The organism is Spirabiliibacterium pneumoniae, from assembly GCF_014884995.1.
Taxonomy (GTDB): Bacteria; Pseudomonadota; Gammaproteobacteria; order Enterobacterales; family Pasteurellaceae; genus Spirabiliibacterium; species Spirabiliibacterium pneumoniae.
Genome location: NZ_JABMII010000003.1, coordinates 1 through 55,358, shown reverse-complemented (window position 1 = coordinate 55,358; position 55,358 = coordinate 1). Strand labels below are relative to the sequence as shown.

General features: G+C 47.6%; 66 protein-coding genes and 2 tRNA genes. 48 read left to right on the top strand and 20 right to left on the bottom strand.

What is annotated here, in order from left to right; genetic code table 11:
* Positions 1-4 precede the first annotated feature (4 nt).
* Both cra and metG read right to left on the bottom strand, forming a co-directional pair.
* Positions 5-973, bottom strand: a complete 969-nt coding sequence (gene cra / locus HPC38_RS01755) for a catabolite repressor/activator (protein WP_235977583.1) — start codon at positions 971-973, stop codon at positions 5-7.
* Positions 974-979: 6 nt separating this feature from the next.
* Positions 980-3,022 carry a methionine--tRNA ligase gene (metG, locus tag HPC38_RS01750; protein WP_208119561.1) on the bottom strand — a complete coding sequence of 681 codons (2,043 nt, stop codon included), beginning with the start codon at positions 3,020-3,022 and terminating at the stop codon, positions 980-982.
* Between the two features lie 189 nt (positions 3,023-3,211).
* Between metG and apbC the strand changes: the two genes are divergently transcribed.
* Entirely contained in the window at positions 3,212-4,321 is a 1,110-nt protein-coding gene (gene apbC, locus HPC38_RS01745) for an iron-sulfur cluster carrier protein ApbC (RefSeq protein ID WP_208119560.1), read from the top strand.
* Between the two features lie 390 nt (positions 4,322-4,711).
* On the opposite strand, the gene HPC38_RS01740 is transcribed toward apbC, so the two are convergent.
* The 3 genes from HPC38_RS01740 to HPC38_RS10555 are packed head-to-tail and all read right to left on the bottom strand — an operon-like array spanning position 4,712 to position 7,239.
* Complete coding sequence (locus HPC38_RS01740; protein ID WP_208119559.1) at positions 4,712-5,737, bottom strand: phage integrase; 1,026 nt, start codon at positions 5,735-5,737, stop codon at positions 4,712-4,714.
* A gap of 3 nt (positions 5,738-5,740) precedes the next feature.
* On the bottom strand, positions 5,741-6,658 hold the full coding sequence (locus HPC38_RS01735; RefSeq protein ID WP_208119558.1) for a BRCT domain-containing protein: 918 nt from the start codon (positions 6,656-6,658) through the stop codon (positions 5,741-5,743).
* Positions 6,658-7,239, bottom strand: a complete 582-nt coding sequence (locus HPC38_RS10555) for a helix-turn-helix transcriptional regulator (RefSeq protein ID WP_208119557.1) — start codon at positions 7,237-7,239, stop codon at positions 6,658-6,660. Before HPC38_RS10555 ends, HPC38_RS01735 begins: the two co-directional genes overlap by 1 nt.
* Positions 7,240-7,347: 108 nt before the next feature.
* Here HPC38_RS10555 and HPC38_RS01725 point away from each other — a divergent pair, with 108 nt between their 5' ends.
* Positions 7,348-7,566, top strand: coding sequence for an excisionase family DNA-binding protein (locus tag HPC38_RS01725; RefSeq protein WP_208119556.1), 219 nt, complete (start codon positions 7,348-7,350; stop codon positions 7,564-7,566).
* Positions 7,567-7,687: 121 nt separating this feature from the next.
* Here the strand turns inward: HPC38_RS01725 and HPC38_RS01720 are convergent, their stop codons facing one another.
* Positions 7,688-8,056 (bottom strand): hypothetical protein, encoded by a 369-nt coding sequence (locus HPC38_RS01720; protein WP_208119555.1) that lies wholly within the window; start codon positions 8,054-8,056, stop codon positions 7,688-7,690.
* A 35-nt stretch (positions 8,057-8,091) separates the two neighbouring features.
* Here HPC38_RS01720 and HPC38_RS01715 point away from each other — a divergent pair, with 35 nt between their 5' ends.
* The 12 genes from HPC38_RS01715 to HPC38_RS01660 all read left to right on the top strand — a co-directional run bounded on the left by HPC38_RS01715 (position 8,092) and on the right by HPC38_RS01660 (position 13,957).
* Positions 8,092-8,610, top strand: a complete 519-nt coding sequence (locus HPC38_RS01715; protein WP_208119554.1) for a hypothetical protein — start codon at positions 8,092-8,094, stop codon at positions 8,608-8,610.
* Positions 8,597-8,917: a hypothetical protein gene (locus HPC38_RS01710; protein WP_208119553.1), complete on the top strand. Its 321-nt coding sequence runs from the start codon at positions 8,597-8,599 to the stop codon at positions 8,915-8,917. The genes HPC38_RS01715 and HPC38_RS01710 overlap by 14 nt, the downstream gene beginning before the upstream one ends.
* The gene (locus HPC38_RS01705) at positions 8,914-9,123 is read left to right on the top strand and encodes a hypothetical protein (RefSeq protein ID WP_208119552.1); all 210 of its coding nucleotides are present in this window, start codon (positions 8,914-8,916) and stop codon (positions 9,121-9,123) included. Before HPC38_RS01710 ends, HPC38_RS01705 begins: the two co-directional genes overlap by 4 nt.
* A 10-nt stretch (positions 9,124-9,133) precedes the next feature.
* On the top strand, positions 9,134-9,409 hold the full coding sequence (locus HPC38_RS01700; RefSeq protein ID WP_208119551.1) for a hypothetical protein: 276 nt from the start codon (positions 9,134-9,136) through the stop codon (positions 9,407-9,409).
* Positions 9,410-9,412: 3 nt separating this feature from the next.
* Positions 9,413-11,560, top strand: a complete 2,148-nt coding sequence (locus HPC38_RS01695; protein ID WP_208119550.1) for a replication endonuclease — start codon at positions 9,413-9,415, stop codon at positions 11,558-11,560.
* 23 nt (positions 11,561-11,583) lie between these two features.
* The gene (locus tag HPC38_RS01690; RefSeq protein ID WP_208119549.1) at positions 11,584-12,096 is read left to right on the top strand and encodes a phage N-6-adenine-methyltransferase; all 513 of its coding nucleotides are present in this window, start codon (positions 11,584-11,586) and stop codon (positions 12,094-12,096) included.
* Positions 12,089-12,253 (top strand): hypothetical protein, encoded by a 165-nt coding sequence (locus tag HPC38_RS01685; RefSeq protein WP_208119548.1) that lies wholly within the window; start codon positions 12,089-12,091, stop codon positions 12,251-12,253. Before HPC38_RS01690 ends, HPC38_RS01685 begins: the two co-directional genes overlap by 8 nt.
* The gene (locus HPC38_RS01680) at positions 12,234-12,398 is read left to right on the top strand and encodes a hypothetical protein (RefSeq protein ID WP_208119547.1); all 165 of its coding nucleotides are present in this window, start codon (positions 12,234-12,236) and stop codon (positions 12,396-12,398) included. The genes HPC38_RS01685 and HPC38_RS01680 overlap by 20 nt, the downstream gene beginning before the upstream one ends.
* A 2-nt stretch (positions 12,399-12,400) precedes the next feature.
* Entirely contained in the window at positions 12,401-12,877 is a 477-nt protein-coding gene (locus HPC38_RS01675) for a hypothetical protein (protein ID WP_208119546.1), read from the top strand.
* A gap of 96 nt (positions 12,878-12,973) precedes the next feature.
* Positions 12,974-13,231 (top strand): DinI-like family protein, encoded by a 258-nt coding sequence (locus HPC38_RS01670; RefSeq protein WP_208119545.1) that lies wholly within the window; start codon positions 12,974-12,976, stop codon positions 13,229-13,231.
* 91 nt (positions 13,232-13,322) lie between these two features.
* The gene (locus tag HPC38_RS01665; protein ID WP_208119544.1) at positions 13,323-13,499 is read left to right on the top strand and encodes a type II toxin-antitoxin system HicA family toxin; all 177 of its coding nucleotides are present in this window, start codon (positions 13,323-13,325) and stop codon (positions 13,497-13,499) included.
* A 44-nt stretch (positions 13,500-13,543) separates the two neighbouring features.
* Entirely contained in the window at positions 13,544-13,957 is a 414-nt protein-coding gene (locus HPC38_RS01660; protein WP_208119543.1) for a type II toxin-antitoxin system HicB family antitoxin, read from the top strand.
* A 26-nt stretch (positions 13,958-13,983) separates the two neighbouring features.
* On the opposite strand, the gene HPC38_RS01655 is transcribed toward HPC38_RS01660, so the two are convergent.
* The 3 genes from HPC38_RS01655 to HPC38_RS01645 form a co-directional block, all read right to left on the bottom strand.
* Positions 13,984-14,265, bottom strand: a complete 282-nt coding sequence (locus HPC38_RS01655) for an ogr/Delta-like zinc finger family protein (protein ID WP_208119542.1) — start codon at positions 14,263-14,265, stop codon at positions 13,984-13,986.
* A gap of 125 nt (positions 14,266-14,390) precedes the next feature.
* Positions 14,391-15,449, bottom strand: a complete 1,059-nt coding sequence (locus HPC38_RS01650) for a phage portal protein (protein ID WP_408021835.1) — start codon at positions 15,447-15,449, stop codon at positions 14,391-14,393.
* A 2-nt stretch (positions 15,450-15,451) separates the two neighbouring features.
* Positions 15,452-17,233 carry a terminase large subunit domain-containing protein gene (locus HPC38_RS01645; RefSeq protein WP_208119541.1) on the bottom strand — a complete coding sequence of 594 codons (1,782 nt, stop codon included), beginning with the start codon at positions 17,231-17,233 and terminating at the stop codon, positions 15,452-15,454.
* Between the two features lie 166 nt (positions 17,234-17,399).
* On the opposite strand from HPC38_RS01645, the gene HPC38_RS01640 reads away from it, so the two are divergent.
* The 25 genes from HPC38_RS01640 to HPC38_RS10510 all read left to right on the top strand — a co-directional run bounded on the left by HPC38_RS01640 (position 17,400) and on the right by HPC38_RS10510 (position 36,978).
* Positions 17,400-18,296 carry a GPO family capsid scaffolding protein gene (locus tag HPC38_RS01640; protein WP_208119540.1) on the top strand — a complete coding sequence of 299 codons (897 nt, stop codon included), beginning with the start codon at positions 17,400-17,402 and terminating at the stop codon, positions 18,294-18,296.
* Between the two features lie 2 nt (positions 18,297-18,298).
* Positions 18,299-19,309, top strand: coding sequence for a phage major capsid protein, P2 family (locus HPC38_RS01635; RefSeq protein ID WP_208119539.1), 1,011 nt, complete (start codon positions 18,299-18,301; stop codon positions 19,307-19,309).
* 9 nt (positions 19,310-19,318) lie between these two features.
* Positions 19,319-20,122 carry a phage terminase small subunit gene (gene gpM, locus HPC38_RS01630; RefSeq protein WP_208119538.1) on the top strand — a complete coding sequence of 268 codons (804 nt, stop codon included), beginning with the start codon at positions 19,319-19,321 and terminating at the stop codon, positions 20,120-20,122.
* The gene (locus tag HPC38_RS01625; RefSeq protein ID WP_208119537.1) at positions 20,115-20,567 is read left to right on the top strand and encodes a head completion/stabilization protein; all 453 of its coding nucleotides are present in this window, start codon (positions 20,115-20,117) and stop codon (positions 20,565-20,567) included. The genes gpM and HPC38_RS01625 overlap by 8 nt, the downstream gene beginning before the upstream one ends.
* On the top strand, positions 20,555-21,025 hold the full coding sequence (locus HPC38_RS01620) for a phage tail protein (RefSeq protein ID WP_208119536.1): 471 nt from the start codon (positions 20,555-20,557) through the stop codon (positions 21,023-21,025). The genes HPC38_RS01625 and HPC38_RS01620 overlap by 13 nt, the downstream gene beginning before the upstream one ends.
* Complete coding sequence (locus tag HPC38_RS01615) at positions 21,022-21,714, top strand: phage virion morphogenesis protein (protein ID WP_208119535.1); 693 nt, start codon at positions 21,022-21,024, stop codon at positions 21,712-21,714. The genes HPC38_RS01620 and HPC38_RS01615 overlap by 4 nt, the downstream gene beginning before the upstream one ends.
* 159 nt (positions 21,715-21,873) lie before the next feature.
* Entirely contained in the window at positions 21,874-23,007 is a 1,134-nt protein-coding gene (locus HPC38_RS01610; protein ID WP_208119534.1) for a DUF2586 domain-containing protein, read from the top strand.
* The gene (locus tag HPC38_RS01605) at positions 23,007-23,459 is read left to right on the top strand and encodes a phage protein (RefSeq protein WP_208119533.1); all 453 of its coding nucleotides are present in this window, start codon (positions 23,007-23,009) and stop codon (positions 23,457-23,459) included. Before HPC38_RS01610 ends, HPC38_RS01605 begins: the two co-directional genes overlap by 1 nt.
* Positions 23,460-23,545: 86 nt before the next feature.
* Positions 23,546-23,749 carry an HP1 family phage holin gene (locus tag HPC38_RS01600; protein WP_208119532.1) on the top strand — a complete coding sequence of 68 codons (204 nt, stop codon included), beginning with the start codon at positions 23,546-23,548 and terminating at the stop codon, positions 23,747-23,749.
* The gene (locus HPC38_RS01595) at positions 23,739-24,254 is read left to right on the top strand and encodes a lysozyme (protein WP_208119655.1); all 516 of its coding nucleotides are present in this window, start codon (positions 23,739-23,741) and stop codon (positions 24,252-24,254) included. Before HPC38_RS01600 ends, HPC38_RS01595 begins: the two co-directional genes overlap by 11 nt.
* A 270-nt stretch (positions 24,255-24,524) precedes the next feature.
* On the top strand, positions 24,525-24,791 hold the full coding sequence (gene lysC, locus HPC38_RS10600; protein WP_408021834.1) for an Rz1-like lysis system protein LysC: 267 nt from the start codon (positions 24,525-24,527) through the stop codon (positions 24,789-24,791).
* A complete protein-coding gene (locus tag HPC38_RS01585; protein WP_208119530.1) occupies positions 24,788-25,090 on the top strand; it encodes a putative phage tail assembly chaperone in 303 nt (100 codons plus the stop codon). Before lysC ends, HPC38_RS01585 begins: the two co-directional genes overlap by 4 nt.
* Positions 25,091-25,146: 56 nt before the next feature.
* Positions 25,147-25,275 (top strand): DUF6890 family protein, encoded by a 129-nt coding sequence (locus HPC38_RS10595; protein ID WP_408021833.1) that lies wholly within the window; start codon positions 25,147-25,149, stop codon positions 25,273-25,275.
* A gap of 3 nt (positions 25,276-25,278) precedes the next feature.
* The gene (locus HPC38_RS01580) at positions 25,279-27,396 is read left to right on the top strand and encodes a phage tail tape measure protein (protein ID WP_208119529.1); all 2,118 of its coding nucleotides are present in this window, start codon (positions 25,279-25,281) and stop codon (positions 27,394-27,396) included.
* Between the two features lie 8 nt (positions 27,397-27,404).
* Positions 27,405-27,740, top strand: a complete 336-nt coding sequence (locus HPC38_RS01575; protein ID WP_208119528.1) for a DUF2590 family protein — start codon at positions 27,405-27,407, stop codon at positions 27,738-27,740.
* A complete protein-coding gene (locus HPC38_RS01570; protein ID WP_208119654.1) occupies positions 27,733-28,899 on the top strand; it encodes a baseplate J/gp47 family protein in 1,167 nt (388 codons plus the stop codon). Before HPC38_RS01575 ends, HPC38_RS01570 begins: the two co-directional genes overlap by 8 nt.
* Positions 28,899-29,429 (top strand): phage tail protein, encoded by a 531-nt coding sequence (locus tag HPC38_RS01565; RefSeq protein WP_208119653.1) that lies wholly within the window; start codon positions 28,899-28,901, stop codon positions 29,427-29,429. The genes HPC38_RS01570 and HPC38_RS01565 overlap by 1 nt, the downstream gene beginning before the upstream one ends.
* A 10-nt stretch (positions 29,430-29,439) precedes the next feature.
* A complete protein-coding gene (locus HPC38_RS01560) occupies positions 29,440-31,353 on the top strand; it encodes a phage tail-collar fiber domain-containing protein (RefSeq protein ID WP_208119527.1) in 1,914 nt (637 codons plus the stop codon).
* Between the two features lie 10 nt (positions 31,354-31,363).
* Positions 31,364-32,104, top strand: coding sequence for a DUF4376 domain-containing protein (locus HPC38_RS01555; protein WP_208119526.1), 741 nt, complete (start codon positions 31,364-31,366; stop codon positions 32,102-32,104).
* Entirely contained in the window at positions 32,094-32,558 is a 465-nt protein-coding gene (locus HPC38_RS01550) for a hypothetical protein (protein WP_208119525.1), read from the top strand. The genes HPC38_RS01555 and HPC38_RS01550 overlap by 11 nt, the downstream gene beginning before the upstream one ends.
* A 129-nt stretch (positions 32,559-32,687) precedes the next feature.
* Positions 32,688-33,566, top strand: coding sequence for a DNA adenine methylase (locus tag HPC38_RS01545; RefSeq protein WP_208119524.1), 879 nt, complete (start codon positions 32,688-32,690; stop codon positions 33,564-33,566).
* Positions 33,532-34,284, top strand: a complete 753-nt coding sequence (locus HPC38_RS01540) for a hypothetical protein (RefSeq protein WP_208119523.1) — start codon at positions 33,532-33,534, stop codon at positions 34,282-34,284. The genes HPC38_RS01545 and HPC38_RS01540 overlap by 35 nt, the downstream gene beginning before the upstream one ends.
* Positions 34,284-34,844, top strand: coding sequence for a baseplate complex protein (locus HPC38_RS01535; RefSeq protein WP_208119522.1), 561 nt, complete (start codon positions 34,284-34,286; stop codon positions 34,842-34,844). Before HPC38_RS01540 ends, HPC38_RS01535 begins: the two co-directional genes overlap by 1 nt.
* 1 nt (position 34,845) lies before the next feature.
* Positions 34,846-36,447 (top strand): hypothetical protein, encoded by a 1,602-nt coding sequence (locus HPC38_RS01530; RefSeq protein ID WP_208119521.1) that lies wholly within the window; start codon positions 34,846-34,848, stop codon positions 36,445-36,447.
* A gap of 405 nt (positions 36,448-36,852) precedes the next feature.
* Positions 36,853-36,978: a hypothetical protein gene (locus tag HPC38_RS10510; protein ID WP_268932812.1), complete on the top strand. Its 126-nt coding sequence runs from the start codon at positions 36,853-36,855 to the stop codon at positions 36,976-36,978.
* A 58-nt stretch (positions 36,979-37,036) separates the two neighbouring features.
* Here HPC38_RS10510 and HPC38_RS01525 read toward each other — a convergent pair.
* The 10 genes from HPC38_RS01525 to HPC38_RS01480 form a co-directional block, all read right to left on the bottom strand.
* Positions 37,037-37,123 (bottom strand) — tRNA-Leu (locus tag HPC38_RS01525).
* Between the two features lie 7 nt (positions 37,124-37,130).
* A tRNA-Gly gene (locus HPC38_RS01520) sits at positions 37,131-37,206 on the bottom strand.
* Between the two features lie 94 nt (positions 37,207-37,300).
* Positions 37,301-37,858: a CDP-diacylglycerol--glycerol-3-phosphate 3-phosphatidyltransferase gene (gene pgsA / locus HPC38_RS01515; RefSeq protein WP_208119520.1), complete on the bottom strand. Its 558-nt coding sequence runs from the start codon at positions 37,856-37,858 to the stop codon at positions 37,301-37,303.
* Positions 37,859-37,917: 59 nt separating this feature from the next.
* Positions 37,918-39,747 (bottom strand): excinuclease ABC subunit UvrC, encoded by a 1,830-nt coding sequence (gene uvrC / locus HPC38_RS01510; protein ID WP_208119519.1) that lies wholly within the window; start codon positions 39,745-39,747, stop codon positions 37,918-37,920.
* Between the two features lie 12 nt (positions 39,748-39,759).
* On the bottom strand, positions 39,760-40,182 hold the full coding sequence (locus tag HPC38_RS01505) for a YidB family protein (RefSeq protein WP_208119518.1): 423 nt from the start codon (positions 40,180-40,182) through the stop codon (positions 39,760-39,762).
* Between the two features lie 14 nt (positions 40,183-40,196).
* Positions 40,197-40,964: a 3-deoxy-manno-octulosonate cytidylyltransferase gene (gene kdsB, locus HPC38_RS01500; RefSeq protein WP_208119517.1), complete on the bottom strand. Its 768-nt coding sequence runs from the start codon at positions 40,962-40,964 to the stop codon at positions 40,197-40,199.
* Positions 40,957-41,139, bottom strand: coding sequence for a Trm112 family protein (locus HPC38_RS01495; RefSeq protein ID WP_208119516.1), 183 nt, complete (start codon positions 41,137-41,139; stop codon positions 40,957-40,959). The genes kdsB and HPC38_RS01495 overlap by 8 nt, the downstream gene beginning before the upstream one ends.
* Positions 41,136-42,107: a tetraacyldisaccharide 4'-kinase gene (gene lpxK / locus HPC38_RS01490; RefSeq protein ID WP_208119515.1), complete on the bottom strand. Its 972-nt coding sequence runs from the start codon at positions 42,105-42,107 to the stop codon at positions 41,136-41,138. Before lpxK ends, HPC38_RS01495 begins: the two co-directional genes overlap by 4 nt.
* A 2-nt stretch (positions 42,108-42,109) precedes the next feature.
* Positions 42,110-43,882 carry a lipid A ABC transporter ATP-binding protein/permease MsbA gene (gene msbA / locus HPC38_RS01485; RefSeq protein WP_208119514.1) on the bottom strand — a complete coding sequence of 591 codons (1,773 nt, stop codon included), beginning with the start codon at positions 43,880-43,882 and terminating at the stop codon, positions 42,110-42,112.
* A gap of 34 nt (positions 43,883-43,916) precedes the next feature.
* Entirely contained in the window at positions 43,917-46,253 is a 2,337-nt protein-coding gene (locus HPC38_RS01480; protein ID WP_208119513.1) for a DNA internalization-related competence protein ComEC/Rec2, read from the bottom strand.
* Positions 46,254-46,558: 305 nt separating this feature from the next.
* Between HPC38_RS01480 and dksA the strand changes: the two genes are divergently transcribed.
* From dksA to HPC38_RS01460, 4 genes are all read left to right on the top strand, one after another.
* Positions 46,559-47,008 carry an RNA polymerase-binding protein DksA gene (gene dksA / locus HPC38_RS01475; RefSeq protein WP_208119512.1) on the top strand — a complete coding sequence of 150 codons (450 nt, stop codon included), beginning with the start codon at positions 46,559-46,561 and terminating at the stop codon, positions 47,006-47,008.
* Positions 47,009-47,107: 99 nt separating this feature from the next.
* Entirely contained in the window at positions 47,108-48,550 is a 1,443-nt protein-coding gene (gene pcnB / locus HPC38_RS01470; RefSeq protein WP_208119652.1) for a polynucleotide adenylyltransferase PcnB, read from the top strand.
* Position 48,551: 1 nt separating this feature from the next.
* On the top strand, positions 48,552-49,031 hold the full coding sequence (gene folK, locus HPC38_RS01465; RefSeq protein ID WP_208119651.1) for a 2-amino-4-hydroxy-6-hydroxymethyldihydropteridine diphosphokinase: 480 nt from the start codon (positions 48,552-48,554) through the stop codon (positions 49,029-49,031).
* A gap of 152 nt (positions 49,032-49,183) precedes the next feature.
* Positions 49,184-49,354, top strand: coding sequence for a hypothetical protein (locus HPC38_RS01460; protein ID WP_235977567.1), 171 nt, complete (start codon positions 49,184-49,186; stop codon positions 49,352-49,354).
* A gap of 117 nt (positions 49,355-49,471) precedes the next feature.
* Here the strand turns inward: HPC38_RS01460 and metX are convergent, their stop codons facing one another.
* Complete coding sequence (gene metX / locus HPC38_RS01455) at positions 49,472-50,551, bottom strand: homoserine O-acetyltransferase MetX (protein WP_208119511.1); 1,080 nt, start codon at positions 50,549-50,551, stop codon at positions 49,472-49,474.
* A gap of 168 nt (positions 50,552-50,719) precedes the next feature.
* On the opposite strand from metX, the gene HPC38_RS01450 reads away from it, so the two are divergent.
* From HPC38_RS01450 to rsxC, 5 genes are all read left to right on the top strand, one after another.
* Complete coding sequence (locus tag HPC38_RS01450) at positions 50,720-51,607, top strand: DMT family transporter (protein WP_208119510.1); 888 nt, start codon at positions 50,720-50,722, stop codon at positions 51,605-51,607.
* A gap of 127 nt (positions 51,608-51,734) precedes the next feature.
* On the top strand, positions 51,735-52,394 hold the full coding sequence (locus tag HPC38_RS01445) for a SanA/YdcF family protein (protein WP_208119650.1): 660 nt from the start codon (positions 51,735-51,737) through the stop codon (positions 52,392-52,394).
* An 85-nt stretch (positions 52,395-52,479) separates the two neighbouring features.
* Positions 52,480-53,061, top strand: a complete 582-nt coding sequence (rsxA, locus tag HPC38_RS01440) for an electron transport complex subunit RsxA (protein ID WP_208119509.1) — start codon at positions 52,480-52,482, stop codon at positions 53,059-53,061.
* Positions 53,062-53,066: 5 nt separating this feature from the next.
* Complete coding sequence (gene rsxB, locus HPC38_RS01435) at positions 53,067-53,663, top strand: electron transport complex subunit RsxB (RefSeq protein ID WP_208119649.1); 597 nt, start codon at positions 53,067-53,069, stop codon at positions 53,661-53,663.
* A partial coding sequence (gene rsxC / locus HPC38_RS01430; RefSeq protein WP_208119508.1) for an electron transport complex subunit RsxC occupies positions 53,656-55,358 on the top strand: 1,703 nt, incomplete at its 3' end. The genes rsxB and rsxC, both read left to right, overlap by 8 nt.

Below are 55,358 nucleotides of genomic sequence, written 5' to 3'. Positions count from 1 at the left end.
ATGACTACCCAATTTCCCGTTCGATCACATTGAGTATGTCGGTTGGGGTTTTGTTGATTTTTTGTAGGCAAGCGGTCATAAGGTGGGTCGCCAAATGGTGATAAGGTTGCACGGCGCTGATCACAGGGTTAGGTAGAAGTTCAAGTAGGGTTGGATCGCCGAAGGTGGCGATAATAAGTTGTTGTGGCAATTGCCCGTGGCGGGCAAGTAGGGTTTGAAATACGCCTTGTAGTAGGGTTTGTGAGGTGACAAATAAGGCGCTTGGCAATTGGTTTTGTGCCAGCCAGTGCCCAAAGGCTTGCTCGGCGGAGGCTTTGGTAAATTCTGCCGAATACAATATATCAACCGCACTTTGATACTGTTGGAATTGTTGCTTAAAGCCTTGTTCACGCGCTTGGCTAATGCTTAATTGCGGTTTTGCGCCAAAAAATAATACGCTTGCTGGCGCGTGATTTTGCCACAATGCACGGGCAAGTTTGGCACTGTCTTGTGCGTCATCATAAAGTATATTGTGGACTTGTTTGGCGCTGATTTCGCGGTCAAAGCCGATAATTGGCAAATCAAATTGGTGATAAAAATCATCGTCAGGCAAAAGTGCGGTCGCCACCACTAACGCATCAATTTGGCGGGTGATAAGCTGCTTCGCGCAAAGTTTTTCTTGCTGTGGATCATCGCCCGAACATGAGATAAACAGCTGCATATTGTTATCGCGACACGCACGTTCAAAACGGGTGGCGATTTTGGCGTAACTGGTGTTTTCTAAATCGGGCACAATCAAGCCGATGGTGTTGGTGCGCCCTGCTCGCAAGCCCGCCGCCACTGCATTGGGCTTGAAGTTGTGAGCTTTAACCACCGCCATCACCTTTTCGATGGTGCGATCACTGACGCGGTATTGCTTGGCCTTGCCATTGACCACATAGCTGGCCGTGGTGCGCGATACTCCCGCAAGTTTAGCAATTTCGTCGAGTTTCATCACGCTTTATTTCACCCGCATGCCTGGCACGGCGCCTTGATCTGGGCTTAAAATGAAAAGCTCGCTGCCACCAGGGCCAGCGGCGAGCACCATGCCTTCCGACACACCAAATTTCATTTTACGTGGCGCAAGATTCGCCACCATCACTGTCAATCGCCCCTCAAGCTGTTCAGGGTCATAAGCGGATTTAATGCCTGCAAACACTTGGCGTGTTTCACTGCCGATATCCAGCGTGAGTTTAACTAACTTTTTCGCTTCAGGTACAGCTTCGGCTTTAACAATTTTTGCCACCCGCAAATCAACTTTAGCAAAGTCATCAATGCTGATTTCATCAGCGATTGGCTCGATCATATTACCCTTGACCGCACTTTGTGTTTTTTCTGCTTTGGCGGGGGCTATTGCCGCATTTTCTTGTTTGGAAAGCGCGATTAGTTCCTCAATTTTCTTTTCATCTAAGCGACTAAACAGCGCTTTAAATGGCGCAATGCTGTGCTTTAACAGCGGTTGTTGCAAATTATTCCATGTCAACGTGGTTTGTAAGAAGCCTTCAGCGCGTTCAGCCAATTGTGGCAAAATCGGTTTTAAATAGCCCATTAACACACGGAACATTTCGATGCCTTGTGAACAAATTTGTTGAAGATAGGCATTTTGACTTTCATCTTTGGCTACCACCCAAGGCGCTTTCTCATCGATGTATTTGTTTGCTTTGTCGGCCAGTGCCATAATTTCACGCACAGCTTTGCCAAATTCACGATTTTCATACAATTGCGCAATGCGATCGGCCGCTGCGGTAAATTCTGCGAACAGTGCAGGATCGTCTAGTGTTTCCGCCAATTGCCCATCAAAGCGTTTTTGGATAAAGCCCGCGTTGCGTGAGGCGAGGTTGACCACTTTGTTGACGATGTCAGCATTAACCCGTTGCACAAAATCTTGCAGGTTTAAATCCAAATCATCAATGCGGTTGCTCAATTTGGCAGCGTAGTAATAACGCAAATATTCAGGGTCGAGAACCTTGAGGTAGCTTGATGCTTGAATAAAGGTGCCGCGTGATTTCGACATTTTCTCACCGTTAACAGTGACATAGCCATGCACGAAAATATTGCTCGGCTTGCGGTATTGCGCGCCTTCGAGCATCGCTGGCCAAAATAGGCTATGGAAATACATAATGTCTTTACCAATGAAATGATAAAGCTCGGCGCTCGAGTTTTGCGCCCAAAACGCATCAAAATCAATGCCTTCACGCTCACACAAATTTTTAAATGACGCCATATAGCCAATTGGCGCATCAAGCCATACATAGAAAAATTTGCCGTCAGCATCAGGCACTTCAAAGCCGAAATAGGGCGCGTCACGGCTGATGTCCCACTGCTGCAAGCCAGATTCAAACCACTCTTGCATTTTGTTAGCCACTTCTTGTTGCAATGAGCCAGAGCGAATCCACTCACGCAACATGCCTTCAAAGGCAGGCAAATCAAAGAAAAAGTGCTCGCTGTCTTTCATCACAGGCACAGCGCCTGACACCACTGAGCGCGGATTAATCAACTCTGTTGGGCTATAAGTGGCGCTGCACACTTCGCAGTTGTCGCCGTATTGATCTTCTGACTTACATTTTGGGCAGGTACCTTTCACAAAACGATCAGGCAAGAACATGCCTTTCACGGGATCAAACAGTTGCGAGATGGTGCGCGTTTTGATAAATCCTGCGCTTTTTAATTTACGGTAAATCGCTTGTGATAAAGTGCGGTTTTCATCGCTATGAGTGGAATAATAGTTATCAAAACTGATATTAAACCCTGCAAAATCCGCTGTGTGCTGCGCTTTTACGTCATTAATGAGTTGCTCTGGTGTGATGCCAAGTTGATCGGCTTTAAGCATAATCGGGGTGCCGTGGGCATCGTCAGCACAAACAAAATAAATTTCATTGCCACGCATGCGCTGAAAGCGCACCCAAATATCCGCTTGAATATGCTCAAGCAAGTGACCAAGATGAATCGGGCCATTGGCATAAGGCAAGGCGCACGTCACTAAAATTTTGCGTAAATCAGACATAGTTGGTTTAAACCTTTATTTTAAATTCGATAAATCGGCGTAATATTACCCCAATTAGCGCTTTTTGGCTAGTTAAAGCCCTTTTTTCGCCGTAAACTGAATTAGTGCTTAACACAGCCCACCTTGCGTGGTTAAATAGTGGCGACGAATTTATATATCCCAAAACCGTATAAAAATAAAGGACTTGATATGACAATCACGTTTTCTCCAGCATTAGCGGACAAACAAAGTGCCATTGAAGCACTGTTTGCACAGTTTCAAGACGATACTTTGCAAAAAAGTTTAATTGACCTCAATGCTGTGAAAAAAATAGAACTCACAGACAGTACGCTCACTGTGGCGCTCACACTGCCCTTTGCGTGGAACAGTGGCTTTGAGCGCCTTCAAACCGCACTTTCAGACAAACTGCGTGAATTAACAGATGCCTGCAACATTGACTGGAAAATCAACTACACCATCGCCACCCTCAAACGCGCCAACGCCCACCCGCCGGTAAAAGGCGTGAAGAATATCATCGCCGTCACCTCTGGCAAAGGCGGCGTGGGCAAATCCAGCGTGGCAGTCAACCTTGCCCTTGCCCTGAAAGCACAAGGTGCACGGGTGGGGATTTTAGATGCCGATATTTACGGCCCCTCCATCCCCCATATGCTAGGCGCTGCTGACCAACGCCCAACATCACCTGATAATAAACACATGGTTGCCATCGAAGCCCACGGCATTTATGCCAACTCCATCGGATTTCTGATGGACGCTGACAACGCCACAATTTGGCGCGGGCCAATGGCAAGCAGCGCACTGAGCCAATTGCTGCAAGAAACGTTGTGGCCTGATTTAGACTACTTAGTCATCGACATGCCCCCAGGCACTGGCGACATTCAACTGACACTGTCGCAACAAATTCCCGTCACAGGCGCAATTGTTGTCACCACGCCGCAAGATATTGCGCTGCTTGACGCCATCAAAGGCATCGCCATGTTTGAACGTGTACAAGTGCCCGTTCTGGGCATTATTGAGAACATGAGCGTGCATATTTGTTCAAAGTGCGGTCATCAAGAAGCCATCTTCGGCACAGGCGGTGCAGAGAAAGTGGCTGAAAAATACCACATCAACGTACTAGGCAAAATCCCGCTGCACATTCAACTGCGAGAAGATCTCGATCGCGGCACCCCAACTGTCGCAGCTAACCCCAAGAGCCACATCGCGCACGCATTTCTCAATCTTGCCGAACAAGTTGCCGTCGAACTCTACTGGCAAGGCAGCGTCATCCCCTCTGAGATTATGTTTAGAGAAGTGAAGTGAAAAAACTACATATCGTTTAGCAAAATTTAAGTTAGACGGTGGCTGTTGTGACGTTTTGCAAATGTCACTTTTAAATAACAGCCACCGAACAGCCACCAGTGGGCAATTTTTGCAAAAGTGCGGTGATGATTAGGCATAAAAAAAGCCGCTAAGTTAGCGACTATCTTTTTGATTTGATTTACTATTTTAAATGGTGCCCGAGGCCAGACTTGAACTGGCACAGCTCGAAAGCCGAGGGATTTTAAAGACTTTTGTCCGCTCTTTTTAAATCAATAACTTATTTAAAAATCAATAAATTAAGCGTTACAAAAGACGCAAAAGACGCAAAATAAACAGCCACCACAGCCACCAAAAGCCCCAAGGGATTAGGGAAAATTTTAATCCCTTTGGCTATTTTATCCCCTGCAATGGGTTCAGGCTGACCGCACTTTCTAGGTGCGTTGGTGAGAAGTGTGCATAACGCATGGTCATTTCAACCGTGGAATGGCCCAAGATCTCTTTGAGCACTAACAGATTGCCACCATTCATCATAAAGTGGCTAGCAAACGTGTGGCGCAACACGTGTGTTAATTGCCCTTTGGGCAAATCAATCTCCGCACGCTCCACCGCGTTTGAAAACGCCTCATAAGCATCACCAAACAACCGCCCGCGGCGTTTGGGCAACATCGCGAACAATTCTGCGCTGATCGGCACGGTGCGGTTGCGTTTGCTTTTGGTATGCACGAACGTGATCCGCTGATTGCTCACCTGCGCCCCTGTCAAACTCTCCGCCTCACTCCAGCGTGCGCCCGTGGCAAGGCACACCCGCACAATTAGCCCAAGATCAGGGTTGCGCGAACGGTCACACTCCGCCAATAAGCGGCGGATTTCGTCGGCCTCTAAAAAAGCCAGTGCGGTTTCACTTTCACGAAATTGGCGCACGCCTTTTAATGGATTGTCGCCCTCCCACTTGCCAAGGCGTGACAGCTCATTGAACACCGCGCGCATATAGGCGTGCTCACGGTTGACGGTGGTTTGTTTGGGTGGCCGTTTAGGGTTGGCTGAAAATTTGCCCGCCAAACGCTGGCGGCGATATTCCGCAAAAACTTCAGCATCAAAATCGTGCGCCAGCGGGTCGCCCAAGTGTTGGCACACATTGAGCAATTTGGCCAAGCGTTGCTCGCCGTCGGAGAGCGTTTGCCCGTGCAAGTCATACCACAGCTGCACATAATAACTCACTGGCTTAAATGTGGGCTTGTGTTGCGCAGCGTCACCTTCAGCGGCTGAAAGTGCGGTTTCAGATTGAAAGGCGGGGTTATTGAGTGCGAAAAAGCCGTCCGCCTCTTTGCGTGTGGCAAACCAACGGCGCACGCGCTTGTCGCCTTTATAAAATTCAGCCAGCCACTTGCCTTTGCTTTTGTCTTTACGAACGGCCATAAATTAGTTTTCTTGTGGGATATCCCACTGACTTTCCGAAATGATTTTTACTGGGTGATTTCTTTCTTTTTGATAAGTTCGCGCAATCTCTACTTTTCTGCCGTAGGTGGTGTACATCCAGCCACGCGCGCTGAAAGTGCCAACAATGATATAATCTAAATCGGAGCGCCAGTCATCAATAACAATTGCACCTTGAGCAATAGCCAGTTGTTGGCATTTTTTGCGTGTGCCGTACTTAAACTTCCCAGTAAAACAAACAACCTTACCATCTAAATTAACATTTTCGACATAGTCAAAAAATGATTTTCCGAGCGCCATGCCCTCAATAATATCATCACTACTGCCACTAAAATCCTTGATCAATTCCATTAAGTGATTTTTTAATTTCTCTTTTTCGCTAACATCATCAATTTCTTTTAGGTCAATGACGACATCATAGAATTTTGAACAAATAGGATCTTCTCTAAGCACTTCATAGGTGGCCAATAGCGACTCCAAGTACTCTAGTTCTCTATCATTGATTTTGTTATCAGCTAAAAAGCCAATGCACGCCCCTTGCAAAAAGTTAACGCAGGCCTCGTGATAGTAAAAGTGCTGATGGGCATAATTGTGAATAAAGTCGTTAAGCTGGTCTGTGATGGTCTTAAAATAGCCAATTGCTTTGACTGTGATTTCTTTATCATCAAGCTGACTATTTAAAAGGTTATCCGTGATAGCTAATAAATCGGAGGTTATTTGATCAGGTATTCTGCCATAAAAGTAGCTTTCGAGGGTGTTTAAAATCCACGTGTTTAAATATAGAATTTCATTTCTATTGACTTCACCATCACATGAAAGCGCATTAATCAAAGCAATCAAATTCATTGAGTATTTAACATGCTCAAGCGGATAATCAGCATCTTGATTAAATCTTTTCGCCATCACACACGCTCCATTTTTAAAATCACTTTTCCAAGCACTTTGATATTTTCCACGGCGGTGTCAAAGTCAAAATTGCCACCAGCTATGTGAACCTGTTTACCTGGCATTAAGGTGAGTTGCCTAATCCATGCCGAGTTTTCAACCACTACCAAATATTCGCCATCAATCAAATCGCCAAATTCCACCGCCACAAAGAAAGTGCGGTCGCCATCGATTACACACAATGTTTTGTCGGGGTCAGTATCAGGTGGCAAATGTGGCAAGGTGAATGACGTCGGCGGCATTTCGATCAGCTTTCCGCCATCGAGTTTGATGCACTCAAACGATTTGAGATCGCTTTCGTCATTGAAGACCGGCTCTTTCCCCAAAGCCAAATATTCTAACCTTGCGCCAGTTTCTAAAGCACCACGGATTACCAATTCAGCAGGAAAAAAGCCCCTAGATGCCCAAGTCCCAAAAGTACTATGTGGCATTTCTAAATGCTCAGCAAGCAATCGACGGTTAGAAAAGCCATAGGCTTTGAGCAACCGTGAGATCACTTCTTTGCCACCAATAAAGTGGAAATTATTTTCAAATGACACAAAAATCCCTATTGACACAATTAAAGGTTTAAAATATCATTCATATGTGTCAAATGACACAAAAGAATACAAAAGACACAAAAGACACGTTTTTTAAGAGAGTACATTATGAGCCTAAATAACGCAATGTGTACAAATGTACAGAACAAGCCGACTTATATCTCCGTGCGAGAGCTTGCCAACGCCACGGGGATTTCTCACAGCAAATTAATACGACTTATTGGAAAAGGCGTAATCCCAGCCTTTCGTCTGCCAGGCGGTAAAAAATTCTGGTTGAAAGAAGAAGATGCCGTCAACGCCATTGAACAATTCAAAGTGATCAACTAACAAAAAAACCGCACAAAGTGCGGTCGGGGGTGGAATATGAACAATCATATCAAATCATCACGTTATCTTTCTGACAAGTGGAAAGAAACCGTTGCAAAAAATTATGCCTATCTGAAACAGATTATCTATCAGCAAGCAACGCTGAAAAATAGCTAAGTTCACGGGAGAGGCAAAATGTATCAAATGGATCTTTCGTGGCATTCAGTTGGGCTTGTTTTTCGTTCATCAACTGCTTTAGCTGTTCAATCTGTTCATCGTCTAGCACGTTTGAGAGTTGGCGGAGTACGCGTTCAGCATAGGCTATTTTCTGTGATAGCTGTGCACGATGACGGCTATCAGTTAAGTCAAAACTTAACTCTGACATCACATTGGGAAAATCTTTTTCAAGCAGCTGCCCTTGCTCTGACGACAGTAAAGCAAGCGCTTCAATGCAAACACTATTCAATGCTGTGGCACTTAACATTTTTTCTTGTTGGGACGTCAACTTCATCGTTAATCCTTATGTAATCAAGTTAGAGGTGGAATATGAAAACAACCAATCAAGATGTGCACGCGCAGCTTATAAAACAAGCCCAAAAATTGAGCCTTGAATTAGCGCGCTTTTCTCAATGGCTTAAAGTCTATCAGCACGCCGAACAATCATCACAACGCGCAGCCAGCCCACTGGCTCACCTTGAACGGTATATTGGACAAGCTACTCGGCATAATCCTGCGTTTTTGTCAAAAATGCGAGGTAATGCGCCAAGAAATCAGCTGTTGGCTGATGTGTTTGCTGCGCTTTCTCAACTTGCTGATAAACCTCTTGCTCAAACGCACTCAATAACTCGGGTGAATGCCGCGCCACAGCGCGAATCAAGCACCCACTCAACGTTTCAAGCGCCGAGTGCGCCACCTGAAGTTCTAGCAGCTGTTTTTGGAGTTGTTCAACAGTTTTATCAGTCTGATCGGTCATTGGGGCAAATCCTTAAGTTAAGTCAAGCATTAAATCAAATCTGGCTGAAAGCATACCGCAAAGAACGTGGGGTTGGCAATGCAGCAAGATAAAACACCGTGCTCCACCATTAGAAAAAATGACTGGGGCGCATTGCGATCATTCACGCGCGCTGCGCGGTTTTATGTCAAGCGAGATTACAACAGGCTCGACAAGTCAGACAAAACGTTTTTATGCACGCTTGCCGAAATAGACCGTTACGAAAATTTCGCAAAATACGACTACGAACAACGCCAAAAGCTAGCCTATGCCTTTCGCCGCATTCGCAAGCTAAGCAAAGCATTTAACCACGGCAATGCCGTATCCATCAAAGATTTTATTTGTGATGCCGAAAAACCAAAAAAGGGAGCAATGAAATGAACATTCAAGCCAAAAACATTAATGTGAATGCCGTCAATCACTATTTCTACTATTGGCAAGATAGCTTTGACGTTTTTGTGGAGCTATCCCACAGCGCCACCACCGACGCCGAGCGCCAACACTGGCAACACTTAGCCGCCCTTGCGCAGCGCAATCTCGCCGCACTTGAGCGCCTTGTCAGCCAAGCCATCGCCACGTTGCATTAATGGGGGCGTTATGGAGTACTTTATCGAATTGGCGCAAAACCGCTATAAAGTGGCACTGGTCGGCAATTATCTTGAAGTGACCGAGCTAAAAGCCACTAAGCAAGACACATGGGAGTTAGGTAAAAATTGGGCATTTGATCAAATCAGTAGTTTTTTTGATTTCATCCTTTCCCGTGAGTTTCGAGTAACAGGCAATACCTTCACACGTGAAAACCTTGTTTGCGCAAGGTTGATCTTACGCAGCTTTGTTTCCGAACTAAATGGCATTCGTGATTTGGAGTGGTAAGCCATGCACGCTGTCAGCCACGCCACCGCCACCACACAAACCGCCCAACCAAGGGCGGTTGATTTTCGCCGTGAAGCCTTTTTTGAGCGCAACCCAAACCCCACCCAAATGCAAATTGCGTTGTTTGAAACCAACGCAGACGATTACGACTTAGTCGAAAAGTGGCTGTGCAAGCTGCCACGCAAACGCCAGCGCGAACACTTTCGCAAGTTGTATGTGAACGCCTACAAGGCCGTGAAAAACGACGGCTCCATCGCGTTTAAGTGCGGCAATAAGCAGCGCAAAGCAGCCAACACCTATATGCGCGAGGTGCTGTTTAAGCGGCTCAATCTTGTGCTTGACCAATACGACTGCCACGTGGCGCAATTTTCCATGCAGCATTACCGCGAGCCAGACTTTGACAAAAACGCACCCCACAAATACACCGCAGCCATTAAGCGGCACATTAACAAATTTGCCAAGCAACCATTTTATTTAATCCCACCCGCACTGCTGGAGGATTACGCCCGCACCGTGGCCAGCATTATTGAGCAAAATCAAGTGGACTTTATGAAAACCAAAAGCCCAGAGGCGGAGAACCTCACGCCCGAAACGGAGCGGGAGATCTTTCTTGAGCTTTATCAACAGTGCGGGGAATTTTGTTTAAAAATCGGTTTCCCGATCGCGCATTGGGAAAAGGCCAAAACCAAAAAAGGCTTGCGCTGGTTAAAGGGTGAAAAGCTCGACACCGCATTGAGCCAAGTGGCGGACGCCAAATACTGGCTGCGCCGTATGCGCACCACCCAAAAACGAATGGTGGAACACATCGCCATCGCCTGCGGTGAAGTGCAAAAGCGCACGAGTGCGTATGTATCACACAACGCATTCGCCGAACACAAAGCCCAAGTGAAAAAGAATTACGACTTCCTGCGCGCCATGATTTTGGAAAACGTGGCCGACCCGAAAGACCAAGCAGAGCTTTTGGATATGTATTTAAAATCCAATTCCAACCCAGCCTTGCGCCGTCAAGAATTGATGACGCGCCTCAATGGCCTTGAAACATGGGCGGAGCACAACGGGTGGCACGCACTATTTGTGACGCTCACCGCCCCGTCATCATTCCACGCGCAATTGCACCACGGCGGGGAAAACCCGAAATACAACGGTGCTAGCCCCCGCGACACACAAGCCCACTTAAACAAAGTGTGGGTGCAAGCGCGCGCCATTTTTGCCCAGCGCAAAATCAAGTTTTTTGGTATGCGCTGCGCCGAGCCACACCACGACGCCACCCCACACTGGCACATGCTGATGTTTGTGCGCCAAGAATGCCGCGACGAGGTGGCCGAAGTCTTGCGCCGCAAAGGGCTGGAAGTGGACGGCGACGAAAAAGGCGCGGCCGAGCATCGCGTAAAGGTGGAAGACTGCGATAAATCCAAAGGTTCAGCCACGGGTTACATCACCAAATACATATCCAAAAATATTGACGGCTACGCGCTCAAGGGCGAAACATCCGACGAAGTGGACGATATGCCCCTGCGCGAAAATGCCAGCCGCTCACGCGCGTGGGCAAGCCGGTGGAACATTCGCCAATTTCAATTTTACGGCGACCCTGGTGTCAGCATTTGGCGTGAATTGCGCCGCTTAGTTGAAGGTGAAATAAAAGATAAAGCCATCAAAGATACGTGGTTTGGCGCCGATCTAGGTGACTATGCGTGGTACATCGACAAACAAGGCGGCGCGGGTGCGCCCCGTGCGGATCGGCTAATCAAATTGCACTACGAAACCACCAGCACCAACAAATATGGCCAGCCACAAAAACGCATTGTGGGCATCGCCAAAAACATCTGCGCCGCCCTGGGCGATTTTATCAAAACAAGAAAGAAAAAATGGACTATCAAAAAACGCCCGAACCCACGCACAGAGCGGGATAGCGCCACCGACATTGGCGCGCTTGCGCGCCCTTGGACTTGTGTCAGTAACTGTAATAGTACAGATTTTAAGCAAAGCATAAAAAATGAGCTAAAACGGCTGATGTTTAAAGTTACTGACCACCATGTTGAGCATATTTTGAACGGCAAAAGGCTTTATTTGACCAAATCCGAGAGCGTCACGCTCAAAAATAACATGCTGATCACCGAGCGGCACGACCACCCACGGGATCGATCCGTCTAAATTTCACACGCTAGGAGAAAGCAATGCAACCAAAACCACTAAAAGAAAAGGACTACTGGGCCACGCCCCACGACGTATTCGCTGGCATTGAGCGCATCACATCACTGCGTTTTGAGCTGGACGCCTGCGCCAACGCGCAAAACACAAAGTGCGGTCACTTCATCAGCGAGCAGCAAAACACGCTCGCCACGGCGTGGGGGCGTAACCGCGCAGTGTTTATGAATCCACCTTATTCCAACCCGCTGCCATTCGTAGAGCGCGCCATTCGCGCCCGCAATGAAGAGGATTGCAACGTGGCCGTGCTACTCAATGCCGACACCAGTACCCGCTGGTTTGATTTAATCGCCGAGCATGCGCAAGAGATCTTTTTCATCACTCAAGGGCGTGTGGCGTTTTTGGATTACCGCACGGGGAAAGCTATACGTGGCAACAACCGCCCACAGTTAATCGCCTGCTTTTACAACGACAGCCACAAGCCGTGGCTAGATGAACAAATCACCCACTACATACCGCTGAAGGAGCTGATCCATGATTGACGAACTGACAACTGCACTTTGTAACCCACAAAGCCCCGCCGAGTGCATCGCCCACTGGCTGGCGCAATTACCGAAAGGCGACGCACCGGTGCTAGACACGCCACACAGCGCCAGCTCAATTGAAGAGGATAAAGCAAATGCTGGATCTCTTGTATAAATGCTGGCTACTGATTAAGGGCATTGGCTACGGCATCGCCACCGTGTTGTTAGTGCTGGCCGTGGTGATGACAGATGATGCCGTGCTCCGCTACATCCTAGTGGTGGGATTTAGTTTGATACTTTGTAGAATTTTATGGGGGTAATTATGAAAAATTTTTATTTAGACTTGGACTTGGAAAAAGCCTTGGCTGGTGAGCCAGTAAAACTAAAGAATGGCGATAAAGCCTTTGTGAAGTATGTTATCCCTGAACAATATAAAACTTCCGCTCCATTACGAGGTTTTATTGTGGCTGATCATTCAGTCCTTTCCGCTGAATGGTTATTAAATGGGAAAGACAAAGGTGGTTTTTCTGGGTTTGATATTGTCGGAATGTGGGAAGAGCCAAACCGCATTATCAATGACGTTGGAGTGCCCCCTTGTGTTACCGAGGAAACTTGGGCTGATGATAAAACGTATTATTTAGTTAATTTACTTGGTGACTGCTGTTATTGTTGTGGTTTGCTTAAAAAAAATTGTAGAGATGATGAGGCTATTGTTCAACGCGGCTTAGCCTTCGAAACCAAGGCAGGCGCACAAGCGATGGCCAAAGCGCTGTTAAATTACATGGTGGAAGATATATAAGCCACAATTTATGCTGCAGCATAAAAAACTAGACGTGATATTCCCTTGTGATTATATTGTATAAACATACAGTATAATCACAGTGAGGAGTTCATCATGAAACAATTAGATATTCGCTTTGCTAAAGAGCATGATTCAAAGAAAGCCGCCGCGCAAGCCGCCATTATAGAACAATTAAAGACGGTGTTACCAAAGCGCATCGAGGAAAAGTTTTCAGGTGTTAATGTTCGCATTCGCCTGGCAAGTTCACAAGGGTTTGAGATCAGCGGCTTTACGAACAAAACAGAAAAGGAAAAATTTACAGAATATCTAGAGGAGTTGTGGAACGATAGCACGTTGATAGAATATGAATAGTAAAAAAATAAACAAAAAAGTTTATTTTAATACTTGCAAAAGTAAACAAAAATGTTTATTATAACCACATCTTAAAACACACGGAGGCTAAATGAAACAAAGTGAGTTTTTAAGATGGCTGAAAGCGCAAGGCGTTGAGGTAAAAGAAGGTGGAAATCACATTAAACTTTATCTTAGCGGCAAACAATCGGTAATGCCTCGACAACCGTCAAAAGAAATTAAGACGGGGACGATGAAAGCGATTAAAAAGCAATTAGGTCTTCAATAATCCCAAGCCCTCGCAAGGGGGCTTGTTTTAAGATGAGGTGATGAATGTTATATCCTGCAAAATTTGAGAAAGAAGGTGACGGCTTTAACGTGACTTTTCGTGATATTCCAGAAGCTATCACTTGTGGTGATGACTATGAAGACGCGGTTTTTATGGCAAAAGATGCCTTATTGACAGCAATGGATTTTTATTTTGAAGATCAACGCCCTGTGCCATTACCAAGCAAACCTCGTAAAGATGAAGTATTGATTGATTTGCCGCCAAGTGTATTTGCAAAAGTCTTGTTGCTCAATGAAATGCTTTCGCAACAAATCTCAAATGTGGATTTAGCAAAACGCATCAATGTTAAGCCGCAAGAAATGCAACGTATTACTAACCTATCTCATAACACTAAAATTGATACTATTGGCAAGGCTCTGTCTGCATTAGGAAAACATCTGCAGCTAAGTGTTGCGTAATAAAAAACCGCCTGTGGGCGGTTTTTTTATGCACTCTCTTTGATTTTTGGCTGGCTGATTAGCTTGATGATGTCGGCTTTTTCTTTGTCGGAAAGTTGATTGATAAGGTGATGAATTAGGCTGTTTTTCACATAGCTGCTGGCGCGGGTGGCGTGGCTGTATTCAACGGAAAGCACAAAGCGGTGGCCGCATTCGTGATTACGGCAAGAACAATAAAAACGGCTTAAATCGTGGTGCATTCGCTCCGTCTTGTTAATGACACACGGTGAGCTGCAGAACTTGCAATAAATTTCAACTTGTCGCGCCATTTGCATTAATCCTATTCACAACCAAACAAGAAAAAATATACCAAAAAAGAGGGGGTTTGAAAACTAAAAAACCTGTCATTTTATACAGTATTTTTCTTGACTTTTGACAACCTCAAGCGCAGCAATTAGTTAGATTCATCTTCATCTTTTTGCTCAAAAATTACCCGCAATTTGCCCACAATTTCAGGGTCGGCGTTGATGGCCTGGGTGATGATTTCCTGCATTGGCAGCACCTCGTCTTGTCGGTAAGCGGTGCGGATTTTCATCGGGTCGCCTAAGCCGCCTGTGTTGCTTGGAATGATGCCACTCAAGCCTGGTGGGAATCGGTGCGCGGTTAAAATATCCTGCGAGCTTATGTTTTTGATGTTGGCAAATTCGTCTTTTGTGCCACTGTCGCCAATTGGGATAATTTTCACGCCGTCGGGGTTGCCGTTTGGAATATTGATAAACATGGAGCGGAAATTACCGATCCCTTTTGACGCGCTGATCTTTTTGGCGATCTCGTCTTCCATCTCTTCGCTCAAATCAGGGTCGGTGGTGTAGAGAATAAAGCCCATATGCGCCCCGTTGCTAAAATACCGCCGACGAAAGGTGGTCGACTCACTGTTGAGCAGCGCCGACTGAATGCCGCCCACATAATCGGGCGAGCCGTAAACCTGCTGCATTGGGTCATAAAGTTTGATAAAAATAATGTCTTTGGCATTGTATTGGTAATAGTCTTCGGGGCTGTCTAAATTGCCCAGAGATTTTTTGAGCAAATAAAGAAAGTTGCCATCTTTGCCCACGCGTAAATACAGTGACGACAACACATGCAACCGTATCACCTGCCCCAGTGCATTGCGGATTTTAAGCAAGCCCACGTCGCCAAACTGCACCAAATTCAAGCAAAGCGCGCGCATATCCAGTTTTGATAGCGCACCGCTAACATAATCCCCGCTAATCATATTTGCGCGGCTGTGCAAAATGCCACAGTGTTGCGCATTTTGGTGGGGCAATTTCGCCAGCATAAAGCGGTTAATCGGTGGCAAATAACACGGGTATTGCTGGTGCATGCCTAAGCCTAAATAATCCAGCGCGGGCGCGCCGATCAATTCATTAGCGGAAAACTGCGCCACGGTTGGCGCAATCGGTTTAACCACCATTTTTTGGGCTGTTTGGTTTTTTTTTGTTGCTGTGTTGTTCATGGTTATCTCCACGCACTGCGGCGTTTCTTGTTATCGTTTAACGGTTTTTTGTTTATGGCGTTGCAAATCGCCCAAAACACGTCGGCGTGCTGATTTTGGCTGTTGCGATCAGCCACAAATGTTTGTTTGCTGCCTTTTTGGGTGCTGGTTTGCTTAATCATTAAAAAGCTGGCGGGGATGTCGCTTTCTTTGTCGGACCATTCGATCAAGTGCTTGTCCACCAAGTCATAGACTTTGAGTACCATTTCGGCTTTTACATCGGGGCTATAATTAATCGGCGTGGCGGCACGTCGAGCAAAATCAGCCACCATTTCATACACGCCATAGCCCACGCCGCTGGTGTCAATGCCTATGTAAGTGATGTTGTAGCACTCGCACAATTTGCGGATTTGCTCCGCTTGATAGGTGTAGCTCAAGCCGTGCCATTGAAAGCGCGCCAAAAGGCGGTATTTTTCGCCCGGTAACGCGGGCGGGGCTATCAGCACAAAGCTTGCGCCATCAACGCTGTGTGCGGGGTCGTAGCCTGCCCACACTTCACGCTGACCAAACGGTGCCGTGCTTGTCGGGTCAAAATCGCGCCATTTCGCCACATCCACCGCACAGCGGAGCAAATCTTTAATGTTGAAAATGCTGTCGCCGTCATCTACCCACGCGCACATAAAAAGCTGCTCAAACGCACTTTTGTTGTATTGCTCACGTAGTTGATCAATATCAAATAGCGTACCCGCTCCGCCTTTTATCGCGTCTTCAATGGTGATCACATAGCGCCACTGACCATCGGGGCAAACACGCCTACCGTCGCGCATTTCGGCCATGGTTGGAAATGCCTGCTGCTTGCGATCGCTGTACCCCTTGCGCCAGCTTTCCCCACTCCAAAACGCATAAGAGGCGTGCAGCTTACTGCTCGGGGTTGAAAAGTAGGTTTGACGCCATTTTTTGTGCGTTGCCATTGCCGACGCCACGGTGTTAAATTCATCAAAGTTGCGCAGCCACGCATACTCATCACCATAAACGTGGCCGTGATAGCCCTGCGCCGTGCTTTTATTGGTGGAAAGAAAGTGCAGCTCCGCGCCATTGCTCAAGATGATTGGGTTGCCCTTAAGCTCCAGCTCAAAATATTCCCGCGCCATTTTTCGAATGTAGATCAAAAAAATCTCGGCTTGTTTCTTACTGGCTGACAAAAAAATCTGATTGTCGCCGCTGAAAATCGCGTCTTCTAATGCCTCAAAGGCAAAATAATAGGTCGCCCCAATTTGGCGGCTTTTTAAAATGTTGCGAATGCGCTGGTTTTTGTTGTCACGCAATATGCGTTGATAGGTAAACAGCGAATCAATAAACGGCTGTGCCATGTCGGGCGTGATGTGTGAAACATCATTTTTAACCGCACTTTTGCCCCTTTTTGCGCGCACTGGCGCGTTTTCTCCACTCTCCTGTGTGTTGGCTTGCCTTGCGGCCTTTTCACGCTCCTGCGCGCGGAGCTTTTTGTATTGAATATCTTTATCAATCAATGCTTCAAGCTCTTTGATGTCTTGATCACTTTTATTCTCGCGATCAGAGAGCGCCATAATTCGCAAAGCGATCAACTCTTCCACTCCACGCTCGCCCAGCATATTGCGCCACTGGTATTTCTCCGCCCAATAATAGATCGGGCGTGGGCTTTTTAGTCCCAGCTCATTGGCAATTTCTGCGGGTGTGTATTTTTTCAGGTAAAGGTAGCGCGCAGCGTAGATCGTCTCGTCGCTGTATTGGCTTGATTGTCGGATTCGTAGTTGTTTGCGTTCCATAGGCGCATTTTTCCACGCCACACAACAAAAATCGCTTGTCGCATTTCGGTTATTTTCGGTTATTCGCTATTTTTGCCCAATAACCGAAAATAGCCGAATTTGTGTGAATGATTTTCATCATAAAAAGGGGTAAAACTAAAAATTATTTTAATCAGGTGCACACATAATGAGCAAAACCGAATTAACAACCGATTACATCTCCGTGGCATTAAGTGGTCGCGCCATTGACGGGCGCGAAATCCGCCCAGAGTGGCTCGAACAAGCTGCTGAACAATACGACCCTGCGCTCTACGGCGCCAATATCTATTTTGAGCACTACCGCGGATTAGGCTCCTTTGGCACAGTGCAAGCGCTGCAAGCCAAAAAAGACGGCGGTAAGGTGCGCTTGTATGCCAAAATTTCACCAACGCCAGAGCTGTTAGAGCTTAATCAGCGTGGCCAAAAACAATACACCAGTGTGGAAATCATCCCCCAATTTGCTGACACGGGCAAAGCGTACCTTGTGGGCTTAGGCATTACCGACAGCCCCGCTAGCCTGGGCACAACCCGCTTGCAATTCTCCAGCCGCGTCAATGAAAGTGCGGTCATCTCCGACGTGCAAGAGTTCAATTTGGGGCTGGACGCTGCAACCGAGCTTTCACAAGCTGAACAACAATCCCTATTTAAACGCTTTTTAAATTTCAGCGCGCGCTTGTTTGGTGACGACACTCAAGCCAGCACCGACGCGCCAGAACACTTTTCTCACAACAATAATAATAACAACGAGGAATTAACCATGACGAAAGACGAAATCACCGCAGTGGTGACCACTGCCGTGTCCGCGGCGTTTGCTGCGCAAATGCAAGCGCTTGAGGCAAAAGCCGCCGAGGCAAAACCTGCCGAGCCTGCCAAAGATGAGCAAGCGGAAAAATTCGCCGCCCTTGAGAAAGCGTTGCAAGACACGAACGCACAATTGGCGCAGTTGAAAAAAGACTTCGCCGCCGCGGTGAACACGCAAGCCACCGAAGAGCCAAGCAGCAAACCGCTTGATGATAATAACTACGGCGTAAATATGGCGGTGTAATTATGCGTAAAGTTCAAGCATTCAATCACTTTTTAACTGGCGTGGCGAAATATTACGGCGCAGATCTTGAGGCCGTGTTGCGTGGTCATTCATTCTCACTTAACACCCCGCAAGCAGCGGAATTGGGCGAGAATATCCAACAACGCTCCGATTTTTTGAAAAAAATCAACATGGAGATGGTCACCGACATGAGCGGTTATAAACTCTTCGGTGCAACAGAAAAAGGCATCACAGGGCGCAAACCTGATGCCCGCTATTTGGCCAAATTGGATCACACCCAAAATAAATACGAGCTCAAAGACACCGACTCGGGCGTCATTATCCCGTGGGCGATGTTTGACAACTTTGCCCGCTTTGGCGACCGCCTAGCCGCACGTTATGCTGAATATGTTCAACAACAAATTGCGCTGGATATGCTGCAGATCGGCTGGCACGGTAAATCTGCCGAGGCGACCACATCACAAAGCGATCTAAGTGACGTCAATAAAGGCTGGTTGCAGTTAATGCGAGAGCAAAAAGCCACCAACATTCTGACCAAGGGCAAAGAAAACAACAAAATCAAAATTTTTGGTGATGCTGCCGATTATGACAATTTAGATCAATTGGCCTATGATCTAAAACAAGGTATTGACTTACGTCACCGCGATCGCAACGATTTGGTGTTCTTAGTCGGTGCTGATTTGGTGGCGATGGAGTCGGAATTAGTCAGCAAAGCTCACGGCTTGCAACCAACCGAAAAAGCCGCGTTAGGTATGCGCAACTTAATGGGCTCATTCGGTGGGATGGAGGCCATCGTGCCGCCAAACTTCCCAGCCCGTGGCGCAGTAGTTACCACCTTGAGCAACTTGTCTATCTACACCCAAGAAGACAGCGTGCGCCGCTCAATCCGCAATGACGAAGACAAAAAAGGCGTTATCAATAGCTACTACCGCAACGAGGGTTATGTGGTTGAAGACACTGGCCTATTTGTGGGCATTGAGCCGAAAAACGTCAAACTCAACGGTGAGCCGTAGGAGCAAGCTATGGGAATTCGTCAATTTCAAGCCGAAATGCAAGCCCTTGAGCAGTTGGAAGCGCAATCACGCGTCACCGCTGCCACGCTGGCCGACAATGTGCCCAGTGCACAAAGTGCGGTGCAAATTGCCTTGCAAAACGATTTGAACAAAATTCGCGAGTTCCCAAGCCTTGCCGAGCGTGCCAAGTATAAGCGCGATCAGTTCTTGCCTAAATGGCAAGGGCTGGTCGATGACTATTTAAATGGTAATCAGGTTTATCAAAATGATTTATTGGTTTACTGCATTATTTTTAGTTTTGACGCTGGCGAGCTGGACCGTGCATTGCAATTGGCGGATGTTGCCATCGCCCAAGGGCAAGCCATGCCCGAGGGCTTTAAAAGTAATTTGCCAACGTTTGTCGCAGATCAAGTCTTCAATTGGGCTGACCGCCTGGCTTGTGTGGGACATAGTGTTGAGCCGTACTTTACCGACACATTGGAAAAAGTCACCACTCAATGGCGATTGCACGAAGTGGTCACCGCCAAATGGTACAAAGCCGCCGCACAGCTGCTGCTGCGCAACGCACAAGGCAAAGTTCACCCAGCGAGTGTTGACGACGCTCAAGCGCTGCAAGTGGCGCTATTTATGGTCTTGCAAGCGCAAAAGCTAAACCACAAAGCAGGCGTTAATGATTTAATTTCGCGCATTCAAATGCGCCTAAACAAGCTCCACCCAAATGCGGATCAGATGGTGGCATTGCAAAGCCTTACCATGGCGGACTGCCTTGCCAAAATCCGATCCCGCATTTCCAACGGGGGTGATGATGTTTAACGGCATTGCAACTGACTACGACGATAGCGTGATCAGCTCTACTGGCTTTTGGGGCAATATCAGCGTTCGCGACTTTCAAAAAACGCGCGCAATCCCAATGCAAATCCCGGTTGAGATGATTAAAAGTGTGCTATTGCAAGCCATGCAAGCCCTTGAGTATGACTTAAGTGCGGTGGTACTAGGTTATCAAGCCCAAGGCTACACCCGCGCCGAAGACGTGCCTAGCGCCACGATTGGCGGCTTAAATCATATCCAAGCGCTTTATCAAAAGGCGGTATTTGCCCGCGCCAAAGCGGACTTGCTGCCCGAATTTTTGACCCTATCCGCGCGCGACCTGCACGAAAATAGGGATCTTGTAACCGAACAAAAAAGCCTATTGTCGGAGGCGGCATTTGCTATCCGTACGTTAAAGGGCAAGAAGCGGGGTGCGGTATGGTTGATTTAATGATCTATGAAAAATTAACCCAATTTTTGCAGCAAAAGCTGCCCGCGCAATATCGCAACAACTTATATTCGTGGATTGCTAGCGGCACCTTGATTAATCAAGGCGCACAAGTCACCGCCGATCAGGTTGAAGTGGCGCACATTAAATACACGGCCACGCTGTTATTTAGCGAATTTCCTTATCGTCACATTTCTGCCGTGTGGCTGATGGCGTTAATTCAGCAGTGGCTTAATCAAAACGACGAAATGCGCTGCCAGTTAGATTTTAGTGAAACCACGTTTGATGTTGATTTATATGACGACGACACCGCCGACATCACATTCAATGTGGAATTTCAAGAGCCGATCACCGCGCGCAAAGATGAAAGCGGCAATATTGACATCAACGGCGAAAAATACCGCATTGAAAAAATCAGCATTAATTACGCCGAAGAAATCGACGTCGTGGTGAAACAATGAGCGCACTAAATGGCTTAACACAAAGCAGCATTAAGCGGCTGAAAACTGATTTTAAACTGCTGACGCTAAGCCGTGAGAAAAAAAGACAAGTCTTGCAGCGAACCGCATGGCGAATGAAAGACAAAGCCAAAAAAGCAGTGAGCCAACAAAAAAGCCCCGATGGCAAAAGCTGGGAAAAGCGCAAAAAAGGCTCGGGCAAAATGCTCAAGCACCGCGCGCAGTATTTGAAAACCAAAGGGCAAGGCGCGAATAAAGTGAAAATGGGTTACACCATACCCAGCTCCGCCCGTATTGCAGCCGAGCACCAATATGGCCTTGAAGTTGAACTGGCAAGCAATAGCAAATTGACAACAGCGGATCGCGTAAGGCTCAACAAAATAATCCACAACCCCGCCACCGCCAAACAAGCGGACAAATTGCGGACGTTGGGTTATCAAATCCAACTTAAAGGCGGCAAAAAGAAACGTGCCACGATCCGCGATATACAAAATCGGCTAACGGTGGGACAAGCGGGCTTAATTATTCGCTTGATGAACGAAAAGTTAAAAAAAGAGGCACAAGCGGCCAAAAGCCAGGGCGGCAAAATCAAACTTCCCGAGCGGCCATTTTTAGACGAAAACACCCAGCGCAATGCCGACATTCTGTCGCAGGAATTAGGGAAAGTTTTAAAACCAGTGGCTAAGAAATAGAAAATTAATCAAAGGAGCTTGTGATGGAATACGGATTTTTTAAAGTGATGATTTTTATTCTGCTGGTGGTGCTGGTGTGGCGGTTGCCAAATCTGATCACCGCACTTTACTTATTTTTTAACAAATAATGACCGATAACAAAAACAACAAGGGGTCTTTATGACATTTCCAAACGTGCAGATCAACACCCTTAATCTATTAAGCGGTGAAAGCAAAGAGATTGAGCGCCACGCGCTGTTTGTTGGCGTAGGCGAAACGAACAAAGGCAAGTTTTTTGCCCTTACGCCCGACAGTGACTTTGACACAATTTTTGGCAAATCACCCACCGAGCTGAAAAAGCAAGTTTACACCGCGATGGTGAACGCGGGGCAAAACTGGTTCGCGCACGTGTACATTGCCGACGAAAGTGGCTTCGACATTGAAAAAATCGTCAACGCGGCGCAAAGCGTGGGGAGTTTTGAATATATCGTCAACACCCGCACCACCAATTTGCAAAAAACCGACATTACTAAGTTGCAGGTGTTGTTTTCTGAATTGATGGCCAAACTAGGTCGCCGCACCTTTTTCATTCAAGCGGTGGCGGGCATTAATAGCGACAGCCGCTCGGGCGAAACGTGGCAGCAGTATGTTGAAAAACTTACCACGCTGCAAAAAACTGTTGCCGCCGATCACGTGATGCTTGTGCCTAACCTTTTGGGCACTGACGTGGGCGCACTGGCGGGGCGTTTAGCCAGCCGTGCGGTGAGCATTGCCGACAGCCCAGCGCGAGTGAAAACAGGCGCTTTGCTCAACGTGGGCGCAACCTTGCCGAAAGACAAAGACGGCGTCGAGCTGACACTGGCGCAGCTCAAAGAGCTGGAAAAAGCCCGCTTTAGCGTCTTTATGTGGTACCCAGATTACGACGGCTTTTACTGGTCTGACGGGCGCACGCTAGACGTGGAAGGCGGCGACTATCAAGTGATCGAAAACGTGCGCGTGGCTGACAAAGCGGCACGCAAAGTGCGGTTGCTGGCGATTGGCAAAATTGCCGACCGTTCGTTCAATTCCACACTGGCGAGCACCGAGCAACACAAAACCTATTTTGCTAAGCCACTGCGCGACATGAGCAAAGGCACAACCATTGCGGGACGGTTTTTCCCAGGTGAATGTATGCCACCGCAAGAAGATGACATTGTCATCACCTGGCACAGCAAAACGAAAGTCACCATTTACATGAAAGTGCGGCCATACGACTGCCCGAAAGAAATTGTGGTGAATATTTTCTTAGATCTTGAAACCTTAGGAGGCGAATAATGGGCGCTCGTATTTCAGGCATGAACTTTGATTTTATGGTCTATGGCGTGCCAGTACACGCGGAAAGCGTTTCGCTTTCCATCACTGACAACTCCGCGGTGGCGCAAACCAACGGCGTGCCCGACGGCTTTGTAGATGGCGACGTCACGGGCGAAGGTGAAATTGAGTTAGATGTGCGCAATGCCAACAAGCTCAACACAGCCGCTGCGGGTGCGGGGTCTTATCGCGATTTGCCGTTGGTGGATTTGGTCTTTTTTGCACAACGTGAAAAAGAGCGTTTTAAAGTGGAAGCGTTCGAGTGCAAATTGATGTTGACCGACCTTTTGAGCATTGACCCGAAAGGCGGCGCAAAATCCACCGTGAAAGTGAAATATTTTGTCACAAGCCCAGACTTTGTGCGGATCAATGGCGTGCCTTATCTCTCACGCCAAGACACGCGCGATCTAGGCTAACAGGTTTGCGTGGGCGGATTGGGCATTAACATAACAATAATAATAAACAAAAGAGCAATCCAGCCCACGCATTTTAAGGTTGTACGATGAATAAATTCGATAATGTGCCTTATTTAGGCGCGATTGTGTCAATTTTGAGTGTGTGGGGCGTGAGTGAATGGGCAGCCGTGTTTGGGATCTTATTCGGCTTTGCGACACTGGCGATCAACTTTCATTACAAGCGCAAAGAATATCAATTAAAACTGGAAGAATTAAAAAGGAAATACCCACGTGCGAAAGATAATCCGTAAAGCGGCAGTGTGTAGTGTGGCGGTGATTATTGGGCTGGTGGTCAGCCAACACAATGATGAAATCCGCACCAGCACCCGCGGGCTTGAAATTATTGGCAATGCCGAGGGCTGCCGCCGTGAGCCTTACAAATGCCCCGCCGACGTGCTCACCGTGGGTATTGGATCAACTGCGGCCAGTGGCAATGCGATTGTGAAAAAACACTACACCGACGCCGAAATCGCCGCGCGCTGGGTGGCGGATATTCAGCACGCCGAGCGCTGTGTCAACCACTACGCCAACGGTGAAAAACTCACCCAGGGGCAATTTGAGGCGCTGACATCGCTCACCTTTAACGTGGGCTGTGGCCGGCTGAAAAATTCCACTATTTATCGCCTTGCCCGCGAAGGCAAGAAAACCGCACTTTGTAACGCGTTTCGCCGCTGGATTTACGCAGGTGGAAAGCCATTACAAGGGCTAATTAACCGACGCGAACAGGAGCGTGATTTATGTTTAACGGGCGAATAATTGGCATTCAAGGGGTGGCGATCGCGGTGCTGATTTTGCTCAACCTTTTTGCCAGTTTTCAAAACAACAACCAAAAAGCCAAATTAGACGTGCTGGAAACCGCCTTGAGTGCGCAGAAAAAGCAAAATTTGGCCTTGTATGCCGAGGTGCTGAAAAACCGCGACGTGGTGGCGCAATTTCAACAACAGCAAACGGAATTAATCAGCGCATTGCGTGAGCAACAAGCCCACGCTGCAGCACACACCAAAGCACTGAAACAGGAGCTAGAGAATGAGAATAATCAAAGCTGGGCTGATCGCCGTGTGCCTGCTGGCATTGCACGCGTGTTCAACCAACGAGGCGCAACCGGTGGTGCTCAACACCCCGCTGCTGTGCCCACAAGTGAGCGAGTGCAAGGCGCAAACGCCGCACATCACCACCAATAAAGATTTAGTTATAGCACTGGACAACGCGTTAAACGGCCTTGAACAGTGCGAAATCATCAACCGCACTTTGCAAAATTGCATTGCGCATTACAACAACGGAGCAAAACAATGAGTAAAGCAACCGAATTATTAGATCAACTGCAAGCAAAATATAAATCTAGCGTTACCATTTCGATTAATGGCTATGATTTTGTATTTCATCGTGACGATGCCGCTTACGATGCATTTTTAAACGAAATAACCGAAAGTAATAAGTTAACCCCGATGAAAGATTACTTGTTGCAAATTGTTGAACGTGATCAAAAAGACGATCTATTAAAGATTATTCACTTGCCAGGCATTGCAGCAGGCATTACCGCCAAAGTGAACGGCGAATTTATCCCGAAACTTGAGATCACGGTAAAAAACTAACTGAACGGGTAAATGCAATTGATCGCAATGGCTATTCACAGGCCATTGCTCTACGAATGCAGTATTTACCCGATCAAGATAACAGTGAAATCAATTTAGCGCGCGCACTTTGGCTTGATAAGCATTATCACGAAACGCTAGCTTGCGCCGTAACAAAGGGAATTTGTGACGCATTTAAAGGTTAAATAATGTCATTCGCTGAACATGGTTTACATTACACAATTTCTTTAACAGATTTGATGTCGCCAGGCGTCAAAGAGATTGTTAAAGAAGTAGACAAATTAGGTACCCGAGGCAAGCAAGCGATGATGCAAATAGGCATTGGCGCAGCTGGCCTTGTTACAACCGGTATGGCGCTATCGCGTGCGCTGGCGCCCGCCATTGATATGCAACGCGCACTCGGTGAAGTGAAGTCATTAGATGTTAGCGAAAATGCGTTAAACAAACTCAAAGATACCGCACTTGAATTTAGCTCCGCCTATGGTGGCGTGGCGGCGGACTTTGTGAAGTCATCTTATGATATTCAGTCCGCCATTGCGGGGCTAAGTGATGATGAATTAGCGTCATTTACGCGCGCAAGCAACTTGTTAGCGAAAGGCACAAAATCAACAGCCGATACCATTACCAACTACATGGGCACAATGTACGGCATTTTTGCTGACGAAGCTGACCAAATGGGCAAGGCTAACTGGGTTGATAAAATCACAGGGCAAACCGCCGCAGCGGTGAAAATGTTCAAAACCGACGGTAACAAAATGAGTGACGCATTCAAAACACTGGGTGCAACCGCTAAAGCCGCGGGGATTGATATTGCGGAACAGTACGCCGTATTGGGTAACTTGCAAGCCACAATGAGCGGATCGGAATCCGCCACCAAATATAAATCATTCTTGACCAACATCTTTAAAGCACAGAAAAAACTGGGCTTGAGCTTTACCGACAACAACAATCAAATGCTCGATATGGTCACTATTTTGGGCAAAATCAAGCATAAATATGGCGCCACCATTGATGAGGCCGAGTCGGCGGAGTTGAAAAAAGCTTTCGGTACGGACGAGGCTGTGGCAACGATTAAATTATTGTTGCCACAATTGCACAAACTCAAAGGCGACATTCACAGCATCGCGCAAGTTAGTAACACCGTTGATCTTGATAAAATGGCGCGATCAGTGCTTGACCCGTGGCAGCAATTATCCGCCATTTTGACCAATATCAAAATCGCCATTGGTGGCGAGGTGCTAAAAGCCATCAATCCACTTGTTCAAAAAATTGCTGATTTGGGGAGTGATTTTGTGAAGTGGCTCACCACATACAAAAACATTGCACGCTGGATCGGCTATATCGTGGGGCTATTGATTGGCTTTACGGCGATCACAGCAACCGTGACGTTAATAGTAGGTTTATTCAAGGCATGGGGTGTGGCCTTAGCGTTTGTGGCATCACCGATTGGGCTGATTGTTCTTGCTATCGCTGGCATTGGCGTGGTGATCTATTCCGTGCGTAATGAGATCAAAGCATTCTTTTCAGGGCTTATGTCGGGCCTAAAAAAGGCGGGAATCAGTTTTGATCCCGTTATTAATGCTTTTGGCCGTATGTGGAGTTCATTATCCAATATTTGGGCGATTTTTAGCCGACTAAATGATGCCTTAACCTTTACGATTAATAGCAGCTATGACTTATCAAGCATTGGGGAATTAATTGGCAGATCGTTTGGTTTTGTCTTTGATATTTTTGTTGATGTATTAAATACCTTCGCCAATTTGTTTGAAACGGTTGAGGCTGTATTTTCTAACGTTACAAAACATCTGATCAAACTGTGGGATGACGTGGTCAATAATTGGAGCAAAAAATCCGCAGGTGAAATCTTTGGCGATTTAGTCAGTGGCATTGGTAACATCTTTGCCGATTTATGGGTTGGCGTTAAAAATATGGCGCTTGAAAGTATCAATTTTATTATCAGACAGATTAATAAATTATCAGGCCTTGTTGGCTTTAAATTTGATGAATTTGAAATTGATAAAGACAGCGGTTTTTATAATCGAACTGGTGCAAGCGAAAGTCTGCTCAACACCACAAAAGCATTGACCACAAATACCATAGCAACCCCTAACTTGCAATTGAATGACAATGCAAAACCGCAATTAGTCAATTCATCGACAACGGGCATCAACACGAAAAACATTGCAAACAATGTGAACAATTCGGTGAACATTCACAAAATTGAAGTGAACAACCCACAAAATATGCAAGAAATTTTAAATGAGGCGCAAAAGCTATCTAACGCCCGCGCTGCGTTGGCATTCTAGGGGGCAAGATGGAAGATAAATACTTTGACATTTTGATCACCGACGAAGATGTGACGCTGGATAGTGGCGGCGTGCCGCAGATTTGCAACAACCGTGTATCCATTGCGCAAGACATCAAGCACGCCATTTTAGAAAGCGGGCTGGCAACACAATTAATCGCCCAACGATCTAGCGTGTTACGCCGTGATGTGTATTTGCAAATCATTTTTTTAGTGGAAGAAGACGAACGGCTGATCCCTGGCACAATCTTTTTAACCGAAGAAAGCCCCGAAAGATTGTTGCTGACGGCGGAAACCTACGACTTTGGCAAAATTAGCGTGTATGTGAGCGTAAATGATGAATGAATTTAAACAAATCTTGCAAGAGGCTGGCCTACCGACAGAAGAAACCGAAATCCGCCAGCATTTTGAGCGCTTGACCGACGAGCAAGGGCTGATCACCAACACCAGCCGCATGAGCCCGTTTTGGCGCTTAGTCACGGCGATTGCCGTTAAGCCTGTGAAATGGTTGACCGATCAGCTGATTGTGGACGTGTTGCCCAATTTGTTTGTGAAAACCGCCAAAGGCAAGTGGCTACAAATTCAGGCGTGGAGCGTGGGGCTTGATTTTAAGCCCGCCGCCAAAGCGCAAGGCTACGTCACGTTTTTCAAAGATGACCCGCAAATGACGGTTAAAATCGAGGCGGGCACGGTCATTCAAACCGAGCGCATCAATGAACGCATTTATCGCTTGATTGTGACCACCGACAACGTGATCCCAGAGGGCAAAGCCAGCGGCAAAATCTTGGTCGAGGCAGAACAAGCCGGTGCGGACTACAACTTAGCCAACGGGTATTACAAAATTTTGCCAACGGCGATTGGCGGCATTGCCCGCGTAGTCAATGAGGCAAACTGGCTGATTGTGCCCGGTGCAGACAAAGAAACCGACGACGAATTGCGCGAGCGTTACCGCACGCAGTTTTCCAGCGTGGGCAAACACCATATTGATAGCGTGTACCGTGGACTGGTGGCGAAAATTTCGGGCTTATCCGTCAACCGCATCTATTTCAAACACGATGCACCCCGTGGCCCTGGCACAGCCAATATCTATTTACTACTCGACACAGGCGTGCCTGCGCAGCCCTTTATTGACCGTGTGAACCGCTATTTGATGGAGCAAGGCTTTCACGGCCACGGTGACGACATTCAAGCCATGAAAATGGACGAAACGCAGCACCAAATCGCAGTTAAAGTCTATTTTGACCCGCGGGATAACCTAAGCGAGCAAGATAAGCAAAATTATTTAGGCGTGGCCGAGCAAATGATCCGTTGTGCTTTTCGTGAAAACAACGAATACAACGTCACCAAAACCGCGCCATTTACCCGCTTTTCGTGGTCAAAATTGGGCGAGGAAATCCACGAGCAAGTGCCGCAAATCAAATCCCTAGCCTGGCAACAAGCGGACATCATCAGCGAGCTGAATATCCCGCGCATTCAGTCATTAAACGTGAGTGAGGAAGTATGATTAAAATCACCTTGCCATTTTGGATGAAACGCGGCGAATTGCACAAAATCGCCCAATTGTTTGAGCGCTGGTGGCAATTTGCGTTGAACACCATCAAGCACCCACTCGGCTTTTTAAATGAAGAAAATTGCCCGTTGGCCATTTTGAATTTAATCGCCTACCAACGCGACATCCAGCGATTTAAAAACGAGCCCGAGCGCCTTTACCGCTTGCGGGTCAAATATGCCTTTATTAACGCGCTAGATGCGGGCAGCACAGCAGGATTTAAACGCATATTTGAGCGATTAGGTATTGGTTATATGGAGCTTGAAGAGCGGTTTGATCGTGAAAATTGGGATGTGATTAAAATCCGATTAAACGATAGTCAAATCGCCAGAAATCAAGAGTTATTAATGTTAATTATTCGGCAATATGGTCGTACGTGCAGGCGATACACGTATGAAGTCATTATTAACAACAAGGTTATTCTCCGTTATGGTGAGTTTAATCATGACTATCAAGCATTTCATCTTAAATTAGAACAAGAATAAAAGGATTGATATGGCTAATTTATTAACACAAGAATTTGAACACTATATCGCTGAACAAACTGCACTGCAAGGTTCGGTGGTGTTTGATGAGTTTATTTTTGCGTATATTCCGGGGTTGAATGAGCATAATTTGGCGGCACATTTAACCATTCCACAAAGCGAGTATATTGTGCACCGCCAAGCGGTATCACAAACAGGTGTAGTCAACGAAAAATCGGTTGTGTATTCAGTCACGATTGGCACAGAGGTGGGGGACTGGGATTATAACTTTATCGGGCTGATTAACAAATCTAAAAATTTATTGGCGTGTGCTATTCAAACGGATACAACACGAAAAATTAAAAATAAATTGAATCGACAAGGCAACAGCTTAACACGCTCAATTTTGTTAGAGTTTGACAAAGCACAGGAATTAACACAAATCAATGTAAGTGCCAATACATGGCAAATTGATTTCACCTTACGGCTAAGTGGAATTGATGAAAAAATCCGTTTAACCAACCGTGATTTTTACGGCCGTGCCGTCTTTTTTGATGATGGTTTTTTAGTCAAACGAAAAGCAGGCAATCAATTTACTATTGAGTTAGGTCATGCCTATGTTGAAGGTGTTCGCGCTGACTTAACACAACAAAAAAACATCACTGCAAACTACCCTTGCTCCGTGTACCTTGATGTGGTGCATCATGCCACCGTAACGGGTGCTTATGCCACAGAATTGCAATTTTTGACTGAACATAAAAACGATTATCAAAGCCAAGATGGTTTTAATCATTATGTGCAAGAAATTGCATATATTGATGATCGTGGAAATGTTTACGATCGGCGGACGCTCTCAAGATTTTTAGGGATCACTCCAAAAGACTTAACTGCACAATCTGAAAGTGCGACCGATCATTTAGGCCACTCTCATAAACTCCCTAAAGCCAGCACCACGCAGGCTGGGATTGTCGGCTTAACCGATAGCATCAACATGGCGTCATCGGCGTTTGCTGCAAGTGCATTGGCGGCAAAGACGGCTTATGATAAGGGTGTTTCAGCATTAAACGAAGTAAAAGAGAAACTATCTCAAAAAGGCGGTGTAGTTGGCGGAGACTTAAGTGTTAAAAACCTCAAAGCAAAAGACGATACCTTGCCCTATTATGCGAATAATGCTCATATATTTTATGCCGGTAACGGCAAAACAAAATCACTCGCAATTCGTGAACATTATGTAGAGGCTACCAACGATTTGTTTTTTGGTAGTGGTATGTTAATGAGCGGATTATTGTCTGCAGGCTCTGATAACCCAGCAGAAAATGATAACGTTGACGGTTTTTGGGCGGATGATGACACTGATACTTTTTATTTTCAATTTGACCGACCTTATAAAAGCAAAAGAGATCTAAGGGCAATTTTAAGAGCTAAGGATTTTGTCACTGATAACGGTAAAAAACTGTCAGAAGCTATTGTACTTGACATGCTAATTGGCTTTCCTCTTGCATATTCTAAGACTAGTGTGCCAGATGGCTTTGTCGCTTTGAGAGGGCAAAGCATATCAAGAAGTACCTACCCAAAATTATACGCACTCTACGGCTCTCGACTGCCTGATTTGCGCGGTGAATTCATCCGTGGTTGGGATAATGGCAGAGGTGTTGATAGTGGTCGTTCTATTCTTAGCTCGCAAGGATTTGCTATCAAAAATATTATTGGGAAATTAAATCTTCGCCCGAGTTGGGCTGATAACAATCTATCGGTATCTGCAACAACTTCTGGGGCGTTTTACTCAAAAAGAAATAGCGATAATGATACATGGTATCCCAATATTTCAAGGAATACTAAACATCAGGGGGATGTTGTTACATTCGACGCATCCAGAGCTGTTCCGACTGCAAATGAAACTCGCCCACGTAACGTTGCATTTCAGTATATTTGCCTAGCAGGGTAAGGAGTTGAGAATGATTCAATTTGATGAACAAGGTTTTGCACTAGAAAGTGGTCATGTTACGGCTTACCGTGTGGATGAACTGGGGCTTTATAGCCACAGTGAACAGGAGTTTGTCAGTGTGGGCACAGGGCTATCAGCGGGTGCATACCTCGATGCACCTCCAGAGCCCAAACCGCACTTTGCCATTCGCCGCACAGAAGATGATACAGCGTGGGAATACATTGCCGACCACCGGGGCGAAACCGTTTATTACACCGAAACGGGTGAGGCTATTCAGATTACTGCTGTGGGTGATTATCCCGAAAACACCACCACGATTGCACGTCCGAGTGATTGCTATGAATGGCAAGGTGATGGCTGGGTACTGAATCCCGAAAAACAAGCGCAACAAAAAGCAGTCGTGCAAAGTACGGTTTGGGAAGAAATCAAACAAGAGCGATATGACCATACCCATAGCGGTGTGTACGTCAAATCCATTAAAAAATGGTTTCACAGTGATGAGCCAAGCCGCATTCAATATCTGACTATGCAGCAACTCGCCGAGCTGCCGCCAGCGTTGCAATGGAAAACCATGGACAACAGCTTTGTCGAGATGACGAAGCCGCTGCTCAATGAATTGATTTTGACCTTGATTGCCGAAGAGCAAGCAGATTTTGCCAATGCAGAAAAACACCGTTTGGCGATGCTTGCCGTAGACAATCCAAGTGATTATGACTATTCAACTGGCTGGAGTAAAAACTATGGCGAATAACGTTTTTCTCGCCCTTTACAAAGGGCACAAAACAGGCAAAAGCCCAAAAGCCTTGATGATGCGTTTATCCGACTGGCTGACACGCAAGCTGACCAAGGGGCAATATTCCCACTGTGAAATCGCAGTTTTGCGAGATGATGGGCAATACTGTTGCCGTTCAAGCTCGATCCGAGACGGTGGTGTTCGGCAAAAAGTGATGCCGTTAGATATGGAAAAATGGGACCTGATTCCACTGGCTATGAATGAAGAGCGAGTTTTACAGATTGTTCAATTTTATTACCGTCAACAAGGCAAAAAGTATGACTGGTGGGGCGCGCTGGGTGTAGTGCTGAAATGCCGCCAAAATCCTGAAAAATATTTTTGTAGTGAATTTTGTGCGCAAGCACTGGGATTAAATGAACCATGGCGCTTTAGTCCTAATGATTTGGCCGCAATCATCCCAAGCATTCAATAAATAAAAAGCCCACCGCGGGGGCGGTGGGCTTTGCCAATCAACCATTCATTAAAGGGTGTTAATGAAATGAAAACAGGGGTATTTTACCCTGTTTTTGTATGAATAACAATAATAATTAAGAGTCTTTTAATGAAATTTTATAATAAATCTCCGTTGCCATTCGTGGGGCAAAAGCGTAACTTTTTAAAGCCATTTGTTGAGTTATTAAATCGCACCATTGCAGGCGATGGTGAGTGCTGGACGATTGTTGACGTGTTCGGCGGTTCGGGCCTGTTGAGCCATGCCGCCAAGCACACTAAACCCCGCGCCCGCGTGATTTATAACGACTTTGACCACTACCGTGAACGCGTGACCAACATTGCCGACATTAACCGCCTTTATCATCAACTGGCCGCCATTGTGGGCAAAATTCCGCGCGAAACGCGCCTTGATAACGCCACCAAAGCACGCATCATCAACACCATTAAGCACTTTAATGGCTATGTTGACGTCGGTGTGCTGCAATCGTGGTTGTTATTTTCTGGCCAACAAGTGGAAAGCCTAGCGGCATTGTACAAAAAGCAATTTTGGCAAAACCTACCGCAAAAGCCCTATGAAAGTGCGATTGACTACTTGCAAGGCGTGGAATGTGTGCGCGTGGATTTTCTAGCCCTTTTGCGTGAGCACGCGGGCAAAGAAAAAACACTGCTGATCTTAGATCCGCCCTATCTTTGCACCGACCAAAAGGCCTACAACAAGCCGAGCTATTTTGACCTTGTGCGCTTTTTGGAATTGATGCACAACATCAAACCGCCGTTTGTGATTTTCAGCTCCAGCAAATCCGAAATTAAACGCTATATCCACTTTTGTGTGGCCAACAAGGCGACCAACTGGCAAGCCTTGCACGATGTGGAGATTGTGTCTGTCAATGTAAGGCTTAATCACAACACCCGCTACGAAGACAACATCATTTTTAACCTACACGGAGGCGACAATGTGGGAAAAGAAAACGCTGCGGCTATCGCCTAGCGTGCAAACCGCACTTGAAGGCGCATTGCGTGGCGCGCCGGTGCAAGTAAACTTAACCGCCAAGGGCGCTAAAATTACGGTGCATAATTGGACGCACGGGATCACAACTGCCAGTGGGCGCTATTTATCCCCCGAAAATGCCATCAAAGCCGTGGTGACGAAGTGCAGCGACTACCGCGACAGCAACCGTCCGCGCGGTGTCGTGGAAACGGTGGGGATCTTGCTCACCGCGAGCACAATTGATGACTTTATCCAAACACTCACCCAAGCGCAGGCATTGTGGGCCGAGCCAACCATTCGCCAAGCGTTGGACTATGCCAAAGCCCACCGCTCGTTGCAGGCGGATAAAATGACCAAAACGCCGACCATTACCAGCCCCGCGTTTAGCCCGAGCACCGACATCACGCCAAGCAGCGCACGCACGCTGCAGTCGGTGATGCGCAATGCCAACGCCACAGCCAGTGCCACCAGTGCCGACCCACTGGCCGCCATTGCCGCGTTAAAAGCCAAAAAAGCCGAGCGCGAACAACAAAACCAAGCCAAAGTGCGGTCAATGCTTGCCGCCAGTGCGCCAATTTATGCCCACATTGGCAAGCAAACGCTGGAGCAAACCGCACTTTCACTATTGACCAACGCCCCCGACGCCAGCCACGTTTACACCGTGCTGCTGTTTTTTGTGGGCAGTGATTTAACCGCACTTAAGGAGATGATCGCCTAATGGAACGCAACCCAGCTGTGTGGCTTGCCTTGAACGGCGAGCCGATCTATTTGCTCAACCCGATCATCACGGTGAGCATTACCCGTGAAGAGAAAGATATGAGCGGGCAAAAATCCAGCACCAAGAAAAGTGAAAAAGGCGTTAAAGCCAAAGAGCTGACCGTCAGCGGCTTAATCCCTTATCGCCGCAAAGAGTGGCTAGAAAAACTGTTTTCATTGTGTGAGGCCAGCGACAAAAAAGGCGCACAAACCAAATACCGCGTCAGCTCACGCTCCGCCGAGGCGGCCAATATGCGTGAGGTGCAATTTTCCGATAAGCTCACCGCCTACGAGCAAGACCAGCGCCAAGCGTGGCGTGTGGATTTCAAATTGCGCGAAGTCAACAGCGTGAGCGAAAAACGCGAAAAGCGCAAAGCCAAACCGAAAAAGAAAACCCACAGTGAAACCGCTCCCGCCGCCAAACCAACCGCAGGCAACACGCCCGCGCAGGCGCAATCAAACAGTGAGGGTAAAACCGACAACAGCTGGTCGAAAAAGTTAGATGATTGGATTGGTGGATAATATGAAACTATTGCAAGAATGCCTAATTGACGGGCAAGAAGTTGAATTAAGCCATTGCCACATTGTGCTTGAACTCAACGCCGCTGGCCGTGGCTTTGTGGTAGTGGCCAGTGAACAACCGCACTTGAACAACACCGTGGAGCTAAGCCTGGGCACACATGATAACTTTTACCGCTACTTTCACGGCACGGTGGAAGAGGTGCAGGAAGAACAGCCAGGCTTTCAAAAATTATTTATTCGTGAAACGGTGGCCAAATTCGAGCAGGCCTTGCCGTGCTCAATCCGTCACGCCACATTAAACGATGTGCTCGCCTATGCCAGCCAACAAACTGGCATTGCCATCAAAGTGGCGGCGAGCACCTATGCCAGCACGCCGATCCCCAATTTCACCCACAGCGGATCGGGCTTTCAACTGCTTAACAATCTAGGGCGGTTATTTTCAATCCCTGATTATATGTGGCAGCAAAGCGCCGACGGTTCGCTGTTTGTGGGCAGCCATCAAGATAGCCAGTGGCAAAAAGCCCCGTTTGATATTGACGAGCAAGAGGCGCTACGCCGTGGCAATAATCAACTCACCTTGCCCGCGGATTACGCCATCCGCCCTGGTGCAATTCTTAACGGCAACAAGGTGGAAAAAACCGAGCTGTTCGACGACGAGCTAACCGTGCATTGGGTTGAGCGCAATCAAGACGGCAAGCCCAAAAGCAAAACACCCGAGCAGCGAATGTTAGACAAACATCACCCAGAGCTAGCGGGAGGCTATCACTTGCCGCGTTATGCCCGCGTGTTAGGCGTGGCTGACCCAAGCGCAGGCGGTGACATTGCCGACCCATTCCGCCCGAAATATGCCGTAGAGCTTCAGCTGCTGGACGAGCACGGCAACGACGACACCCGCACGCCGCCTTATTCCGCTGTGCCATTACCCGTGACGAGCACCGGTTCACAAGGCGGTGACTTCGCATTCCCAGAAGTGGGCACGATAGTGGAGATCGGCTACGCTTACGGGCGACCCGATCAACCTTTCGTGCGCACCATGCTGGCGCAAAACAAAACTGTGCCCGCTGTGGCCATTGGTGAGCAGCTCAAACAACAACGCCCCGAAGTGTTCGAGCGCACCGACGCCGCGGGCAACAAAACCCGCGAAACCGATCAAACCATCACCGATCGATCCTATCAGCGCGTGATTGAAACCGACAGCGAGCGCAAGACCATTGGCACAAGCCACAGCGACATTGACGCCGATAAGCACGTCAACGTTGGCGGCAATCATCACACCGCAGTGGTGGGCAACATTCACACCACCACCGCCAGCAATTATGTGAACGGCGTGGGCGGTGAAATGCAAGAGCGCATCCAAGGCGTGGCGCAGCGTGTGTCTGACGTGAAAAATAAAATGGTTGCACCGCAAAGCTACGTGGGTAGTGAGGGGCAGAATATTTTCAGAATACTGGAGGACGTGATCCAAATCCTAGCCGACCTTGCAGCCACCACCGCCACCCATACCCACAACGGTGGCCCAGCGCCTGATCAAAAAGCTACATTCAAGGGCTACAACGCCAGCGCCAAGAGCGCAAAAGGCAAGTTAAGCCCCATCATTGAGTAAAACCAAGCCGCGCCCAGCGGCTTTTTTATTGCCCCTAGCACCGCAACCGCCCGCACCGCTCACGTGACGTGAAACGGAACGTAAAATCCACCTTCCCACCCGCGGAATTTGTATCAAAAATTTGACGTTTTTTCAGTTAAGCAACAGCTAAAAAATGCGCTCAAGCCTTGCGGAATAAGGATCACGTTAAAGTGATCGTTTTGTAAGAATTTCAGTTAATTTCAGCTTATTTCACCTAAAAAAGATCGCACAAAGCCAATAAAAATAAATAACACATTGATTTAAAAATAAAATATTGATTTCACGTGGGCAAGTTGAGCACATAAAATCGCAACGCATTGAAAAATAAGGAAAATAAAAAATATCGTCACATTTAGCGTTAATCTTTTGAAATAAAAAGAAAAAATGAATTGTTACGCGGTGGCTGTTGCTGCTGGTGGCTGTTGTGACGTTTTGCAAATGTCACTTTTAAATAACAGCCACCGAACAGCCACCAGTGGGCAATTTTTGCAAAAGTGCGGTGATGATTAGGCATAAAAAAAGCCGCTAAGTTAGCGACTATCTTTTTGATTTGATTTACTATTTTAAATGGTGCCCGAGGCCAGACTTGAACTGGCACAGCTCGAAAGCCGAGGGATTTTAAATCCCTTGTGTCTACCGATTCCACCACTCGGGCTTGAGGGTGGAGCGGGAAACGAGACTCGAACTCGCGACCCCAACCATGGCAAGGTTGTGCTCTACCAACTGAGCTATTCCCGCATTGCTCTCAAGTGCTGTGCATTTTACTGATTTTCTGCGCGCAGTCAACTGCGATTTTAACTTATCGTGTTTAATTGCTCAAAAAACAGCTACTTTAAGGCGTAAGATCATCAAGTAAGCTGCCGCGTGCAGCTTTGAGATACTGTAGCATCGACCACACGGTAAGAATGGCGGCAATATAAAGTGCGACAGTCGCCAGTGTTTCCATCCATGGCGCCGCGCGCCAAAGCAAGCCGATAAGGGAAATCATCTGTGCTGTAGTTTTTACTTTTCCCCAAATGGAGACAGCCACCTTACTTCTGTCGCCAATTTCTGCCATCCATTCACGCAAAGCCGAGATAATGATTTCACGAGAAATCATAACAATTGCAGGTAACGTGATCCAAATAGAATGATAATACTCCACCACTAGCACCAATGCCGCAGCAACCATCACTTTGTCAGCGACGGGATCTAAAAACGCACCAAAACGGGTGGTTTGATTCCATTTGCGCGCTAAAAAGCCGTCAAACCAGTCTGTGATGGCGGCGATCAAAAACACAAGTGCGGTCAAAAACGGCGCCCATTTAAAAGGCAGATAAAAACAAGTAATAAACAGCGGAATCAATACCACGCGAAATAGGGTGAGGAATGTTGGGAAGTTTAATTTCATAGCAGTTAATTCAGCGCACAATTTGATTTATTGTACTCCAAATTAGTGAACTTGAAAACTCACGAATGCTTGAGATAATCAAAAATTGTTTCCGCCATTGCTCTGGAAATGCCTGGCACGCGAGCAATGTCATCAACATTCGCTGCTTTAACGCCTTGCATTCCGCCGAGGTATTTTAATAACGCTTGACGACGTTTTGCCCCAATACCTTCGATCGCCTCTAATCCGCTTTGGGTAAAGGCTTTTTGTCGTTTTTTGCGATGCGCCCCAATAGCGTGGCGGTGGGATTCGTCTCGAATGTGTTGAATTAAATGCAATGCAATGCTGTCTGCTGGCAGGTGAAATTCTTTATCCTGCTGACTGATAATTAACGTTTCTAGCCCTGCTTTGCGATCCACACCTTTCGCCACGCCAATCAGCAGCGGCTTATTTTTATCCCACGGCACATCAAGGCTGTCAAACACCGCCTGTGCGCGGTTGAGCTGCCCTTTGCCACCATCGATGAAAATAATATCGGGTATTTTATCCACCTCTAATGGCTTGTCATACCGTTTTAGTAGGGCTTTCTCCATGGCAGCATAGTCATCGCCAGGTGTGATGCCGTCAATATTAAAACGCCGATAATCGGCTTTAAAAGGGCCTTCGTGGTTGAATACCACGCACGAGGCGACGGTTTGCTGGCCCATCGTATGGCTAATATCAAAACACTCCATGCGTTTAATCGCTTGTAAGCTAAGCAGTTCACAAAGTGCCTGATAACGCTCCTGTATTCGTCCACTTTGTTTGAGCTGCTCTGCCAGTGCATTATCGGCATTAATTTCTGCTAAATGCAGGAACTGGGATTGCTTTCCTTTGGCGTTGTCTTGAATATGCACTTGCGCGCCAGCATGCTCGCTCAATGCCGCCTCAAGTAGGGCCTTATCTTTAAGTTTACGGTTGACAACGAGCCGTTTAGGAATGCTTCTGCCCTGCGCTCCTTGCAGATAGAATTGCCCTAAAAATCCATGGGCAATTTCATCAAGTGCGGTATGATTTGGCAGCTTCGGAAAATAGCCTCGGCTGCCAAGCACTTTACCTTGGCGGATAAAAATAATATACACGCACGCCAGCCCGTGACGATGGGCAATGGCAATGAGATCCATATCCTCACCGCGCGCATTCGCCACAAATTGTTTTTCCGTCACTGCTCGCACAGATTGAATTTGGTCACGATAACGTGCGGCTTTTTCAAAATCGAGCTGCTGGCTTGCATTTTCCATTTGGCTAACCAGCTGTTCAATGATTTGGCTATCACGCCCTTGCAAAAATAAACGCACATAGTTAACCTGCTGCTGATAGTCTTCATCACTGACATAGCCTTTCACACAAGGCGCAAGGCAACGCCCGATTTGATACTGCAAACAAGGGCGCGAGCGGTTGCGATAAACCGAATTTTCACACTGGCGAATTGGGAACATTTTTTGGATAAGCCCCAACGCCTCACTAACAGCATAACGATTAGGATACGGCCCAAAATACTCGCCTTTGATTTTCTGACTGCCGCGATGAAAAGTGACTCTTGGGTGTTGTTCTTTGGTGAGCAAAATATAGGGATAGGATTTGTCATCACGCAGTAATACGTTGTATTTCGGCTGGTATTTTTGAATATAATTATGCTCAAGCAGCAACGCTTCTGTTTCAGAATGGGTGACCGTCACGTCAATGTGTGCAATCAGCGCTACCAAGGCTTCCGTTTTTTTGCTGCCGAGCTGTTTACGAAAGTAACTACTTAAACGTTTTTTGAGATCCTTTGCCTTGCCAACGTAAATCACATCGCCTTCGGCGTTATACATACGGTAAACGCCTGGGTCTGTGGTGACATTGGCAAGGAATGTTTTGGCATCAAACATCAAAAATACGTATTACTTTTTAAACAAACCGCCCAGCACAGATTGAATGCCTTTGCTGAGCAAATCGCTGTTGTTTGCATCATTTAAGTGCCCATTTGGACTGAACTTATCCACGATTTGTGGTAAAAATTGGGATAATAAATCTGATGCTTGATGTTTATTCTCAAGGCCCGCTTGTTGTGCGGCCTGCTCTAGCTCTTTCGAACCTAAAGCATGATCAATTTCTTGTGGGGAAACGGGTTTATTTTCACCCTGCCCTAGCCACGACTGCACCAAATCACCTAATCCGCCTTGTTGTAACTTGGCTAATAAGCCTTGTAGGCCGCCTTGTGAGTTGAGCAGCGCATTAATTAACTGCATGGCTTGCACACTCTGCCCACTTTTGCCCTGCCCTAACAGCCCTGACAAAACCGATCCGACTACTTTTTCAAACATACGCTATCCTTTGTTTATGCTAAAATTTGGCGAACTTTTTCCAAGTCCTCCTCAGTATCCACCCCAACCGCGGGCGTTTCTTGTGCAATGGCGATATGGATCTTTTCACCATACCACAGCACGCGCAGCTGTTCTAACGACTCAATTTGTTCAATCGGGCTTGGTGCCCACGCGATATATTGGCGAATAAAGCCTGCACGATAGGCATAAAGCCCAATATGGCGTAAATAAGGGAACGCACGAACCGCACTTTGCGCATTGCTCACAGCCTGCGCAGCAAATTCATCGCGGTGCCAAGGAATCGGCGCGCGAGAAAAATAGAGCACATAGCCGTCTTTGTCACATAATGCCTTAACCACGTTTGGATTGGCAAGCTCTGAAGCCTCATCAATTGGCACAGCGAGTGTTGCCATTTTCGCCTTGCTACCTGCAAGTAAATTCGCCACTTGCTGGATAATCGCAGGCGGAATTAAAGGTTCATCGCCTTGCACATTGACGACAATGTCATCATCGCTCAAGCCCAACACATCAATCACTTCTGCCAAACGTTCAGTACCCGAATTATGGCTTGCTGAAGTCATACACACTTCACCACCAAATTGCTCGACCGCACTTTTAACTCGTTCATCATCGGTGGCGACCACCACGCGCTGGGCGCCAGCTTTTTTGGCTTGTTCCCACACATGTTGAATCATCGGCTTGCCTACAATATCGGCCAATGGCTTACCTGGCAGGCGTGAAGAGGCAAATCGGGCTGGAATAATCACTGTAAAATTAGCCACGTTGCACCTCGTCTTTCAGTTCGACCGCACTTTCAGGTAGCAAAATGATAATATCTTGGTCAATCGGATAAGCCAGTTTTTCATGATCGCAGATGAAACGCTCACCTGCGGCATCATAGCGTAATTTTGCTTGGCAGCGAGGGCACGCTAGCATACCCAGTACGTGTTTATTCATGTCAATAACCTCTCTATTTTCGCTAATACAGGCGCAATCTCATCACTCATCTCCGCCTCCACAGGCACATACCACCAGTTTTCCTGTGCTTGGCTATGGTATTTCACCGCGTCTTTTTCTGTCATCAACAGCGCTTGCTCAACACTTGCCATCACTTTCAGCGCTGACAATTCGGCACATTGATGATCCGCCAAACTGTGGGTTGCAACAGGGGTAATTCCCGCGCGTTGTAAGGTCGAAAAAAACCGCTCAGGATAGCCGATGCCCGCCATTGCCACCACCGTTTTGGCTTGAAAATCGTGCAAAGGCCGTACTTCATGGCTGACAAGATTCACCGCACTTTGGGCTTTCAGGCGCATTTGGACTTCACCTTGCTGTGCCTGAGCGCCATTGCAAATAATGCCATCCACTGTTTTCAAACGCGCAGGGCACTCACGCAGAGGTCCTGCAGGCAACAAAAAGCCATTACCTAAACGCCGCACGCCATCGATAACCGCAAGTTCAATATCACGCGCTAATTTGTAGTGTTGCATACCATCATCGGCAATAATCACGTCAATATGATGTTGTGCCAGCAATGCCTCAATAGCGCGCTTGCGATAAGGACACACTGCGACAGGAACGCCTGCACGTTTAGCGATCAATACTGGTTCATCACCGACTAAACGGGGATCACTATCACCATTCACCAACCGCACTTTATCCGTTTTTTCACCGCCATAGCCGCGTGAAATAATCCCCACACGGTGGCCTTTCGCCAATAGCTGCTGCGCAAGCCAAATCACCACGGGTGTTTTCCCATTGCCACCCACACTAATATTGCCCACAATCACCACTGGCACGGGCGCTTTGTAGGGCGTCAACACGTGTTGATAGCACCACCGCCGCAGGCTGGCCACCAAACCAAAGAGCGCTGAGAGCGGCAACAAGAGATAGCTTAAAAACGTCCGTTTATACCAAAATTTCATGATTACGCGTGATTAAATTGCATTTTATGCAGCTGAGCATAGGCCTGCCCTTTTGCCAGTAATTCGGTGTGGGTACCTTGCTCAACAATTTCACCGTGGTCGATCACCACGATTTCATCAGCATTTTCAATCGTGGATAAACGGTGCGCAATCACGATAATCGTACGCTCGTTACGCATATCATCCAGTGCCGCTTGAATAGCACGCTCTGATTCGGTGTCCAGCGCAGAGGTGGCCTCATCAAGCACCAACACACTGGCATTTCGTAGCAAAGCGCGCGCAATCGCCAATCGCTGACGCTGCCCGCCTGAGAGCATCACACCATTTTCGCCCACCACCGTGTCCATACCCTGAGGTAAATCTTCAATAAATTCCAGCGCATAGGCAGCTTTTGCCGCTGCGATAATCTGCTCACGGGAATAGTGCTCCGTTGCCGCATACGCAATATTATTAGCCACCGTATCATTAAATAAATGTACCTGCTGTGACACCACCGCACAGTGCTTGCGCAGGTTTTCCAACGTGTAGTCTTGCACGTTGCGCCCATCGAGGCACACCTCGCCGTGCTGAACATCATAAAAACGGGTGATTAAATTGGCAATCGTTGATTTTCCCGACCCTGAGCGCCCCACTAGTGCCACCGTTTTGCCTGCAGGAATAGTAAGATTGATATGGCGTAGCACATCGTTGTTTTTGCTGGCATAGCGAAATGTCACATCGTGAAAACTCACCTCACCACGCACTTTATCGAGAACCAAGGTGCCATCATCTTTTTCCTTCGGCAAATCCATAATGCTAAATAAGGTTTGACACGCTGCCATGCCGCGTTGAAATTGTGCGTTTACATTGGTTAGGGATTTTAGTGGCTTCATCATCGCGAGCATCGAGGAGAACACCACGGTAAAATCCCCCGCCGTCAATGATTGCTCCATAATGCTTGGAACGGTTGCAAGATAAAGCACCACCGCCAATGCAAATGAAGCGATGATCTGCACAATAGGGTCGGAAATAGCCGATGCCATCATCATTTTCATCCCTTTGCGGCGCATATCATTGCTGACGTGATTAAAACGATCTTCTTCCACCTTTTGCCCACCAAAAGAAAGCACCACTTTATGCCCCTTGAGCATCTGCTCAGCACTAGCGGTCAGTTCCCCCATAGAGGTTTGCATATTTTTACTTAAGCGGCGAAAATGCTTTGAAATCATACTGATCAGCACGGCAATAATCGGGCCGATAATAAATAGCACCACGGAAAGTTGCCAGCTGGTGTAAATCATCACTGCCAGCAGGGAAATCAAATACGCCCCTTCACGCACAATGGTTACCAACGCCCCTGATGAAGACGCCGCCACTTGCTCGGAGTCGTAAGTAATGCGTGAGAGTAATTTGCCTGACGAGTTGTTATCGAAAAAAGTCACTGGCATATACATCATATGCTTAAACAATCTCCGTCGCATCACCATGATCACTTTGCCTGACACCCACGCCAAGCAATAGGTGGATACAAAATTACTCAAGCCTCGGAAGAAAATCAAAATCACCACCACCACAGCCATGATTTTCAAAAAGCTGCTGTCCGCTTTGCCAAAGCCGTCATCGAGCAGCGGCTTTAACATATAAATCAAGCCAGAATCGGTTAACGCATTGATAATCAAGGCAATCGCTGCCACAATTAGACCTGATTTAAACGGCAAAATCATCGGCCACAGGCGTTTAAACGTTTTCCCTGTTGAGAAATCTTTATCCAGTAATTCAGTTTCTGTTTCGCTCATGCTATCTATTCTTTCACACTAATTTGCGCTTATTTTAACTGTTATTGCCCGCCACGCCAACAATTGAATGATACCACGGCGAATACCGCCCGCGCGCGCAGGCAATTTGCCAGCCGTTATTCCGCACACTAATACGAATTTGCCCACAAAGTGCGGTGTCATAAACCGCACTTTGTATTTTTGCAAAGCGGCTAAGCACCGATGGATGCGGAAAGCGCCAAGGATTATGCAACCCAACCCCAATTAACCCGACTTTAGGTTGCAGTGCGCTGAGAAACTGCCAAGCACTGGACGTTTTGCTGCCATGATGCGCCACCTGAAGCCAATCCACATGCCCAACCTGATGCGCAATCATTCGCTCGCCTTTTGCATCCAAATCCCCCGTGAGCAAAAATCGAAGCCCATCACGTTCAACCAGTAGCACGCAAGAGTCCTGATTATGCGCCCGCAAAGGGCGTTGCTGAGGCAAAAGTGCGGTCAATGCAAAGCCCTGCCAATGCCACCGACGGCCTGCAACGCACGGCTGTGCAGCTACGCCGTAGTCTTTCATGGAAGGGCTGATAAAAGAGAGCGTTGGGTAGTGCGCGAGCAAATCACGCACGCCACCACTGTGATCATTATCGTCATGGCTAATAATCAGCACTTCTGGCTGAATGCCCGCGCGGGTAAGGTAAGGAATCAGCTCCAACTTCGCCATACTGCCGTCCGCCCAGCCTTGCCCTGTGTCATAAATCAGCGCTTTGCCTTGACTTTCCAATAACAAAGATAGCCCTTGCCCCACGTCCATCATGCTTAACTGCCAGCGTGGCGTGCGTTGCAGTGTCGCCAGTAGGCTAGCCACAGCGAGCATAAAAAATAAAAGTGCGGTTTTGCCATAATGTCGAAAGGGCACGGCGCCCCTTTCCTCCGTTGTAATCGGGGCATACTTGAGTGCTAACAGCAAAAGTGCGGTCAGCATAAACGCCCCCGCACTCACACACCACATCGTGTGGGTGGATAGCATCAGCAGACGGTTAGGAAGCGCCTCAAGCAGCCAAACACACAGCGCGAAAAGCTGATCTAACCACGCCCAAGGCAGCAACCCAGTGAAGATATTGAGCAGCAATAGCGGCATAAGCAACAAGCTGAAAATGGGCAACAATACTAAATTGGAGAACAATGCCCCCACAGCCAACTGACCAAAAAGCAACAACTGCACAGGAGTAAATAGTAGCAATAAACCTAATTGTAGCTGCACTAATGACACTGCCCCCCAAATGATTTTGCTCCACCACGCGCCCGGCAACAAAGCTCGAAGACGTTGCCCGCGCCAGCACACACGATGCAACGGCAGCCACAGATTAAATGCCCCAATCGCCGCCACAGCGCCAAATGAGAGCCAAAAACCTTCCTGCAAATACGCAAAAGGCGTGAGTAACGTCACCACGCACGCGGCATACAGCAGCACTTGCCACCACCGCAAATGAATACGCAAGAGTTTTACCAAAAGCCACACCGAAAGCATACACAGTGCGCGCTGAGTCGGCAGAGAAAAATTCGCCAAGTAACTGTATCCCAAAGCAAAAATAAAGCTGACCAGCAACGTAAAGTGCGGTTCGACCCAACGCATAGGCAACAACCACTGCACGCCACGCGCCAAAATAAAGCCAAACAACGCAATCAACCCAATATGCAGCCCTGAAATCGCCATCAAATGTGCCGTGCCACTGGCACGAAACAGCTGCCACTGGGCTTGACTTATTTCGGCGCGCTCGCCAAACCCCAGCGCCAGTAACAAGCCTTTGTACACATGCCCGTCAAGCGCATTTTCAGTGCGCTCAAGCCAGCGTGCACGCATGCCTGTTGGCGCGGCGAGCTGCTGCCCTTGTTTAACTGTGGCTGTTGCCACAATGCCTTGTGCAATCAGCCACCGCTGGCGACTAAATCCGCCAAAATTAAGCCGCCCTTTCAATGCCGCAGGCTTTAGCGTAAGCTGCCATCGCGCGCCCACTTGCGCAGGCATGGGTATTTTCCAATTCAACAAAAATTTGGCGTTTCCTTGTTGCCAAGGGCGAAGATCAAGTCTTGCAACCACGCTGGTGTAAACCGCACTTTGATGGTTAATCGCCACGATCTCCGCCTGAGTGGTGATCGTCCCCAGCCTAGCAACGGCATTGGCCTGCGCCCAAAACTGCACGATATAACATTGCACCGCCCCCCCACACAGCAACAAAAGTGCGGTGGTGACCAGCACTCGCCTGCGTTGTCGCCATCCCAGCAGCATCACCCCTGCCCCGCTGAGCAGTAAATAAGGATAATACGCCAGCGCCACCAGTGGCATAAATAGTACCTGCAAAAGTGCGGTTAAATAACACAATGAAAATCGTAACACACGCAATCTCAATGGATAAATAAGAGACGTTTATCAAAAAATTATACGTGACAAAAGGTGTATTTTTTTATTTTGGAATGGCGATCGCAAAAGTGAAATCCATCACAAATTTCAATAAAAATTGACATAAGCATGATTAGACGTTCAAAAATAAATCAATCTTGACAATATTTTATTTGCCAAACGCTAATAGGTCTGATAAATATACGCCTTTAAAAATTCGTGACAGGCTCTACCTAGAGGGAGTTATTGTCATTCACTCATGAATGAACCTTGCTTTAGCAGTTCACACACAGGAGAATAAAATGAGTAAAAGTGCGCCGAAAACGTCGTTAAGCCTTTTGTCTTTGGCAGGCGTGGAGCCTTATGTTGAAAAGAAAAATGAAGAATATATGAATGAGAACCAACTCGCTCATTTTAAAAAAATTCTCCATGCTTGGCGAGACCAAATCGTTGACGAAGCAGGTAAAACCGTTGCACAAATGCAAGATGAAGCTGCCAACTTCCCTGATCCTGCCGACCGTGCCACTCAAGAAGAAGAATTTTCACTGGTATTGCGTAGCCGCGATCGCGAACGCAAATTGTTGAAAAAGATCGATCACACTTTAGCGAAAATTGAATCAGGCGATTTTGGCTACTGCGACACTTGCGGTGTAGAAATAGGCATTCGTCGCCTTGAAGCGCGCCCAACAGCAGATTTATGCATTGATTGCAAAACATTAGCAGAAATTCGGGAAAAACAAACCTCAAAATAACGCTATATCAGCCCCTCCTTACAGGGGCTTTTACTTGCAAAATCGACTTTTTTGACTACAATTTGCAATCGTATTTCAGCTTGCCAATTGAGGTGACCTATTTTAAAACTGATTAAACAATTTTTCGGCAAACAAGAACAATCCACCGACTCGGTGAAAACATCTTCTACACCGCCGCGTAAATCTCCTCGCACCACGCAGGACACTGCTGCGACACTTACGCCTGCACGCCTAAAAGCAGATAGCCTTGGCATCCATTCGCGCATAATTTCGCGCAATGCGCTTAGCGTCATCACTAAACTGCAACGCCACGGTTATGAGGCCTATTTGGTGGGCGGCTGCCTGCGCGATGTATTACTTGAGCGTATTCCTAAAGATTTCGACGTAGCGACCAACGCCAGCCCAGAACTCATTAAACGTACCTTCGGGCGTCAATGTCGTCTCGTTGGAAGACGCTTTCGCCTCGCCCACATTATGTTTGGACGCGAGATCATTGAAGTGGCAACATTTCGTGGCGATACGGAAAACCACGATGAATTACAGCGCAAATGCAATACAGACGGCATGCTGTTGCGCGATAATGTTTACGGCACCTTAGAAGACGATGCCAAACGACGCGATTTCACTGTTAATTCGCTGTATTATGATCCGCAACGCAACGTGGTGTTAGATTATTTCAACGGCGTGGACGACATTCGCGCGGGTAAGCTGCAGCTCATTGGTGACCCTAAAGTGCGGTATCAAGAAGACCCCGTGCGGATTTTACGCGCCGTGCGCTTCATGGCGAAGCTCGATATGTTTCTTGAACGTGAAAGCCTAGAACCGATCGCACACTACGCCCACTTGCTACGCCAAATCCCCTCTGCGCGCTTGTTCGATGAATCATTGAAATTACTGCAAAGTGGCAATGGATTGAAGACCTATCACCTGCTGCGCAAGTACGATCTCGTGAAATATCTCTTTCCAACCTTAGTGGCCTATTTCACGCCGAATCAAGATTCGCTTGCTGAACGTATGATTGAACATGCGCTGCGCGCAACCGATGAACGTATTGCCGATCATCTACGGATCAATCCTGCGTTTATGTTCGCGGCCATTTTTTGGTATCCACTGCGTGAAAGCATGGAGCAACTGAAAAATGAGGCCAATTTAACAAACCATGACGCCTTTAATGTGGCGGCTGCCGATGTGCTAAGCGGGCTATGCAAAGCGCTGGCGGTGCCACGCCGACATACCATCGTGATCCGCGAAATTTGGGCATTACAGCTGCAATTCCCACGGCGCAACGGTCATCAAGCTGACCGCACTTTTGCACGCGCTAAATTCCGTGCAGGCTTTGATTTGCTGGCGATGCGTGCTGAGCTAGAAAAAGGTGATTTGATTGAGCTAACACAATGGTGGCATGAATATCAATTAAGCAACGAAAGCCAACGCAACGCCTTAGTGCAGGCGCAAAATCAAAAATCACCGCCCGTGAAAAAACGTCGCCGACGTCGCAGACGCAATCAGAAAACCACCCATAACGGAGTGGATAATGGCTGACATAATCCGCGCTTACATCGCACTGGGCAGTAATTTAGCTAACCCAGTACAGCAGCTTAATCATGCGCTGGCTGCACTCAAACAGTTACCTCATAGCACGCTAAGTGCGGTCAGTCCATTTTATCAAAGCACGCCGCTCGGCCCGCAAGATCAACCAGACTATATTAACGCCGTCGCCGCACTGGATACCGCTCTTGCCCCACTGGATCTGCTTGATCACTTACAACGCATTGAACATGCCCAAGGTCGCATACGCAAACGTCGCTGGGGCGAGCGCACACTTGACCTCGACATTTTACTTTATAGTGATGAGATCATTCACACTGAGCGCCTCACTGTGCCACATTACGACATGCACCAGCGTGAATTTGTGCTCATTCCACTGCTTGACATCGCCCCCAATTTAACTCTGCCCGACGGCACCGCACTTAAACAGCTCGCCACCCCATTTGCGCAGCATCGCATGCAAAAAGTACGGTGAATTTTACGATCACCATCGCACATTTTCGCCAGCCATCTTGCCCATTGTTAAGTGATCAATTACGCTGCAATACATATCACTTATGCGGGAGGCGTGATGTTTACATTATTTAAACGCCCATTTGAGAAAGAAACGCTGGATGCGTGGGCAAAATGAGTGACGACATTGCGAAGGTAGCTATCTTGGCTGTTCCTGTTGTCATTCTGGGCGAAAATGCTATACTCAACAAAGTGCTAAATGCCATTATGCTGTTGACTGCAATATTTCTTTTTATGAATATTTCCCGTAAACTCAGAGTATTAAAAGTAACGTTAGGAGGGTAAATGAGCGGAGTAACATTAAGTATCGCTATTTTTTTACTCATGGCGGTGCTTTTTAACTACTTAGTTTCTAAAGCAGCCAATCAAAAAAATTAACCTAAGCCTGCTTGCGCAGGCTTTTTACATCTGCCCCAGCCCTTTGCGCAAAAATGGTTCAAAAAAGTCGTATTCCACCAAAAAAGCGTCATGACCAAAATCGGAGTTAAGCTCGTAGTAGTCTAAATTCACGCCACTTGCTTGCAGCTGGTCGCGGCTGGTGTGCATGTCGCTAAGTGTGAAAAGTTGATCACTGGCCACCGCCACTAAAGTATAGTGCGCCTGAATGCGTGAAAGTGCGGTTTGCAGAGAATCAAAGCCGTCTGCAGGATCAAAATTGTCCAGCGCGCGCGTGAGATGCAAATAGCTATTAGCATCAAAGCGTTCAAGAAATTTCTGCCCTTGATAACTCAGGTAGGACTCCACTTGGAAGGTGTCGCCAAAATAACGCGGTTCTTGCTTTTTAGCGCGCCCAAAGGCCTTATTGAGCTGTCGTGGCGTGCGATAAGTCAACATACCCAGCATTCGTGCCACTGCTAGCCCTTGGTGAGGCGGTGTGGTGTCGTAGTAATCGCCGTTGTTAAAGTGCGGATCGGCAATGATCGCTTGGCGCATAACGTGATCAAAGCCTACCGCCTCTGGGCTGAGTGTCAGTGAGGAGCAGAGGTTGAGCACATGAGTCATCATATGAGGATAAGTGATCGCCCATTGTGTCGCTTGCATGCCCCCAAACGAGCCACCTATCACCGCATGCAGATGGGTGATGCCCAGCGCATCTAACAGCCCCTTTTGCACTTCGACAATGTCTTGTACGCTGATCGCAGGAAAACGGCTGCCAAACGGCTTGCCATCTAGTGCCATTGATGATGGGCCTGTTGTGCCTTTACAGCCCCCAAGCACATTAGAGCAAATAAAAAAATAACGTTCTGTATCCAATGCCAGCCCTGGCCCCATAAAATTTTGCCACCAGCCTTTTTCACCAGATTCTGGCGCACAATAAGGCGTGGCATCTCCTGTCAGCGCGTGACAGATTAACACCGCGTTATCTCGCTGCGCGTTGAGCGTACCGTAGGTTCGATACGCCACATGAATATGCGCCAACGAACCACCATAAAAAAGTGTGAGTGGTTGGTGTTGAAAAAGGGTGATATGTTGGGTTGTCATACGGCCTTACAAGCTACTTTACGAAATGCCATTACGTTACCGAGCAGGCGATAAGATGTCAAGAAATTTTAGCAGTCTAAACGTCTAGATTTAAAAACGGCTAAAATACCCTTTGCATTTTGCCACTTGCACGGTATGCTTATAGCATTTTTCACCACAGTAAACTTTATGTTACATCACCCAATCAAAGGCGCCGTGGCGATGATTCTCGCGGGCATTGTGTTTGCCGCCATCAATGCCTTAACCCAAATTTTAGGGCTTCACTCGACCATCAGCTCGCAGTCGGTGGCGCTTTATCAATATTTATTCGCACTGCTCTTTCTCGCGCCCAGTCTCTTGCGCGCAGGCAAAAGTGTGCTGAAAACCGACTTTCTCACCTGGCATATTGTGCGCGTAGGTATCTCAGTAGTCGGCATTCAATGCTGGATCAGCGCGCTTATCTATCCCATCCCGATCTGGCAAGGCATTGCATTAATTATGACCTCACCGCTGTTTGCCACCCTAGGGGCGGCGATCTTTTTGAAAGAAAACGTCGGTATTAACCGCCTATTTGCCACGTTGCTTGGCTTTAGTGGTGCAATGTTGATTTTAAAACCGTGGGCTGAGGATTTTAATCCAGTGGCCTTGCTGCCTTTAGCGGCGGCGCTGTGTTGGGCGATTTATTCCTTAATGGTGAAAAAACTCTCCGCCCACGAGTCACCGACCACGATCGTGGTCTATCTATTTGTTTTAATTACGCCGTTTAACCTATTAATGGCGCTTAACAACAGCCTTGCTGCGCCGAGTGCAATGGAGCTAGGCTATTTAATTTTACTCGGCTTTTTAACCGCCATTGCGCAGTTGGCGGTGGCGAAGGCGTATAATTTTGCTGATGCCGCCTATTTGCAACCGTTCGACTTTTTAAAATTGCCACTCAATGTGCTCGCTGGCTGGTGGCTCTTCTCAGCCGTGCCACCTGGGCGGTTGTGGTTGGGCGCTGCGCTGATTATTATCGCAATTTTATACATTACTTATAGCGAAAATGCTGCCCAAAAAGCAAAAGTGCGGTCTGCGTAGCTTTTATCGCACGAACAAACTCGGTATAATCGCCTTACGCTAAGCGCATAAGAAGATTATGGCGAAAAAGAAAACACCCAATAAAACCGCACTTTACCTCTCGCACGCGTGTTTCGCGCTGGCGAGAATGCGTGCGTGGATGCCTAAACTGTTGCGTTATGTCGGTTTAAGTGCGCTTTGTGCGCTGTTGCTGGTGGCGATCATTGATATTGGCGTGAGTTTGTATGTACGCGCTGATGTGTATGACGACCTTGACACGCTGCCTTACCGCCCTTACGGCTTGGTGCTGGGCACCTCGCGTTATTTCAGCGACAACTCGCTGAATTTGTTTTATTACAATCGTCTGCTCTCAGCGCAAAAGCTAATCAAAACGCACAAAGTAGATTATCTTCTGCTCAGCGGTGACAACCGTCAGGCCTCCTACAACGAGCCGCGTAATATGTTCAAAGACTTACGCAAGCTCGGTGTGAGCGCGGATTTTTTATATCTTGATTTTGCAGGCTTTCGTACGCTGGATTCGGTCATTCGCGCTAAAGATATTTTCCATGCGCACGCAATGACAATAATCTCACAGCGCTTTCACTGCGAGCGAGCGCTATTTATTGCCAAATATTACGATATCAACGCCATTTGTTTCGCCGCCGACTACCCTGAAGGCCATTACGGCGTGCGCATGCGTGAGCTATTGGCGAGGGTATACATGCTGTGGGATTTGCTCACACAGAAAAAACCGCACTTTTTAGGCAAACCTGAACCTCTGCCGCCGCCCTTGATGGTGGATCCATAAGTTTGCGAAAATAATCACGATCGAGTATTGTTCTAACTGAGATAAATCGCCATAATAGCACCCTTACATTTTTGGCTTTGAGACGATGATAGATTACCTTTTGTTGGTTATTGGCACTGCATTGGTCAATAACTTTGTATTGATTAAATTTTTAGGCCTGTGTCCGTTTATGGGGGTTTCAAAAAAAATAGAAACCGCTATCGGCATGGGCTTGGCCACCACATTTGTCCTCACGGTGGCCTCGCTGTGTTCGTATCTTATCCAGCGCTACATCCTCACACCGCTTGATGCCAACTTTTTGCAAACATTAGTCTTTATTTTGGTGATCGCCGTGGTGGTGCAGTTCACAGAAATGGTGATCCATAAAACCAGCCCAGTGCTCTATCGCTTATTGGGCATTTTTTTGCCTCTCATCACCACCAACTGCGCCGTACTTGGCGTGGCGTTGCTTAACGTCAATCTTTCCCATAATTTAGTGCAATCTGTGGTGTATGGATTTAGTGCCTCCCTTGGCTTTTCACTGGTGCTGGTGCTGTTTGCTGCCTTGCGTGAGCGCCTAGCGGGTGCTGATGTGCCTGCGCCATTTCGTGGTGCGTCCATTGCGTTAATTACCGCAGGGCTGATGTCGCTGGCATTTTTGGGCTTTGCTGGCTTGGTACATAGCTGATGAATATGCTCACGCAACTGACTACCTTGCACTGGGTGCTCATCGTCATCTCACTACTCGCGCTGATTTTTGGCGCGATTTTAGGCTTTTCGTCGGTTAAGCTCAAAGTCGAAAGCGATCCCATCGTTGATAAAATCGACGCACTGCTGCCCCAAAGCCAGTGTGGGCAATGTGGCTACCCAGGTTGTCGTCCTTATGCCGATGCCATTGCAAATGGCGATGTGATCACCAAATGTGTACCTGGTGGGCAACCTTTGGTCGTGCAGCTCGCAGATTTGTTGGGCGTTGAGGTGCCCAAAACCGATTTTGACGAAGGCGCGCCTGAGGTAAAAGTCGCCTTTATCCACGAAGACATGTGCATTGGTTGCACCAAGTGCATTCAAGTCTGCCCAGTGGACGCCATTATTGGCGCAAACAAAGCCGTACACACCGTGATCCCACGTTTGTGTACAGGCTGTGAGTTGTGTGTGGCACCTTGCCCGACCGATTGCATTACCATGGAGCCAGTGAAAAAAGATCTCGAGCATTGGAACTGGCAGTTTGACCGCACTTTGATCATTCCAACGCGCACCATTGAAGAGAAGGAAGAGCATCATGCGTGATCTGCTCCAACGCCTAGACAGTGGCAAGCTATGGCATTTCCCTGGCGGCATCCACCCGCGGGAGATGAAATCGCAATCAAACGGCAAACGTATTGCCCGCATCGCGCTGGCGAAAGATTTTTATATTCCGCTTAAACAGCATATCGGGCAAGCCGCCAGCGTTTGTATCAATGTCGGCGAACATGTGTTAAAAGGACAAAAACTGACTCAGCACAGTGATTATCGCCATGTGCCCGTACACGCGCCAACGTCGGGTTACATTCGCGCCATTGCGCCATTTCCTGCTAACCACCCATCGGGCTTGAATGAGCTGATGATTCACCTTGAAGCCGATGGTGAAGACTGTTGGGCAGCGCTTGAGCCAACACCAGATTACTTAAGCCTGTCATCACAAGCACTGGTGGAGAAAATTCACCATGCAGGCATTGCTGGCCTTGGTGGCGCAGTGTTCCCAACCGCGCGCAAAATTGAGGCGGTGTTATCAGGCATTGAGGCGTTAATTATCAACGGTGCGGAGTGTGAGCCGTACATCACCTGCGACGATCGCTTAATGCAAGATTACACCAGTGAAATGCTCGAAGGGGTGCGCATTTTGCGTTACCTCACCCGCGCGCAAAAAGTGGTGATTGCCATTGAGGATAACAAACCGCGTGCCATTCATGCAGTCAAAAAAGCGCTCAAAGGCGCCAACGATATTATCTTGCGCGTGATCCCGACCATTTATCCGTCAGGTGCATCTAAACAGCTTATCCAAATTTTAACGGGGCTGGAAGTGCCACAAGGTGCCCGCTCTTCAGAGCTCGGCATTTTAATGCATAACACGGGCACAGCCTATGCCATTAAACGTGCCGTTGTCGATGGCGAGCCGATGATTGAACGGGTGGTGACTCTCACAGGCGATAAAATCCCGCAACCGCGCAACTATTGGCTACGCTTTGGCACACCGATTTCGCATGTCCTTAACCAAGTGGGCTATCAAGCCGACCCACGCTTGCCGATTTTTGTCGGTGGGCCAATGATGGGGTACATTCTGCCGAACCTCAATGCGCCGATTACCAAACTCAGCAACTGCATCATCGCGCCCGATCACTTTGAATACCAAGCGCAACCCAGCGAACAAGGCTGCATTCGTTGTTCAAGCTGCTCCGATGCTTGCCCTGTGCAACTGTTGCCACAACAACTTTATTGGTTTGCGCGCAATGAAGAGCACGACAAATCAACCCAGTACAACCTCAGCGCCTGCATTGAGTGCGGCGTGTGCGCCTACGTGTGCCCAAGCCACATTCCGCTTATTCAGTATTTCCGCCAAGAAAAAGCCAAAATTGCTGACATCAAGGAAAAAGAACGCCTTGCAGAAGAGGCCAAAGTGCGGTTTGAAGCTCGTGAAGCACGTTTGTTAAAAGAAAAACTCGCCCGTGAAGCGCGCGCCAAAGCTGCCGCCGAGAAACGTCGGCAAGAGGTGGCCAACCAACAAGGGGAAGACCCGGTTAAAGCCGCCCTTGAGCGTTTAAAAGCGAAAAAAGCGCAAGCCGACGCTACGCCGCAAAACACCATTCAAGGTGAGAAAGGCAAAATATTGCCTGATAACAGCGCATTAATGGCGCAACGCAAAGCCCGACGCTTGCAAAAACAAGCAGAACAAACCCAAAATGCGGTTGATCCAACCACCGACGCGCCGCGCAAAGCTGCGGTACA

Coding starts and splice junctions, on each gene's coding strand:
- HPC38_RS01580 (WP_208119529.1), top strand. CDS start 25,279: ATGTCATTCGCTGAACATGGTTTACATTACACAATTTCTTTAACAGAT.
- HPC38_RS01495 (WP_208119516.1), bottom strand. CDS start 41,139: ATGAATAAACACGTACTGGGTATGCTAGCGTGCCCTCGCTGCCAAGCA.
- msbA (WP_208119514.1), bottom strand. CDS start 43,882: ATGAGCGAAACAGAAACTGAATTACTGGATAAAGATTTCTCAACAGGG.
- HPC38_RS01575 (WP_208119528.1), top strand. CDS start 27,405: ATGGAAGATAAATACTTTGACATTTTGATCACCGACGAAGATGTGACG.
- HPC38_RS01545 (WP_208119524.1), top strand. CDS start 32,688: ATGAAATTTTATAATAAATCTCCGTTGCCATTCGTGGGGCAAAAGCGT.
- rsxA (WP_208119509.1), top strand. CDS start 52,480: ATGATAGATTACCTTTTGTTGGTTATTGGCACTGCATTGGTCAATAAC.
- HPC38_RS01690 (WP_208119549.1), top strand. CDS start 11,584: ATGCAACCAAAACCACTAAAAGAAAAGGACTACTGGGCCACGCCCCAC.
- HPC38_RS01675 (WP_208119546.1), top strand. CDS start 12,401: ATGAAAAATTTTTATTTAGACTTGGACTTGGAAAAAGCCTTGGCTGGT.
- HPC38_RS01560 (WP_208119527.1), top strand. CDS start 29,440: ATGGCTAATTTATTAACACAAGAATTTGAACACTATATCGCTGAACAA.
- apbC (WP_208119560.1), top strand. CDS start 3,212: ATGACAATCACGTTTTCTCCAGCATTAGCGGACAAACAAAGTGCCATT.
- lpxK (WP_208119515.1), bottom strand. CDS start 42,107: ATGAAATTTTGGTATAAACGGACGTTTTTAAGCTATCTCTTGTTGCCG.
- HPC38_RS01650 (WP_408021835.1), bottom strand. CDS start 15,449: ATGAACAACACAGCAACAAAAAAAAACCAAACAGCCCAAAAAATGGTG.
- HPC38_RS01735 (WP_208119558.1), bottom strand. CDS start 6,658: ATGGCGAAAAGATTTAATCAAGATGCTGATTATCCGCTTGAGCATGTT.
- HPC38_RS01670 (WP_208119545.1), top strand. CDS start 12,974: ATGAAACAATTAGATATTCGCTTTGCTAAAGAGCATGATTCAAAGAAA.
- dksA (WP_208119512.1), top strand. CDS start 46,559: ATGAGTAAAAGTGCGCCGAAAACGTCGTTAAGCCTTTTGTCTTTGGCA.
- HPC38_RS01605 (WP_208119533.1), top strand. CDS start 23,007: ATGGGCGCTCGTATTTCAGGCATGAACTTTGATTTTATGGTCTATGGC.
- HPC38_RS01535 (WP_208119522.1), top strand. CDS start 34,284: ATGGAACGCAACCCAGCTGTGTGGCTTGCCTTGAACGGCGAGCCGATC.
- HPC38_RS01610 (WP_208119534.1), top strand. CDS start 21,874: ATGACATTTCCAAACGTGCAGATCAACACCCTTAATCTATTAAGCGGT.
- HPC38_RS01720 (WP_208119555.1), bottom strand. CDS start 8,056: ATGAAGTTGACGTCCCAACAAGAAAAAATGTTAAGTGCCACAGCATTG.
- HPC38_RS01655 (WP_208119542.1), bottom strand. CDS start 14,265: ATGGCGCGACAAGTTGAAATTTATTGCAAGTTCTGCAGCTCACCGTGT.
- HPC38_RS01505 (WP_208119518.1), bottom strand. CDS start 40,182: ATGTTTGAAAAAGTAGTCGGATCGGTTTTGTCAGGGCTGTTAGGGCAG.
- HPC38_RS01695 (WP_208119550.1), top strand. CDS start 9,413: ATGCACGCTGTCAGCCACGCCACCGCCACCACACAAACCGCCCAACCA.
- cra (WP_235977583.1), bottom strand. CDS start 973: ATGAAACTCGACGAAATTGCTAAACTTGCGGGAGTATCGCGCACCACG.
- metX (WP_208119511.1), bottom strand. CDS start 50,551: ATGACAACCCAACATATCACCCTTTTTCAACACCAACCACTCACACTT.
- HPC38_RS01550 (WP_208119525.1), top strand. CDS start 32,094: ATGGCGAATAACGTTTTTCTCGCCCTTTACAAAGGGCACAAAACAGGC.
- HPC38_RS01725 (WP_208119556.1), top strand. CDS start 7,348: ATGAGCCTAAATAACGCAATGTGTACAAATGTACAGAACAAGCCGACT.
- HPC38_RS01700 (WP_208119551.1), top strand. CDS start 9,134: ATGGAGTACTTTATCGAATTGGCGCAAAACCGCTATAAAGTGGCACTG.
- HPC38_RS01705 (WP_208119552.1), top strand. CDS start 8,914: ATGAACATTCAAGCCAAAAACATTAATGTGAATGCCGTCAATCACTAT.
- HPC38_RS01640 (WP_208119540.1), top strand. CDS start 17,400: ATGAGCAAAACCGAATTAACAACCGATTACATCTCCGTGGCATTAAGT.
- HPC38_RS01715 (WP_208119554.1), top strand. CDS start 8,092: ATGAAAACAACCAATCAAGATGTGCACGCGCAGCTTATAAAACAAGCC.
- HPC38_RS01645 (WP_208119541.1), bottom strand. CDS start 17,233: ATGGAACGCAAACAACTACGAATCCGACAATCAAGCCAATACAGCGAC.
- HPC38_RS01600 (WP_208119532.1), top strand. CDS start 23,546: ATGAATAAATTCGATAATGTGCCTTATTTAGGCGCGATTGTGTCAATT.
- HPC38_RS01615 (WP_208119535.1), top strand. CDS start 21,022: ATGAGCGCACTAAATGGCTTAACACAAAGCAGCATTAAGCGGCTGAAA.
- HPC38_RS01445 (WP_208119650.1), top strand. CDS start 51,735: ATGCGTGCGTGGATGCCTAAACTGTTGCGTTATGTCGGTTTAAGTGCG.
- HPC38_RS01585 (WP_208119530.1), top strand. CDS start 24,788: ATGAGTAAAGCAACCGAATTATTAGATCAACTGCAAGCAAAATATAAA.
- HPC38_RS10510 (WP_268932812.1), top strand. CDS start 36,853: ATGAATTGTTACGCGGTGGCTGTTGCTGCTGGTGGCTGTTGTGACGTT.
- HPC38_RS01450 (WP_208119510.1), top strand. CDS start 50,720: ATGTTACATCACCCAATCAAAGGCGCCGTGGCGATGATTCTCGCGGGC.
- lysC (WP_408021834.1), top strand. CDS start 24,525: ATGAGAATAATCAAAGCTGGGCTGATCGCCGTGTGCCTGCTGGCATTG.
- HPC38_RS01620 (WP_208119536.1), top strand. CDS start 20,555: ATGGTTGATTTAATGATCTATGAAAAATTAACCCAATTTTTGCAGCAA.
- HPC38_RS01680 (WP_208119547.1), top strand. CDS start 12,234: ATGCTGGATCTCTTGTATAAATGCTGGCTACTGATTAAGGGCATTGGC.
- HPC38_RS01710 (WP_208119553.1), top strand. CDS start 8,597: ATGCAGCAAGATAAAACACCGTGCTCCACCATTAGAAAAAATGACTGG.
- HPC38_RS01635 (WP_208119539.1), top strand. CDS start 18,299: ATGCGTAAAGTTCAAGCATTCAATCACTTTTTAACTGGCGTGGCGAAA.
- HPC38_RS01460 (WP_235977567.1), top strand. CDS start 49,184: ATGAGTGACGACATTGCGAAGGTAGCTATCTTGGCTGTTCCTGTTGTC.
- HPC38_RS01685 (WP_208119548.1), top strand. CDS start 12,089: ATGATTGACGAACTGACAACTGCACTTTGTAACCCACAAAGCCCCGCC.
- gpM (WP_208119538.1), top strand. CDS start 19,319: ATGGGAATTCGTCAATTTCAAGCCGAAATGCAAGCCCTTGAGCAGTTG.
- HPC38_RS01660 (WP_208119543.1), top strand. CDS start 13,544: ATGTTATATCCTGCAAAATTTGAGAAAGAAGGTGACGGCTTTAACGTG.
- metG (WP_208119561.1), bottom strand. CDS start 3,022: ATGTCTGATTTACGCAAAATTTTAGTGACGTGCGCCTTGCCTTATGCC.
- HPC38_RS10595 (WP_408021833.1), top strand. CDS start 25,147: ATGCAGTATTTACCCGATCAAGATAACAGTGAAATCAATTTAGCGCGC.
- uvrC (WP_208119519.1), bottom strand. CDS start 39,747: ATGTTTGATGCCAAAACATTCCTTGCCAATGTCACCACAGACCCAGGC.
- HPC38_RS01570 (WP_208119654.1), top strand. CDS start 27,733: ATGAATGAATTTAAACAAATCTTGCAAGAGGCTGGCCTACCGACAGAA.
- HPC38_RS01740 (WP_208119559.1), bottom strand. CDS start 5,737: ATGGCCGTTCGTAAAGACAAAAGCAAAGGCAAGTGGCTGGCTGAATTT.
- HPC38_RS01555 (WP_208119526.1), top strand. CDS start 31,364: ATGATTCAATTTGATGAACAAGGTTTTGCACTAGAAAGTGGTCATGTT.
- HPC38_RS01665 (WP_208119544.1), top strand. CDS start 13,323: ATGAAACAAAGTGAGTTTTTAAGATGGCTGAAAGCGCAAGGCGTTGAG.
- HPC38_RS01530 (WP_208119521.1), top strand. CDS start 34,846: ATGAAACTATTGCAAGAATGCCTAATTGACGGGCAAGAAGTTGAATTA.
- rsxB (WP_208119649.1), top strand. CDS start 53,067: ATGCTCACGCAACTGACTACCTTGCACTGGGTGCTCATCGTCATCTCA.
- pgsA (WP_208119520.1), bottom strand. CDS start 37,858: ATGAAATTAAACTTCCCAACATTCCTCACCCTATTTCGCGTGGTATTG.
- HPC38_RS01540 (WP_208119523.1), top strand. CDS start 33,532: ATGTGGGAAAAGAAAACGCTGCGGCTATCGCCTAGCGTGCAAACCGCA.
- HPC38_RS01625 (WP_208119537.1), top strand. CDS start 20,115: ATGTTTAACGGCATTGCAACTGACTACGACGATAGCGTGATCAGCTCT.